Source organism: Enterococcus lactis (assembly GCF_015751045.1).
Lineage (GTDB): Bacteria > Bacillota > Bacilli > Lactobacillales > Enterococcaceae > Enterococcus_B > Enterococcus_B lactis.
On sequence record NZ_BNJW01000001.1, the window covers coordinates 115,344 to 173,014 of the forward strand.

Sequence of the window (57,671 nt, forward strand, 5' to 3'; positions counted from 1 at the left end):
AAAAAAGACAAGAAACAAAAGTAAGATAAGTTCTGCAAAAAAAGACTTACTAGCCAAACTTTTATGGAAGAGTTTGGCTAGTAAGTCTTTTTTGTTCTTTTTATGATTCGATTGCTTGTTCTATTGCTGCCCATGCTTCTTCTTTCCCTTGTTTTGTAACGGAAGAAAAAAGAATAAATGTGTCATTACGATCAAAATCCAATGCTTTTTTGATCTCGCTTTCGTGCTTGTTCCATTTACCGCGAGGAATCTTATCTGCCTTAGTAGCAACAACGATCACAGGGATATCATAATACTTCAAAAATTGATACATCTGGATATCTTCTTGAGAAGGCTTATGGCGCAGATCTACTAAAGAAACGACCGCACGTAGTTGTTCTCTGGTCGTTAAATATGTCTCGATCATCTTTCCCCATTTTGCTCGTTCAGTTTTGGATACTTTTGCATACCCGTATCCTGGAACATCGACAAAATGCAATGCATTCTCGATCAAATAAAAATTCAAGGTCTGGGTCTTTCCAGGCTTACCGGAAGTACGCGCTAAATTCTTTCGATCAATCAATGTGTTGATAAAAGAAGATTTCCCTACATTTGATCGCCCTGCCAGAGCTATTTCCGGCAATTGTGTCTCTGGATATTGTTTTGGTGCCACTGCACTTATGATGATTTCAGCTTGATGGACTTTCATGGTCTCTCTCCTTAAAAAGGTGATGAATAAAGCAAGCGGCTGTCGTAAAAGCCAAAATGACTTTTACGGCAGCCTCTTCTCATCAACCCGCTTTTTTCTCTGAATCTTTATAGATCACTGTTGGCTCACCAGACAATTCAGCTGCTTCTTTGGTAATAATCACTTTTTCGATGTTTTCATTTGAAGGAATATCAAACATCACATCCATCATGATTTCTTCGATGATAGAACGAAGACCTCGAGCACCAGTGTTGCGTTCGATTGCTTTTTTCGCAATAGCTCTCAATGCTTCAGGTTCAAATTCAAGTTCGGTATCATCTAGAGAAAGAAGTTTTTGATATTGTTTGACTAACGCATTTTTTGGCTCAGTCAAGATCCGTACCAGATCATCTGTTGTCAATTTCTCTAAAGCTGCCATAACAGGTAATCGTCCGATAAACTCAGGAATCAATCCGAATTTCAGCAAATCTTCAGGAATGATATGCTGCATGACGCTTTCGTCTTCAGAAAGTTTTTGGTTTTGTGTACCAAATCCAATCGTTTTTTCGCCCATGCGGTTCTTCACGATTGTTTCGATACCATCAAACGCCCCACCTACGATGAACAAGATATTCGTCGTATCGATCTGGATAAATTCTTGATGTGGATGTTTACGTCCTCCCTGAGGCGGAACACTTGCAACAGTTCCTTCTAGAATCTTCAGCAAGGCTTGTTGGACACCTTCGCCGGAAACATCACGAGTGATGGATACATTTTCGCTTTTACGCGCGATTTTATCGATCTCATCAATATAGATGATCCCTTTTTCTGCACGTTCCACATTGTAATCAGCAGACTGGAGCAATTTAAGCAAAATGTTTTCTACATCTTCACCCACATAACCAGCCTCTGTCAAACTTGTCGCATCTGCGATTGCAAAAGGTACATTCAACGTTTTTGCTAATGTTTGTGCCAAAAATGTTTTCCCTGACCCTGTAGGTCCGATCAAGCAGATATTGCTTTTTTGTAGTTCAACATCATCTGTGTTCTCTTGTGCTTGCTGATTGACACGTTTGTAGTGATTGTATACAGCGACAGCTAACGAGCGTTTTGCGCGATCTTGTCCGATCACGTAGTTATTCAATACTTCAAGAATTTCTAGTGGTTTAGGGACTTCAGTGAATTCGCGTACAGCTTCTTCATAAAATTCTTCATCAATGATTTCTTTACATAGGTCGATACATTCATTACAGATGTAGACCCCTGGACCAGCTACGATTTTTTTCACTTCTTCTTGGGTTTTCCCACAAAAAGAACAGCGTACGGTCTCATTGCTACTTGGATTGTCATACATGGTCTTCACCCCTTAACTTGCAAAAAGTATGCAAGAAACTATCAGAGACTTTACAGTCTTTTACTATCATAACATAGTTTAGTAAAAAGAAAAAGTGTTTAACAAAGGATCGATTGACCTATATTTTTGTATATTTTCACGCTTAACAAAAAATAAGGGACTGTGACAACAAACATGTCACAGTCCCTTATTTCATGACCTCTATTACTTAATTTCTATTCTTTTGCTTCTGTCGCTGTACCTGTGATCAATTCGATTGCTTTTTTCATTGTCACATCATGTTCCAGCATATCTTCTGTCAACACGCGTTTGATTTGTTCGATTGGCATGTTGTATGTTTCTGATAATTCTTGGATTTCTGCATTGATTTCTTCTTCTGTTGCTTGAAGATTTTCAGCAGCTGCAATTGCTTCGATCACAAGATTTGTTCTTGTGCGCATTTCTGCTTCACCTTCGAATTGTTTATGCAAGTCTTCTTCTGTAGAACCAGTTAATTGATAGTACATTTCAGGAGAGATACCTTGACGTTGCATGTTGTTCAAGAATTCGTCCATTGAACGATGTACTTCATCATGAACCATCACGTGCGGCAATTCAACGATTTCTGCGTTTTCAACAGCCATACGGATTGCTGCTTCATCTTTTGCATCGTCCGCTGCTTTTTCTTTTGTTTCTACTAATTCTTTGCGATATTTTTCTTTCAATTCGTCTAATGTTGATACTTCGTCATCCACATCTTTTGCGAATTCGTCATCTAATTCAGGCACTTCTTTTGCTTTTACTTCATGGATTGTCACTTTGAAGACTGCTTCTTTTCCAGCAAGATCTTCTGCTTGATAATCTTCTGGGAAAGTTACATTTACATCTAGACTTTCACCTGATTTATGACCAACTAATTGATCTTCAAATCCTGGAATGAATGAACCTGAACCTAATTCAAGTGAGTAATTTTCGCCTTTTCCGCCATCAAACGCTTCGCCATCTACAAAGCCTTCGAAGTCGATTACTACTGTATCGCCATTTTCAGCTGCAGCATCTTCTTTGATAACTAATTCAGCTTGTGCTTCTTGTTCACGTTTGATACGTGCATCCACGTCAGCATCTGTTACTTCACGGTCTTGTTTTTCAACAACTAGATCTTTATATTGTCCTAATTTTACTTCTGGTTTCACTGTTACTTCAGCAGTGATTACCCAATCTTGACCTTTTTCCATGCTTTCTACATCGATTTTTGGTTGAGAAACAGGGTCGATGCCAGCTTCTTTGACAGCAGCTTCATAAGCTTCTGGTAATACAGCATTCAATGCATCTTCATATAAAGCTTCTTCACCGTACATACGGTTGAATACTTGACGAGAAACTTTCCCTTTACGGAATCCAGGTACGTTCAAGCTTTTTTTCACTTTATTAAACGCAGTTGTTAATCCTTTTTGGATTTCGTCTTGCGCAATCGTAAATTTTAAAACACCATCATTCGTGCCTTTTTTTTCAAATGTTGCAGTCATTTAATTCCCTCCGAGTTTAGAAATTCATTTTATACATCAAAAACGTTTCATGCATACCTTTAAATAGTACACTAACCCTTTCAAATTGTAAACATATTGAATGGGTAGAATCCTTGTTTTTCATAACATTTTTATCTTTTTCACTGATAAAATCTAATGGAAGAAGATCATTTGCTGCAAAATTTTCTCTCGTTTTTTAAAAAAATCTTGTTTTTCATCTTCCGTACCATCATACATCGTTTTTCCTGTACATGCCTCTACAGTCAGTTGAAACCAACGCCTCGGGTCTTCAATGTATGTATCATAGACAGGATAAACGATTGCAGATTGCAACGTAAATTCTTCTTTCAGCACCGAACTAAGTAGCGCATCTTCATTCCCGTAATGATCTGAAAACACACACAATTGTCGATAACTTGACTGTTGCTGTGGCTTAGGCAAATCTTTGGGTATGACTTTGACTAGTTTTTCTTCAATCGTCAAATAGAAAACAGGGTTGCATTCATTCAATTGCCTGAGTGTCTCCAGCAATTTTGCCCTCGCTAAAATATGGACCTCTGGTAATACAATCAGTTTACTCGCTGTTTGGATAAACTCATGGTAAGGAAGCTGTTCGATCTCCTCGATAGACGACAGCTGACGTGCTGGTTCCAATGAAGGAAGTTCCTCCGATTTTTTATGGAGTGCCTTGACTTTTTGCCTCTCCATTTGTCCGGACAATTCTTCTGCAAATTGGATTTTTTCAATGATACGCTGCTCAAAAGATTCATAAAAATCTGTACTTGCTATCAATTTTCTAGCATATAAAAAATCTTGTGCGCTGATTAACAAGTCAAAATAAAATTCAGCAAACTCCTCGTTTTGAAGATACTGTTTTTCATGTAAGAGTGCTTGTTTCAACGCTTCTTTTTTCTCGTCTAACTCATAAAGACAAAAAACAAGCAGGCTATTAGCCTCAAAGCTTTCTTTTAACTCGTAAGCACGTTGAAATAGTTCTTTTGCCTGCTGATATTGCTGGTTTGCTAGTGCTTGTTGGGCCACTCGCATTAAATTCTCATATTTTTCTGGAAAATCAATCGGCTTCACGCAGTGTCCTCCTCTTGCTTATGTTCAGCTCATGTTCAATAGTAGCAAAACAAAAAAAGCATGACAATTAAAAATAATCGAAGCATCCTCTAAAAGCTAGATTTTTAATCTGACTTTTAGAAGATGCTTCAAACTACTGTTTTTTATGGATCATCAGCTGTTAACTTCTTGGTTGAATGCTTTGATCAGATTAATCGTAACGACACTTGTATTAGTGAAAAGATCTCCCAGATGCTGCTTTTTCTGATTAAAGATTGCTGGAAGATACCCTAACATCAGCAAAGGAAACTTTAGAATGAACCGACAAGCACCTTCTCTAACTAAAACAGTTGACCAGCTAAGTTCTTCTTCATCAAAACTGATGACTCGAATACCGAAGATCATTTTCCCAATCGTTTGGCCATGATTGAGTTTCGTCAATAAAACAAAATACGCTAAATAAATGAGTAATGCTGTGAATCCATAGAGACTCAAATACGAATCTGAAAAATTCAGCCAACCTAGATTTTTGGCAATACCAAGTGTTAAACGTGTAATAGCTCCGATACACAAAAGATCGATCAAGAAGGCAAACATTCGGATCAAAAAACCTGCATAGAAATAATGAGGAAAATCATTTGCTTTTGGTGGTTCATTTTTTGTGTCAGTATACTTTTTCCATTTCCGTTGTTTCTTTTTGATTTCTTCTGACGTCATCGGTTCTCTTTCAAAAGAGCTCAGCACCTTTTGGGAAAAGCTTGGATCAGGTCCCACAGCAGGCTGCTGCTGCCTCTCTCTTCCTTGTTCCTTATTTTCGTTTGGAAGTTCCGTCATGCTTACTCACCTCCGTAATAATACATTGCTTTTGGTGATTCTGCAGTTCCGAGATTCTCAAGTATTGATAAGATCTGACTAGTTTCAGAAGATTTCAATCCTTGGAACTCTGCCAGTTTGCTCCCTAACCATGTGCTGGCAAATCCAGATGATGCGGAGGAATATTCTACTAATTCAGCATCTTCAAGTTTTTGTTCCTTTCGCATAGCTTGTAAGGCGTCTTCAGGGAATCCCAATTCATCGACTAAACCTACTTCTTTTGCTTGGACACCATCATAAATCCTTCCATCTGCTATTTTTTTGACTGCTTCTTCAGATTTATTTCGTCCCTCGCTAACGATTCTTACAAATCGTTGATACGCACTATCAATATACGCTTGAAGCACTGCTTCCTCTTCTTTTGTCTCTGGGCGTGTTCCTGAACCCATATCTTTCAATGCGCCACTTTTCACTGTTGTGTCTTCCACACCCAGTTTTTCTAAAAGGCCTGAATAATTCAATCCTGACATGATCACACCAATTGAACCGGTCACTGTTTCTTCGGTTGCAAAGATTTTATCTGCTTGAGCAGAAATATAGTAACCACCGCTAGCTGCCATGTTTTTCATACTGACATACATCGGGATATCATGTTCTTTACGGATCGTATCTAATTTCTTAGCGATTTCCGCACTTTCATAGACACCACCACCAGGAGAGTTTACTTCTAAAAAAATTCCTTTGACTGTTGGATCTTCTTCCACAGCTTTCAGTTGTTCCATGAAATTTTCATGGTTATAGCCTTCAGAAGCAAATAAACCAGAAGATCCTCCTGCAGCAATCGTACCATCTACTGTTAGTTTTACGATTTTTTGCGTACTGTCTCCCTCTTCCAACACATTTGGTACTAACTCTTCATCCCCGTATAACCAACTGTTCAACCCTTCGACTTGATTGTTTTTCTGAGGCTTAGTCAAACTCGCCGAAACTAACGAAACCACAAATAATCCCGCAGCAATCAGAACTGCTGCCCAACGTTTTTTATTCATTCTTTCTCCTTTCTAATACAAGTTTTTTATGACGATTACAGTTTCTGACTGCTCGGAAGCGTCGAACCGCTCTGCTTTTTCTTCACGCGCATACCCGGAAAATGATTCTTTTGTCCATTCATCTTCTACCGTAAACTCTCGCGCTTGGACAACTTCCAAGGCATCAGGTGCGATTTCCTGGATGCTATCCCAACCAGTATCTAAAAATATTTTTGTGTCATCTGATACACCAGCTGATGCTTTAAATTCGGACAATTGTTTTTTTAACCTTCCAAGTGTCATGATTTCGATTTTTGAATCCATTTTTCTCCTCCTTCATCCTATTACTTTCTATTGTACCGAACTCCTGAAAAAGATGATAGATAAAAACCGATTATTTTTTGACACAAAACGCACCCCCAAAAGGAAATTCGATATATACCAATTTATTTTTATTCTTTTTTTGTTGACAAAAACATTCGCAAAAGGGTATGATTTTAAATGTTTCCAGATAAAAAATAAAAAAGGAGGATAGTTATACCTTTTAGGATAGCGCCTGGTCTGTGTAAACAGATGACGAGGAGAGGGTTTATCGAAAGATTCGGCGGATGACCCTAGGGACTGCACTCTACAGAAGATCCACAAAAAGTATCTGCAAAGATAAAACAAAAGGATTTTCCTGCAGCTGGAAGCATTCATACGAATTCATTATAGAAAGTAGGATGTTTTTTATGTGCGGAATTGTTGGAATGATTGGATTAAAAAATGTAACACCAGGATTGATTGGCGGGCTAGAAAAATTGGAATACCGCGGTTATGATTCAGCTGGCATCTTTGTCTCAGATGGCACGACAGATCATTTAGTCAAAGCACAAGGCAGAATCCAAAATTTAAAAGATAGAATAACTTCTGATACTACAGGAATTATAGGCATCGGCCATACACGTTGGGCAACCCACGGACAACCATCTGAGGAAAATGCCCATCCACATACTTCACAAAGCGGACGTTTCGTGCTCGTCCATAATGGCGTGATCGAAAACTTCGAAGAACTTAAAAATGCTTATTTAACAGATGATCACTTTATCGGTGAGACAGATACTGAGATTATCGCTCATCTGATTGAAACTTTTGCGAAGGATATGACGGCAAAAGAGGCATTTTTAAAAGCTTTGCGCATCATCAAAGGTTCTTATGCTTTCGCTTTGATTGATCGTACAACACCTGATGTGATTTATGTAGCAAAAAACAAAAGCCCATTGTTAGTCGGACTTGGTGATGGATTCAATGTGATTGCCAGCGATGCAATGGCTATGCTTGCTCATACGAAGAAATTCGTCGAGGTCGAAGATGAAGAGATGGTTACCGTTACATCAGACAAAATTATTATCCAAAATTTTGCGGGCGACATTATGGAACGTTCTTCATTTGAAGCGCAAGTAGATGCTTCAGATATCGAGAAAGGCACCTATCCTTTTTATATGCTGAAAGAAATCGACGAACAGCCTATTATCATGCGCCGTATTGCTCAAAAATACGTAACAGAAGACAATCGGGTCCCTCTTGATCCAAAACTGATCGATACATTATCTGACAGCGATCGAATCTACATCGTTGCTTGCGGAACTAGTTACCATGCGGGATTAGCTGGTAAACAGACTTTGGAAGAATTGACACAGATTCCTGTCGAGGTTCATTTAGCTAGTGAATTCGGCTATAACACACCTCTTCTTTCAAAAAAACCATTCTTTATTTTCTTGAGTCAAAGTGGCGAAACAGCGGACAGTCGGCAAGTGCTGGTAAAAATCAACCGTCTTGGCTATCCTTCACTTACGATTACAAATGTTGCTGGCTCTACTCTTTCGCGAGAAGCGTCCTTCACCCTATTGTTGCATGCCGGACCTGAGATTGCAGTAGCATCAACGAAAGCTTATACTGCACAAATAGCAGTACTGACTTTATTAGCCAAAGCTATCGGTGACAAAAAAGAAGTAGAAACTTCTCTTTCGTTCGATATCACTCATGAATTGAGTTTAGTCGCAAATGCGATGGAATCGGTCATTGCCCGGAAAGATTATTTAGAGGAGCTGGCTGCAGAATACCTCAGTGACACAAGAAATGCTTTTTATATCGGACGCGGGGCAGACTACAACGTTTCTCTTGAAGCCGCTCTGAAATTGAAAGAAATCAGTTACATCCAGGCAGAAGGTTTTGCTGCTGGTGAATTGAAACACGGAACAATTGCTTTGATTGAAGAAGGAACGCCCGTGATCGGAATCATCAGTGAAGAAGTGACTGGCGCGCATACTCGAGGTAATCTGAAAGAAGTCGAAAGCCGTGGCGCTAAAACATTAGTTATCGTCTCAGAAGGATTAGAAAAGGAAAATGACCAACTAGTACTGTCAGCAGTCCACCCTTATCTGTCTACTCTTGCCACAGTCGTACCGACTCAATTACTTGCCTATTACGCCACACTATTACGAGGGTTTGACGTTGACAAGCCACGTAATCTGGCGAAATCAGTGACAGTTGAGTAACGTTTCTGTACGGGAAAACATTTGATTTTTGCAGTCTTTTGTAAAAAATAAAAGCATAGTATGTACCGAACACAAAAAAATTTGATTTTTAGTGTTCGGTATTTTTACTTTATTTCCCGTTTACTTTTTAAAACCTCGTTTCAATAAATCGTTCACTTTCTCTGTCTATAATATTGGAGTTCCTTTAATAATTTGGCTTTTAATTCCGTTTCTTCAACTACTTCAAGTAAATCAAACCCTTTTTGCATTAATTTTGTATCGTTTTGGCAGTACCCTAATCTTACGAAAATCGCGCCTAGAAAATCAGCTCGTTTTGCTCGTTTCGCAATATCTTTTGCTAGATTCAACATATATCGGCCATCTTCTACAAGATTTTTTTGTATATATATTTGAGAGATATTCATCAAAAGTGTCAGCCTTACTGTATCGACAACATCCAATCGATTATATCTATCAAGCGTAGCTAATAGAATCGGATACATTATTTCTAACGTGCTGATTTCTAGATGAAATGAAATGATCGCAAATATTTGAATATCTCTTAATGTCCACACCTCTATTTTTGAAAGCCGCTGCCAAATCGGAGTCACCAACCCTTTGCATTCTGTTTTATCAAAGACCATAGGATCAGCAGATAAATACAAGCGTAAAATCAACAGGATTTCTTCTATTTTTTTATCTGAACAAGTAGATGTAAATTCTAAACATCGTCTATACAACTTTCTTATCTGTGCACTTTCTGTATTTGAAATAATAGAATAAAGATCCTCAATAAGCCTTGTACGGTTATCTCTATTCTCTATATTTGCCAAATATCTAAATTCATCTAAAGATACATCTATCCTCTCTAATAAATAACAAGCATTTTCAAACCTTGGCTCCGTCTCATTTTTTCAATCCGCGAAAGAGTTGTCCTATCTAAAAAATCATTACAAACTTCTTTTTGAGTCATTCCTTTCCCTTTCCTTATATATCGATACATTTCGCCAAACCTCAATTTTTTCTCCCTCCAAAATTTTTGTGAGCTTATGCAACAAATCTACCAAAAACAATTCGATGATTATAAAATATAAGGGTAACAAAGAAACTATTATACTCATATTATAACAAAAACAAAATGGAGGTTGTCCTATGATAAGAAAAATGCTTATTATTTTTGTCACTACAATTGTTGTTTCCTCACTCGTCCTGACTTCTACTGCAATCGTCTCCCTTGCTTCTGAATTAGATACTACCACTATCAAGCCTGATGTTTACAAAAATGATAGTTATATAGATGCTAACGGCAATAGAGGGACTGGTAGAATAACCTTGACTGAAGCACGCTGGAGTTCTACCTATGATTTTCGATGGTAACAAAATTAACGCTCTTACGCTGGTCTATTCTCTTTTTTGATAGTATAGTTGCTTCTCTTGTTTTGTACTTCCTTATTGCGGACGGGCAAAACTATTATTACGTCTATCTATTGGCTCAAATTCCTAGTTATATTATTCTTGATCATATCCACAAAAAAATAGGATTAAAAGCAGATAAAGCATGCAAACGTGCTATTTTACTAGTGATGTTGATTTTTTTCATCTCTTACATTGGTATAATATTTCTTACACAATATGTTTTTAAATAAAAGAAAAAGCAAAGACCAGCGACGAATAACCGTCACTAGTCTTTGCTTTTTCTCTTCTATCTTAGGTTCTTAATCTAGACCGATTTCTTCTTTGACTACTGCTGCGATTTTATCGACATAGTAATTGACTTTCTCATCGGTAGGCGCTTCTGCCATCACACGAAGTAATGGTTCTGTGCCGGAAGGACGAACTAGGATTCTACCTTCTGATCCCATTTCAGCTTCTGCTTCTTCGATCACTTTTTTAATTGCTGGAACATCCATCGCACCATTTTTATCACTTACGCGGATATTCACTAATTTTTGCGGATAAATCGTTACCTCTGCTGCAAGCTCAGATAATTTTTTACCCGTCTGTTTCATAATATTCAACAACTGAATTCCTGAAAGCATCCCATCACCAGTTGTGTTGAAATCTAAGAAAATCATGTGTCCAGACTGCTCGCCACCAAAATTATAATCGTTTTTGCGCATTTCTTCTACAACATAACGATCACCGACTTGTGTAACGACATCTTTCAGACCGATTCCTTCTACCGCTTTGTGGAAGCCTAAGTTGCTCATCACAGTTGTAACGATAGTGTCTTTTTTCAAGCGATTTTTTTCTGCTAAGTATTTAGCACAGATAAACATGATTTTATCACCATCGACGATATTCCCAAGTTCATCTACCGCGATGATGCGATCGCCATCGCCATCGAAAGCTAGACCAGCATCTGCTCCTTTTTCAACGACCATCTCAGCTAAACGTTCTGGATGTGTAGAACCTACCCCATCATTGATGTTTAAACCATCTGGATTTGTGCCCATTGTATAGAAGTCTGTTTCAAGATCAGCGAACAAACGATTGACACTTGTTGAAGTTGCTCCGTTTGCTGCATCGACACAAATCGTCAAACCGGAAAGATCGCCATTGATCGTTTGTACAAGGAATTGAGAATATTTCAATAAACCTTCTGGAAATTCTTCTACAGTTCCCAAACCATCAGCTGATGGACGAGGCAATTCATCTACTTCTGCATCCAATAACGCTTCGATTTCTAGTTCTTGATCATCTACTAATTTAAAACCGTCTGCACCAAAAAATTTGATTCCATTATCCTGCGCTGGATTGTGAGAAGCAGAGATCATGACTCCTGCACTTGCTTTTTGTAATCGTGTCAGATAAGCAACACCTGGCGTAGAAATCACACCTAGTTGGAACACTTCGATACCCACCGATAAAAGTCCTGAAATCAGCGCTTCTTCTAACATTTGACCTGAGATTCTTGTATCCCGCCCCACTAGTACGCGTGGGCGTTTTCCTTCTTCTTCATGCTGGCTTAGGACATAACCTCCGCATCGTCCCAGCTTAAATGCAAGTTCTGGCGTAAGTTCCTTGTTGGCTTCACCGCGGACGCCGTCTGTTCCAAAATATTTACCCATAGTTGTAAAATTACTCCTTTAACTTAATTTTCCGAGGAATTTGTTCTGCTCATTTGTGTTGATTCGCTTGTTTGCGATGTTTCTTCTGTACTCGTGGATGAACTGCTTGTTGCAGATCCCGAACTAGAAGAAATGGACGTTGTTGTTGAAGGTACCGTTACTGAATCAGCAGATGAAGTGCTTGTACTTGTATTTGTATCTTCTTGTGTCCGACTGCTTGTCGAAGCGGAACTGCTGCTTGACGTTTGCATTACGGGTGTAATCTCCACACTGACTGATTTAGGTTTGATACTTAGTCCTTCTTCTACTGGTATTTCGATTTTACGAGTTGTTCGATGACTGATTCCTGAGACATTGATCGGTACAGCGATACTGTCGCCGATTGATGCAAGCAAATCGCTAGATCCGCTTACTTCTGCTTCCAAGTCTGAAAAACTGAAATCATAGCTTTCAACCCCAGCAGCCGGTGTTCCTTGTTGCGTCCCATAAAGTCGTACCGTTTTGCTTGGTTTGATTGCATCAGCTTTCACAGTTACTTGCACTGGATCGGAAATGATACTTAATATTTCTCCTGCTGCATTCAGCGCTTGTATCGGCACTTTACTATTGATGCCATCATCCGTGACCATCGAAGCATCCACATCAGCTACTACTCGTTTGATTTCGGCCAACGTTTTGTCACCTGTAGTGATAGAGACTTTTTTAGGACTAACGGAAGTATCATCTAGTTCATATCCAGATGGTGTGATCGTTGAAGGGATCAATGTTTCCACATCGAAATCTTTTGTCACCTTTTTCTCAACCGTTACTGTAATAGTCGATGGTTCCATCTTTGCTGTGACAGCACTGCTCAAGTTCTGAATTTTCAGCGGAACTTCATGTGTTCCTTCGCCAAGCTTAGTGATATCTGCAGTGATGCGAAACATCCGTGTATCTTCGTTTGCTTCTGCATTCAACTGGACTCGGTTGGCACTGGAAAGTTTGACAGTCACTGTGTTTTCATATCCATGGATATAATAGCGTTGCGAATCATATGAAATTTTGATTGGTACACCAGTGACTGTTTGATTATACGCTTCATTTCCAGAAAGCGTGTTTTGAACGGACTGTCCATTTGCATTGAAGTACAGTGCAATACTGAACAGCAATGCAATAAAACTGTAAAGAATACTTGTCCGTTTCTCTTTTGAGATCATTTGCGATCCCCTCCCTTAGTCATACCGTCTAGGAAAGATTGAATCACGTTTTTCTTATTTTTTGTTTTCTCTTCAGCAATTAGTTCTCTACGCAAGATTGCCAAATATTCTTGCTGGGATAAGCCAGCCATCAGTTCATTGTCTAACGTGATGCTGACGTCCCCGGTTTCTTCAGAGACAACGATGGTGATCGCGTCGCTGACTTCGCTTATACCGACAGCTGCCCGGTGTCGAGTCCCGAATTCTTTAGGGATCAACATACTTTCTGATAGTGGAAGATAGGCGCTTGCTACTGCGATCTTTCCTTCTTTTACAATAACTGCACCATCATGCAGCGGTGTATTAGGAATAAAGATATTGATCAGCAACTCCCCAGTGATATCTGCATCTAAAGCAATCCCTGTCTCAATATACTCATCTAATCCAGTATGACGTTCGATAGTGATCAGTGCACCGATTTTTCGCTTGGACATATATTGGATGGCTTTGTCAAAAGACAAGATCATCTTCTCATCTTCCTGCTGTTCGCTTTTTGATTGTTTGAAAAGCGAACTGCGTCCAAGATGTTCCAGTCCTCTCCGGATTTCCGGCTGAAAAATCACGATAGCAGCTATCACCCCGTACGTGATGACTTGGTTCATCAACCAAGACAAGGTGTGCAGACCAATGATTTCCGCTACGATTCGGATAACAATAAAAATAGCTACACCTTTCAGAAGCTGAATCGCTTTTGTGCCTCGCAGCAGTTGGATCAGTTTGTATACAAGATACCAGACAACCAGAATATCAAGTATGTTCACCAAAAAATTCAGAGAGAACAAGTCACCGGAAAACATTTGCTGCCAATAGTCCAAATTAAAAAGTTCCCCGATTTGAAATGACATAAAAAGCCTCTCTTCTCTTTTGAGATTTCCTCTCTAGTATATCATATGTTTTAATTTTAGAGGCTGATCTGCTCGTTTTTTTCTTGAGAAAAACACATAATTTTCAAGAAAATTACAAGTATGCGTTTTATTTTTCTCTAGAATAAAATTTTTTAAACCTCAGAGAATTATTCATTACATTTTTTCTGTTATTTTTCACTTTTTTCTTCTGTAACGTGTTCCATTTTTTTACGTCGTTCTGCTCTGGCGGCTCTTCGGGCTGCTCTTCTTTCTTCCGCTTCAAGATCCGTCGTTTTTTCTTTTCTCGTCTTAACGACTACATCAATAGACTCTTCTGGTTCAAGTCTTTTCTTGATTTTTTCTAATTCTCCTGACAGTGCAGCATAGTTGTAAAAACGTGTTTTAGCATCTTGGACAGTCTTTTCAAATAAAGCTTTTGCAAGATTTGGATTTGCGTTCTCTAGCGAGGAAAAGCGAACTTGTTTCCTCATGAAATCAGGCATAGTAGAGAAATCAGGTTTTTTGTAGTCCAAAGTCATTGGTTTTTTGTTTTTTTCGACCATTGTAGGGTTATATCGATATAATGACCAATAACCAGAAGAAACAGCTTCTTTTGCTTCTTTAAGCGATTCTTTCATTCCACCAAGCAAACCATGTGTGATACAAGGTGTATAGGCAATAATCAGAGAAGGACCAGGATACTTTTCTGCTTCTTCAAATGCTTTGATTGTCTGCATTTGATTGGCACCTGAAGCGATTTGTGCTACATAGACATTCCCATATGTCATCGCCATCATCCCTAAGTCTTTCTTTGAAGCATATTTTCCACTAGCTGAAAATTTAGCGATTGCCGAAGCTGGTGTTGCTTTTGAGGTTTGACCGCCGGTATTGGAATAGACTTCGTTATCCAAAACAAGGATATTTACGTCTGCTCCGCTGGCAAGTACATGATCGATTCCGCCAAAACCAATGTCATAAGCCCATCCGTCTCCGCCAATCATCCATTGGCTGTTTTTTACGAATAGATCTCTTCTCTTGTATATACCTTCCAATTCAGGGACAATTGATCGTTCGTTTTCGATCGCTGCTTGCAGTTTTGCTGCTCTTTGTTGCGTTCCTTCACTCTCAAAGAGATGTTCCAACCAGTCTTCCATCAATTCTCGCAGTTCTTCTGATACTTTTGGCAATACTTCTTTGATTGAATTTGCCAAAGCCTCACGACGAGTCTGTGCCGCCAGAAGCATACCATAACCAAATTCAGCATTATCTTCCAATAAAGAATTTGACCATGCAGGCCCTTGACCACATCCGTTTGTCGTATAAGGAGAAGCTGGAGAGGCACCGCCCCAAATAGAAGAACAGCCTGTCGCATTCGCGATCATCATTCGATCGCCGAACATTTGTGTCAATAATTTTACATAAGGTGTTTCGCCACAGCCTGAGCAAGCGCCTGAGAATTCAAGAAGCGGTTGGTTGAATTGTGTCGATAAAACCGTATTTTTCCCTTTCAATGGATTTTCTTTTTGTCTTAGCGTCATTGCAAAAGCCCAATTCATAGCTTGTTCTTTCTGTTCTTCATAAGGTTTCATTACTAAAGCTTTACCTTTTGCGGGACAAGCCTCTACACACAGACCACAACCTGTACAGTCTTCCACTGAAACTTGGATACGGTATTTTACGCCGTCTGCGCCTCGCATTTCTCTCACGATAAATCCTTCTGGCGCTTCTTCCATTTCCTCTTCATCTGCTAAAAATGGACGGATGGCAGCATGAGGACAAACAAAGGCACATTCATTACACATCGTACAGCGATCACTAATCCACTCAGGTACTTCTAAAGCGACACCTCGCTTTTCAACAGAAGCCGTTCCTAAAGGCATTTCGCCAGTTGTCATTCCATTTGCTACAAGCGTACCAACAGAGAGATGATTCCCTTCCTGTGCATTCACCGGCTCAAGGATTTCTTGTACATACCCCCTGTTTCTTTTATTGATTTTTTCAGGCATCTCCAATGTTTTCCAATTTTCTGGAATCACAACTTCATGAAGCAGTTTGATTGTCCGATCGATTGCCTGTATGTTTTTTTCTACGATAGCCATTGATTTATGCCCGTAGCTTTTTAGCGCTTCTTCTTTTAGCAACGGGATCACTTCATCAAATGGAATGATGTCAGCTAATTTAAAAAATGCTGTTTCCATTGCCGTATTGATTCGGCGTCCCAAACCAACTTCTTGGGCCAATCTCATGGCATTGATCGTATAGAACCGAATGTTATTTTCAGCCAAGTAACGTTTTAATTTTATCGGCAGATGCGTTTCTAATTGTTCGTCACTCCAAAGAGTATTCAGTAAAAAGATTCCACCTGGCTTCAATCCTTTGACCAAGTCATAGCTATGCAGGTAAGCTGGTGTGTGACAAGCAACAAGGTCCGCATGCTCGACAAGATACGCTGAACGTATCGGCGTATCTCCAAAACGAAGATGAGAGACAGTTAGACCGCCAGATTTTTTCGAGTCATAATAAAAATAGCCTTGAGCATATTTGTCTGTGTGATCCCCGATAATCTTGATGGCTGATTTATTTGCACCAACTGTTCCGTCAGATCCAAATCCCCAAAACTTTGCCTGGAATGTTTGCGGTTCTGTTAAATCTAGACTTTCTTTTGTTTCCAAAGATTGATAAGTCACATCATCCACGATCCCTATGGTGAACCGTTTTTTGCGTATACTTGGATCTTTTTGCAATTCATCAAAAACTGCCGAGATTTGATCGGGCGTCACATCTTTCGAACCTAATCCGTAGCGACCACCAATAATAGCCGGGCGAAATTCAGAATCATATAACGCACTTTGAATGTCTAATAAAAGGGGTTCTCCCCCTGCTCCTGGCTCTTTACTTCGATCAAGAACAGCGATTGCTTTTACTGTATGAGGTAACTTTTGCACGAATGTTTCCACTGGAAAAGGTCGATAAAGATGGATATTCAAAAAACCTGTTTTCCGTCCGTTTGCATTCAAATAATCAACTGTTTGCTCAATCGTCTGTGCAACTGATCCCATCGAAACAATGACCTCTTCTGCATCAGCTGCTCCGTAATAAGTCACCAAATCATAAGAAGTACCTCGTAATCGATTGATCTCTTTCATATATTTTTGTACGATTGCAGGTAACTTATCATAATACGGATTGATTGTTTCCCGTTGTTGAAAATGAATATCTGGATTCTGGTTCGTGCCACTAACTGTCGGATGATTGGGATTCATCCCTCGTTTACGAAAAGAAGCTAATTTCTCCTGATTGACCAAAGGAGCTAATTCTTCATATTCCAAAACTTCGATTTTTTGAATTTCGTGACTCGTACGGAACCCATCAAAGAAATTCAAAAAAGGCAATTCGCCTTCAATGGAAGCAAGATGGGCAACAGGTGCTAAATCCATCACTTCTTGCACACTGCTTTCAGCTAGCATCGCAAACCCTGTTTGTCTTGCAGCCATCACGTCTCCATGATCTCCAAATATATTTAAAGCATTCGTCGTCACTGCCCGACTAGCAACGTGAAAAACACTTGGCAGCAGTTCCCCAGCAATTTTATACATATTCGGTATCATCAAAAGCAACCCTTGTGAGGCGGTATATGTAGTTGTCAGCGCACCAGTTTTCAGTGAACCGTGAACCACGCCAGCTGCTCCTGCTTCGGACTGCATTTCCACTACTTTTACTGGTTGACCAAATACATTTTCTTTTCCTGCTGCTGACCATTGATCGACTAATTCAGCCATGGTCGAACTTGGCGTTATCGGATATATTGCAGCAATCTCGGTAAAAGCATAAGAAATATACGCGGCTGCCGTATTGCCGTCCATTGTTTTCATTTTTCGCATGATTCATCATCCTTGTTCATATTCTCTCTTATTATCTGTTCCATTATAACGTAAAATATTCCATTTTTTCTTTTATTTAGAAAAATATTTCACATACGTCTATTTCAATCATTTTTTTAGAAAAACAATCTAAATCGTTGCCTTTTTTTGTCAGACATGTGTAAACTATAACCGAAAGAGGTGTTTTTACATGGATATATCAGTGATTGATGCAACAAAAACAACTACAGAAAAAGGTATTACTTATGGTTCATCAGATGCTCCTAAAAAAATGATTGAATTCATCAACTTAGCTTGCCCATATTGCCGACAATGGTTTGAAGAATCTCATGAGCTATTGGAAGAAGCCGTCCAAAGTGGTCAATTACAGAGAGTGATCAAATTATTCGATAAAGAAAAAGAAAGCTTGCAGCGAGGAAACGTGATGCACCGGTATATCACGATCAGCGATGGACAACAAGCAATCAAAGAGATCAAACAAATATTCGATACTCAAGACGAGTGGAAACATCTTTCGCTCCAAGGAGTAGCGGATTTTGCAGCAGATAAATTAGGGCTGGCAGAACAAAAAGACGAACAGCTGAGCCAAGCTATCATTAACGAAGCTGAGCAAGCACATATTCGATTTGTTCCAACTGTCATCTTGGGTAAAGAAATCTTTGATGAATCTATTTCAAAAGAAAAACTAAAAGAATTGATCCAAGCAAAATAAAACAACAAGGGGGCTGTGACTAAAGTCTTGTCACAGCCCATTCCTAGTATGTTTTTTCCGAATAAACGGTGTTCCAGAAGTAGCTTCTGTCACAACCTCTCCACTAAACAGTATTCAATCAGATATTGTTTCCAGTGATCGTTTGTGCGTTCTTTAATCCTCCTGGAATCCCTTCATAAAGAATATTTCCACCACCAGATCCACCTTCTGGTCCAAGATCAATGATCCAATCAGCACTTCGGATCACATCTAGATTATGTTCAATAACAATGACCGTGTTCCCTTTATCCACTAAGTTATTGATAATTCGAATCACATTTTCGACATCTGACATATGCAGTCCTGTTGTTGGCTCATCTAGAATGTATATTTGTCCATTTGTTTTCAATTCATTAGCTAATTTCAGCCTTTGTGCTTCTCCGCCAGACAAGGTATCCATCGGCTGTCCAAGAGTCAGATAACCAATACCAACTTCTTTTAGATTCTCAAGCTTTCGCTGGATCTCTTTCTCATCAAAAAATTCAAGTGCTTCTTCTATGGTCATATCCATAACTTCTACGATATTTTTTCCACGATAACGATAATCCAAAACAGCTGGATCATAGCGTTTCCCATGGCAATTTGAACAAACTACCTCTGATTTGTCCATAAAGGATAGATTAAGCTCGATTACACCCGTTCCTTTGCATTCTGGACAAGCCCCTTTAGAATTGTAGCTGAAATATCCAGCATCAACTTGATTTTCTTTACCAAAAGCTTTCCGAATGTTATTCATGATTCCACTGAATGTGGCTGGATTTGACCGTTTGTTCGTATGGATTGGATTTTGATCAATAAGTAGGCTTTCTGGAAAGTCTTTTACAAATACATGATTGACCAATGTACTCTTGCCAGAACCAGCTACCCCTGAAACAACGGTAAATACACCTTTAGGGATTTCTAAACGAATATTTTTTAAATTATGCAAAGAGCTCTGGCGGCTAATGAAGGTTTCTGAAAATGTCCGTACTTCTTTTTTGATTGGTAATTGATGTCGCAAATAGTTTCCCGTTAACGTACCAGAATCCAGTAATCCATCATAATCCCCAGTATACATGATCTCACCGCCGTGACTTCCAGCATAAGGTCCTACATCCACGATATGATCGGCCACCTTGATGACATCAGGATCATGTTCGACTACCAGAACTGTATTCCCCTCATCCCGGATTTTTTTCAATAAATCATTAAGTAGGTGGACATCTCTAGGATGCAATCCTGTACTTGGCTCATCAAAAATATACATCATATTAGTCAAACTGCTAGCTAATTGCTTCACCATTTTTACTCGCTGTGATTCCCCTCCAGATAAACTTGAGGTCTCGCGTGTCAATGTCATATAGCCTAATCCAATATCAATCAAATCTTGGATACGTTTTTTGATACTGGCAATCAACGGATGACGCTCTTTGTTATCTAACGTTTCTAGTATTTGTAATAGTGAAGATAATTCTTTTGCTGTTAAATCGTATATATTATAACCGTTTATTTTAGAGTTTAGGACTTCGGGTGAGAAACGTTTTCCTTGGCATTCTGGACAAGTATCCATCTTGGTATATGTCTCAAGAACCTTTGCTGTTTTTTTCGTTGTTTCTTTTTCAGTATGGACATTGGTTCGCATGAATCGAGTGACAATCCCTTCATAAGTCACATTCATATCTCCCGCACTTGGTATATTGATTCTCTCTGCTTTTCCATACAATAATCGATCGTATTCTTCTGATGTGTATTCGGAGATTGGTTTGTTTGGGTCGAATAAACCAGTCTCTGCATACATTTTCCAATACCAAGTCCCTACCGTGAAATTGGGAAGCAAGATTGCTCCTTCATTTAGTGAGCGTGTCGCATCTACGGCGGCATCGATATTCAATGTTATCGTTTTTCCAATTCCTTGGCAGACAGGGCACATACCTTGAGGATCATTAAATGAATACGCATTGGCATAACCCAATGACGGTTCAGCAAAGCGTGAAAATAAAATTCGAAAAAGTGCCTGGATATCCGTTGCAGTACCTAAAGTGGATCAAGCATTTCCTCCCAGTTTCTTCTGGTTGATCAATACAGCTGTCGATAAATGCTTGATCTCATCAATATCAGGTCTGCTATATTTAGGCAAAAAATTACGTGCAAAACTACTAAAAGTCTCATTCAGCTGTCTGCCTGCCTCCTGTGCAATCGTATCAAAAACGATAGAAGATTTGCCAGATCCTGATACGCCAGTAAAGATAGTAATTTTATTTTTTGGGATACGCAAATCAATGTTTTTCAAGTTGTTTTCTCGTGCATGAATCAATTCAATATACTCTGTCATCCTTGTTTCTCCTTTAAAATCGATTTTTAAACAAATCTATGGCGAACAACGGGCAGTAATAGGGATTTATAGTTTGACAGAAGAAGAAAAGAAAAGCAAGTAATATTTTGTCAAATAAAAAAACTGATACATCCGCATCTCTGCTTCATGTATCAGTTTTTACATTGGATTACACTGCTTCTTCACGTAGTTTTTCCGCAAATTCATTGATTTTGCGTATGCGGTGATTGATTCCCGATTTGGATATCGCACCTGAGGGAATCATTTCCCCTAACTCTTTCAAACTGACTTCTGGATGCTGAAGCCGGAGTTCAGCAATTTCCTGAAGTTTTTCAGGAAGGGCATGCAGACCGACCTTTGCTTCGATCAATTCGATGTTTTCAATTTGTTTAGAAGCCGCATCGATCGTCTTATTCAAATTTGCTGTCTCACAATTAACTAGGCGATTGACCGAATTTCTCATATCCCGTACAATCCGTACGTCTTCAAATCGTAGCATCGAATTGGTTGCACCAATCAGTGTCAAGAAATCAGCAATCTTTTCTGCACCTTTTAAATAGGAAATATAGCCATTGCGTCGTTCAAGCGTTCGAGCATGCAGTCCGTAATAATTCAACATATCGCAAATGTCTTGGTTATGCTGTTCATAAATGGAAAATATCTCTAAATGATAACGGCTTGTTTCTGGATTATTGACTGAACCCGAGGCCATAAAAGCCCCACGTAAATACGAACGCATTTTTTGCGAATTCCCCATGATCTCGTCCGAAACGTGTCCATTGAACATCATACCATCCATAATATCAAGATCCATCAACACATCTTTTGTGCCTTGCTTCAAGCGGACGATATAGACATTGTTCTTTTTTAATTTCATTTTTTTACGAACGAGTAGCTCACTTCGTACCTGATAATGATCTTTCAAAAGAGAATAGATACGTCTGGCAATTGCAGCATTTTCTGTTTGGACGTTCAAAATAAACTGCTGGTTCACAATACCTAAAGAGCCGTTCATTCGCAACAAAGCAGCTAATTCTGCTTTCGCATGTTCTCGATGAACTTCCAAACCAGTTAGTTCTTTCTTCACATCTGCAGCAAATGACATCCTATTCTCCTCCTTTCTCCAACAATAAATTGCTTAATATTTTGAACCGAAAACTAATCGGAACAATTCTTCTACCACTTTGTCTCCATCATGGAAGACACCACCGTCTTTCAATTCTAAGAAATCGGTAGAAATCACTCGACAGCCTTCATTTCTCAATCCATGGAAATCATGTGCAACTTGTACTAAGTACTCATCATAGATTTCCGGGTCCATATAATCTTCTGGTACTTTTTCCGTATTAACTAGTACCGTGTCGATAAAGGGCTGCTTCAAATGCTTGTGTAAGACACGTATATGATCGGCATCGGTGAAGTGTTCAGTTTCCCCTTTTTGGGTCATGATATTACAGATATACACGGTTTCAGCAGTTGTATTAATCATAGCTTCGCCAATTTCTGGTATCACTAAATTGGGAAGGATGCTAGTGAATAAACTGCCGGGACCTAAAACGACCATGTCGGCATCCATAATTGCTGAAACGACTTTTCGTGCCGCTTTAGCTTCACTTTTATCATTCGTGTTGCAAACATAGACATGATCGATCGTTTTGCGATCAATCGCAATTTTAGATTCTCCTACTGCAGTCGTTCCGTCTTTAAAGACCGCATGCAAGGTCAAAGGCGTTTCTGAAGAAGGGTAGACGTGTCCATCTACATGCATCATTTTCGCTAATAATTGAATCGCCTCGTATGTGCTTCCTCGCATTTCGGAAACTGCAGCAATGATCAGGTTACCGATCGTATGATTCGCTAAGAACTGATCTTCTTTTTTAAAACGATATTGGAAAATATCTTCATAGAATTGCGGCATATCCGATAACGCTACTAAGACATTTCTCAAGTCACCAGGAGGAGCCATAGCGATCGATTCTCTGATTGCGCCGCTGCTTCCACCATCATCCGCAACAGTCACTACTGCCGTGATATCTGCTCCCTGATTTCGTAAACTTTTTAGAATAACCGGCAGACCCGTGCCACCGCCAACCACTACAATCTTTGGTTTCCTTATCCGGTAGGTTTTCATTTTCACGACCGGTTCACCGTCTCTTTCCTTTTATCCTTGTCCCGATGTGTCACATTGACTTTATATGTTTTTCCTAAAGCATTTGCCAAACGTTCAGTCAACGCCACAGAACGGTGTTGGCCGCCTGTACAGCCGATTGCAACCGTCAAGCTGCTTTTTCCTTCTTTGATATATCCAGGCAATACAGTTTCCAGAAGATCCAAGAATTTATGGTAGAAAGATTGTGTTTCATCAAAGGACATTACATAATCATAGACTGGCTGGTCTTTACCGGTTAGTGGTCTTAGTTCTGGAATATAATGAGGATTTGGCAAAAAACGTACATCCATCACGATATCAGAGTCAATCGGCAACCCATATTTAAAGCCAAATGATACAAATTCAATTCGAAATCCTTGGTCTCCCTTTGACTTGAAAGACTCGTTGATTTTTTCGCGTAATTGTCGTGGTGTCAATGTCGTGGTGTCAATGATCACGGAAGCTTGTGCTTTCAAGTCGTCTAATATTGCCCGCTCTTTACGGATTCCTTCAGTGATCAAACCGTCCATTGCCATCGGATGCACTCGTCTTGTTTCTTTGTAACGAGCAACTAGTTCTTCGTCCGAAGCATCTAAAAACAAGATAGAAGTGTCGATGAAGTTCGTATTTTCGATTTCAATCAGCATGTTTTGAATTTCTTCAAAGAAGGAACGAGAACGTAAATCTACTCCTAAAGCCATTTTTGTGACTTTACCTGATTCTTTGATCAATTCCCAGAATTTTGGAATCAATCGAGGTGGCATATTATCGATACAAAAATAGCCCATATCCTCAAAACTTTGGATAGCTACTGTTTTTCCTGCACCGCTCATACCTGTTATGATGACTAATTGCAAATTATCTGTCATATTTACGAACCCCTCTCACATTGTACATAATAAAATTATATCATTCCGGGCGTATCATTACCAGCTTTCTTTCTCTTTTACAAAAAGATTTGGACCAAATATCTTTTAGGATATTTGCCCCAAATCCAAGATTTTTCTACTTTTCAGATACTGTATCTAATGCTTCATTTCTTTCAGCTAATGCACGTTCGATCGTCCGATCCGCTAAAATAGATTGAGCATCGATCACTGGGTAATGGTTATCTTCGGCAAATTCATGCATCAAAGATAATTCCGTGCAACCTAGGATAACTTTTTCACAGTTTAATCGCTCTACCGCTTCCTCCAAAATCTCATAGTAGAGTTCTTGATTCAAGTGATCTGACTCTTTGATTTCATGATAGATCAAATAATTGATTTTTTCTTGAAGCGCAGTATCAGGAATCACTGTTTCGAATCCAAGATTTTTGACTTCGCGTTCATAGATTCCAGCTTTCATACTTCCTTCTGTTCCTAGAATCGCTACTCTCCCTGTCGTATGCTGACGGACAAGTTCATTTGCTGCTTCTCTTGGCATATGCAGGATAGGAATATCCGTTGCCGCTTGTAATTCTTCAAAAAAGTAATGTGCTGTGTTACAAGTCAACACAATGAAGTTTGGTCGCAATAAATTTTGTTTCTCAATATCGTCCAGCAGAAACGGCATTGGATTTTCTTCTGATCGATCTAAAATATAAGCTGTACGATCAGGAACTGTTGCATGATTGAATAAGACATAATTCAAATATTCTTGATCTTTTGTAGCTTTCGTTCGGTGGTTGATCAAGCGAACAAAACTTTCTGTCGCCATCGTGCCCATTCCGCCTAAAATACTGAAAAAATTCTCCATGAACTAGCCTTCTTTCACATGAAAATACTTTTTGAATCTTGGAATATAGTTATGGAACATATATTTCATCAACATCCAGCGCTTGATTGACCGATCTTTTTCATAAAATACAGTAGTGCCGTAACGATTTTCTTTGATCATTTGCTCAGCTAGTTTTTTGTCTTCATTTTCCCGAGCATATTCTAAAAAGATTTTTTTGGGCACACCCATCCATAATCTTGCTTTATCTGATTGATTCGTTCCATAGGTCGTTTCAACAAAGGGTTTGTTGAACACTCGATCTTCTGTGACGAAACGAGCCAGATTCAAGCCGTTCAATGTCACAAAGAAACTGCTACGTCCTTGTCTCAAATTGATTTCAAATAATTTATATTCTCCATCTCTAGGATCATACTTCATATCGAAATTGGCAAAGCCGGTATATTCGATTTTTTCCAAAAATGCTTTAATGGTTTGATAGATTTTTTCGTTATAATCTGGCATGATCACAACGTAATTTCCAATCGATGCTGGTGTAGGATCTTCTAACAGTGGATGACCAAGACACATCATCCGAACTTGATGATCTTCATCTACATACGCATTTAGCACACGCATATTACTATCATCACCCGGGATAAAATCTTGTACGATCATTTCACTAGTATAACCGGCTTCATAGATCCGACCTAAGATCAAATCAAACTCTTCTCTCGTTTCTAGAATAAACGCTTTTTTTCTTCCTTCAAATTGAACAGAAAGGTACTCCACACTGTTTGCGGGTTTCAAAGCAACCGGGAATTCAAAAGGCAATTCCTGTTCTAAGCGTCCATTTACTAACATTTCTTCTCTGACAATCAATGTTTTAGGATACGGAAGATCATATTCTTCACAAACTTCATAAAAGCTTACTTTATTGATCAGTCTTTCAAATAAAGAATAATCAATATACGGACAGATAAAATATTCTGACAGCTCTTGCTTATGTTGAGAGATCAATTCTGCATACCCATCACCACAAGCGATCAAAAGATATTTTTTACTCTTATCAGAATATCTTTCTTTTGCCAAACGAAGCATCGTCTCGATAAATACAGGGTCTTTATCAAATCCTGGAATGACTTCTACATTGACGATTTTACTGTAGCGGGTAGGGGCTAATTGATCAGAAGCATATGCTTGGCAGACTTTGCCGTATGCTTCATTAAAAGAACGTGCCATACCATAAACGTTCATGTCGCTTCCTAATAATATAGGGATAAATTCTTCATTTTCAATACTGTTCATCATTATCTCTCACTTACTCATAATCTCTTGTTTTTCTTTTCTAACTACACAAGGAATATCATACCATAAAGAAAAAAGCAATCAAAGGAAACTCCTCCGATTGCTCAATTCTTTTTTGAACGGATTGAACTTATAGGAAGTTTTTATCTATACCAATCAGTGTAGAAAGAACTACCATGTAATGATTCTAGAACACTGGTATTAAGAAAACAAGCAAAAATTCATTTTTTTATGTTTTTTTAACTATCTCAGCAATCTTTCTTCTTTATACCATTATTTTTTTCAAATAGTGACCTGTATAGCTTTCTTTTACATCAATGATTTCTTCTGGAGTTCCAGTCGCAAGGATCGTTCCTCCGCCTTCTCCGCCTTCTGGTCCTAAATCAATGATATGATCGGCTGTTTTGATTACATCTAGATTGTGTTCGATCACTAAAACTGTGTTACCAGCGTCTACTAATCTTTGTAACACTTGCAGCAAACGGGCGATATCGTCGCTATGAAGACCAGTCGTTGGTTCATCTAAAATATAGAAATTCTTTCCATTAGAGATTTTGTGTAATTCACTGGCAAGTTTCATCCGTTGCGCCTCGCCGCCGGACAATGTCGTTGCTGGTTGTCCCATCGTCACATACCCTAAGCCAACATCAACGATCGTTTGCAGTTTGCGATGGATCTTTGGAATATGCTTGAAGAATTCTACAGCATCTTCTACCGTCATTTCCAAAACATCTGCAATGCTTTTTCCTTTGTAATGTACTTCTAATGTTTCAGAGTTATATCGTTTGCCATGACATACTTCACAAGGAACATAGACATCAGGCAAAAAGTGCATTTCGATCTTAATAATCCCATCCCCACGACACGCTTCACAACGACCGCCTTTTACGTTGAAACTAAAACGACCTTTCTTATATCCCCGCATTTTTGCCTCGTTTGTTTGAGCAAATAACCCACGGATATCATCAAAGACACTCGTATAAGTCGCTGGATTACTTCTCGGCGTCCGTCCGATTGGGCTTTGATCGATGTCGATGATCTTTTCGATACTTTCGTAGCCGGAAATTGTCTTGAATTTACCTGGCTTGGCAGAATTCTTATTTAATTTCTGCGCTAATGATTTCTTTAAGATACTATTGACCAATGTACTCTTTCCAGAACCTGACACACCTGTTACTGCTACAAATTCTCCTAAAGGAAATTCGACACTGATATTTTTCAGATTGTTTTCTGAAGCACCAGTAATCTTGATTGCTTTCCCATTACCTTTACGGCGTTCTTTTGGCACCGGGATCGATTTTTTCCCTGAAAGATATTTCCCTGTCAAAGAATTTTCATCATTAGCTACTTCTTCAGGAGTACCTGCAGCAACGATTTGTCCGCCTTGTTCCCCTGCTCCAGGTCCGACGTCAATCAGATAATCTGCTGCCCACATCGTATCTTCATCATGTTCGACCACAACGAGTGTATTGCCAAGATCACGCATTTTCTTCAATGAGCCAATCAGTCGATCATTATCGCGTTGATGCAATCCGATCGATGGTTCATCTAAAATATACAGAACTCCAGAAAGATTCGATCCAATTTGCGTAGCCAATCTGATTCGCTGTGCTTCTCCTCCAGATAACGTTCCAGAAGCACGACTCAAGGTTAGATAGTCTAATCCGACATTTTCTAAGAATGAAAGTCTGTCATTTACTTCTTTTAAAATCGGTTTGGCAATCACTTTTTCTTGTTCAGATAATGTAAGGTTTGAGAAGAAGTCTACTGCTTTTTGGATAGACAATTCATTTGTTTGCCCAATATTCGTTCCATTGATTTGAACAGATAATGCTTGAGGATTCAAACGATAACCTTTACACGTCTGACAAGTCAATTCGGTCATATAAAGACGCATTTGCTCACGCGTGAAATCACTGTTCGTATCATGATAACGACGTTCGATATTTTTCAATACTCCTTCGAAAGTTGTTTCTACATCGCGAACGCCACCAAAATCATTTTCATAATGGAAATGGAAAAGTTCATCTGTCCCATTTAAGATGATCTCCTGATGTTCTTCCGGTAATTCTTCGAATGGTGTATCCAAATCGATACCGAAACTTTCGCAAGCCTGCGCTAACATTTGAGGATAATATTGAGAGCTGATTGGGTTCCATGGAACGATTGCACCTTGACTAAGCGTCTTCGTTCTATCTGGAATGACTAAATCTTGATCGACTTCTAATTTGACGCCTAAACCGTCACAGTCTGGACAAGCTCCAAAAGGCGCATTGAAGGAGAACAGTCTTGGTTCTAGTTCACCAACAGTAAATCCGCAATAAGGACAAGCATAGTGTTCACTAAACAACATTTCTTCTTCGCCAATCACATCAACCAAAGCATAGCCATCTGCCAGTCGCAAGGCTGCCTCTAAAGAATCAAATAGACGAGAACGAATCCCTTCTTTCACAATGATCCGGTCGATGACGATCGCGATATCATGTTTTTTATTTTTCTCCAGCTCAGGCACTTCACTTAAATCATAGATTTCACCATCGACTCGAACGCGGACGTATCCCTCTTTTTGGATTCTTTCGAATATTTTTTTATGTTGTCCTTTTTTCTTTACCACGATCGGTGCCAATACTTGGATCTTTGTGCGCTCAGGCAAATCCATTACTTGATCTGCCATTTGATCTACTGATTGACTGGTAATCTCGATATGATCGTTGGGACAAATCGGATGTCCTACACGAGCAAACAACAAGCGTAAATAGTCATTGATTTCCGTCACAGTACCTACTGTCGAACGAGGGTTTTTACTTGTTGTTTTCTGATCAATAGAAATCGCCGGACTCAATCCGTCGATGCTGTCTACATCTGGTTTATCCATTTGACCTAAAAACTGGCGGGCATACGCAGAAAGACTTTCTACGTATCTCCGCTGTCCTTCGGCATACAGTGTATCAAATGCTAAGGAACTTTTTCCAGAACCGGACAAACCTGTAACGACCACGAATTTGTCTCGTGGAATCGTGACATCTATATTTTTCAAGTTATGGGCACGTGCACCATGAATCGTAATTTTATCGTTAGCCATGTTGTCCTCCTACTTCGAAGCTTTTAATTCTAAAATCATATCTCGTACATTAGCGGCTGTTTCAAAATCCAAAGTTTTTGCCGCATCTTTCATTTCTTTTTCTAATTTCATCAATAATGTGTCTTTTTCTTCCTTCGTCATTTCTTCGTACGAGACTTGTACCGCTTCTTTTGTATCATCTTCCGATTCTTTCGTAATAGAAATCAAATCTCGGATTTCTTTAATGATCGTTTTTGGAACGATCCCATGTTCTTCATTGTACTTCTGCTGAATTGTACGACGTCTTGACGTTTCATCCATCGCTAAACGCATAGAATCCGTCACCTTGTCTGCGTACATGATTACTTTACCTTCTTCATTACGAGCAGCTCGCCCAATCGTTTGGACTAAGGAACGTTCGCTACGTAAAAAGCCTTCTTTATCTGCATCCAAGATAGCAACAAGGGAAACTTCAGGTACATCTAATCCCTCACGAAGCAAATTGATTCCGACTAACACATCAAATTCGCCTAATCGTAGATCTCGAATGATCTCTGTTCGTTCCAACGTTTTGATGTCGCTATGCAGATATTTGACTTTGATTCCTAATTCTTTGAAATAATCTGTGAGGTCTTCTGCCATTTTTTTCGTCAATGTCGTTACAAACACCCGTTGATCTTTTTCGACCCGTTCATTTATTTCGCCTACTAGATCATCGATTTGTCCCATGATTGGGCGGACTTCGATTACTGGATCAAGCAGCCCTGTCGGACGGATGATTTGTTGGATAACGGTATCTGTTTGTTCATATTCATATGGTCCTGGTGTCGCAGAGACATAAATGATCTGATTGACATGTTTTTCAAATTCTTCTAGACGAAGCGGCCGATTATCTAAAGCAGATGGCAAACGGAAACCGTAATCTACTAGCATCTGTTTTCTCGCTCGGTCGCCATTATACATTCCTCTGATTTGAGGCATGGTCACGTGCGATTCGTCAGCCACGATCAAAAAATCTTCAGGAAAGAAATCCAATAGCGTATAAGGCGGTTCGCCTTCTTTACGTCCGTCCATATGCCGGGAATAATTTTCGATTCCTGAAGTGTAGCCCATTTCTAACATCATTTCAATATCGTAATTGGTTCGCTGTTCTAAACGTTGAGCTTCTAGAAGTTTGTTTTCATTTCGTAAAACAGCTAAACGCTGCTCTAATTCTGCTTTGATATTCGCTACGGCATGCTCCATATGTTCGTCATTCGTCACAAAGTGAGTTGCCGGAAAGATTGCTACATGTTCCGTTTCTCCTAAAACTTCACCTGTCAGCGCATTGACTTCTCGGATACGTTCGACTTCATCTCCAAAAAACTCCACTCGTAAGGCACGTTCATCTCTTGAAGCCGGGAAAATCTCCACGACATCACCACGCACTCGAAAACGACCGCGCTGAAAATCTATATCATTTCTTTCGAACTGGATACTGACTAAGTCACGAATCAACTGGTTGCGATCTAATTCTGCTCCTTGTCGAATCGAAACGACTTGTTTTTGATACTCAAAAGGCGAACCTAATCCAAAAATACATGAAACGGATGCAATGACGATCACATCATTTCTTTCTAATAATGAACTAGTAGCCGAATGTCGTAATTTATCGATCTCATCATTTACACTTGAATCTTTTTCGATATACGTATCGCTTGAAGGCACATAAGCTTCAGGCTGATAATAATCATAATAAGAAACAAAATATTCAACAGCATTGTTAGGGAAAAATTCCTTGAATTCCCCGTACAGCTGACCAGCCAATGTTTTGTTATGGGCAATAATCAGTGTTGGTTTATTCACTTTCTCAATAAGATTGGAAATCGTATATGTTTTCCCTGTTCCAGTCGCACCTAATAAAATTTGTGCTTTTTTCCCGCCGACTACGCCATCCACTAATTGGTTAATCGCTTCAGGCTGATCACCAGCCGGTTGGTATTTCGAGACAAGCTCAAAGCGTCGGGAGGTATCTCTTTCAATCATTCTTTGTCCTCCTTTTCATTCATTCCTTTTCATTTTACGACCAATAAAAAGAAAAGGAAAGCAAAGGCATTCCTTACTAAAAAATTATACCACACCGAACATACTTTCGCCACTTTTTTCTCTCATTATCTATGTTACGTTTTATAACATAGAATGTTAGAAACTCGTATTTTTTTCATTTTTTCGAGCCTACAGTCTTGTCTGATTCAGCACTTTTCGCCTATAATAATAAAATATTGGAAATTTAGGAGGTTGATTATGAAAAGAAAGCATTTATTTCACTCATTTGTTTTCTTAATGACAGGACTTGTGACACTTGCGTTTGGTCATGTTGCACAAGCTGACAACACTACAACAGCAGAGTCAAGCACAAGCGAGACAATGCAAAAAATAGAGCCCAAAAAAGACGTATACGTAATTGCCAGCGACTCTGCTTTTGCTCCATTTGAATTTCAAAACGCAAACGGTGAGTACGAGGGTATCGATGTAAAATTGATGGAAAGCATCGCCAAACTGCAAGGATTCAACATCCGAATGGACTATCGTGGATTCTCCGCCGCTTTGCAAGCTTTAGAATCAGGACAAGCAGACGGGATGATTGCCGGAATGACGGTAACGGACGAAAGAAAGAAAAGCTACGATTTTTCTGATTCTTACTTTGACAGCGGAATTCAATTAGCTGTCAAAAAAGGCGATACTTCGATCAAGTCTTATGAAGATTTGAAAGGAAAAACAGTCGGAGCAAAAGTTGGGACCGAAAGTGCAGAATTTTTAAGCGATCATGAATCTGAATACGGCTATTCTATCAAATATTTTGATGCTGCAGATCAATTGTATGACGGGTTGAAAGTTGGCGCAATTGATGCCATGATGGATGATTATCCAGTAATTGGTTATGCGATCAAACAAGGACAAGAATTGGAAACACCGATTGAAAAAGAATCTGGCGGAAAGTATGCATTTGCCGTCAAAAAAGGGCAAAACCCTGAACTTCTTAATATGTTCAATGAAGGATTGAAAGAATTAAAAAGAACAGGCGAGTACGATAAGATCATCAAAGAATATGTAGCAGATGGTTCAGAATCTTCTAGTGATTCTTCCGCAGCTGATGAATCGACATTTCTTGGACTTATCCAAAACAACTATCAAGCATTGTTAAAAGGACTTTGGCGAACGATTCTCTTGACTTTGATCTCCTTTGCTTTAGCTATAGTGATCGGTGTGATTTTTGGATTATTCAGTGTAGCACCAATACGCGCGCTTCGCACGGTTGCTAGCATTTATGTCGATATCATCCGTGGGATTCCGATGATGGTTCTTGCATTCTTTATTTTCTTTGGATTGCCTGGTATCGTTGGATTTACGATCCCCGACTTCATCGCTGGTGTTATCACCTTGACTCTTAACGCAAGTGCTTATATCGCAGAGATTGTTCGAGGCGGAATCAATGCCGTTCCTGTCGGACAAATGGAAGCTTCTAGAAGTCTGGGTCTTTCTTATAATCGGACGATGCAAAAAATCATTTTACCACAAGCGATACGCATCATGATTCCATCATTCGTGAATCAGTTCGTTATCTCATTGAAAGATACAACGATCATTTCCGCAATCGGTGTAGTCGAATTGCTACAAACTGGTAAGATCATCGTTGCACGTACGACACAAAGTACGTATGTTTATTTGATCATCGCGATCATGTACTTGATCTTGATCACAGCATTGACAAAATTAGCGAAAGTTTTAGAAAAGAAGGTGAAGTAAGATGGCAGAAAAAATCTTAGTTGAGCATCTAGTCAAAAAATACGGCGATAACACAGTATTAAACGACATCAACGTATCCATCAACGAAGGAGATGTCGTCTGTATCATCGGCCCTTCAGGTTCAGGAAAAAGTACATTCTTGCGTTGCTTGAATCGTTTAGAAGAACCTTCTGACGGTGAAATCATTATTGACGGCGCCCACTTGATGGATAAAAGCACAGATATCAACTTGGTGAGACAACATATCGGAATGGTATTCCAGCACTTTAACCTATTCCCTCATCTTTCTATTTTGGAAAACATCATTTTAGCACCGATGGATCTGAAGAAAGAATCCAGAGAAGAAGCAGAGAAAAAAGCAATCAAATTGCTACAGACAGTTGGTCTAGAAGATAAAAAAGATATGTATCCTGAAATGCTTTCCGGTGGACAAAAACAACGTGTAGCTATCGCTCGTGCTCTAGCGATGAATCCTGACATCATGCTTTTTGATGAGCCTACTTCTGCACTCGACCCTGAAATGGTCGGTGATGTCTTGAACGTCATGAAAAAATTGGCAGAACAAGGTATGACGATGGTTATCGTTACGCACGAAATGGGGTTCGCTAAAGAAGTAGCCAATCGCGTCATGTTCATTGACGACGGAAACTTTTTAGAAGATGGAACGCCTCAACAGATTTTTGAAAATCCGCAAAATGAACGGACAAAAGATTTCTTGAACAAAGTATTAAATATTTAAATTTACTTCTATAGACTGAGACAAAGTCACTGAAAACAGGTATCTCCAAAAGATTGATGTATGAAGTTACAAAGAAATACACCTATCTCTTGGAGACCTATTTACTTGACTTATGTTTCAGCCTTTTTATTTTTCCGTGATAACACTATATTTTTGTTGCACGAATTCCATCAAGTATACATATAGAACAATCATTCCACACAGAATGCACACATGGAACATACCAAACTCAACCCTCGTCCCCGAATTGATCCTAAAAGTTGAAGCATTTGTATTAAATATTTTAGGATATAGATATAACAAAATATTCTTGAGATCATATTTTCCTAGTGGTGGCAAAAAAAGAAAATAGCTTCCTAAGAGACATAGGCTGAGGAAAGAATTCTTTACGACTGTTGTAAAATAATAACAAACTAAAAAGGAAAGAAATGCGAACCCCAATAGGACACTCAATTGAAGCGGCGCTTTCTCAAGATAAGATATTTGCCTAATTAACGCTTCATCGATTTGTGTCGATTTGTCAGCCTGAACAAAAAATCTTGAAAAAGACTGCAACATCAAAAATAAACTGAGAGAAGCAAGTATAAAAATAGTTAAACTAAGAAACCCTGCTCCTATCTTATGACGATTGATTTGCCATTGAGAATCCAAACAGCGCCTGATTTTCATTGTATGGTATTTGATATCTGCATTTGCTATTACTATCCCGTATACCCCCGAAAAAAAAGGAAAGAGAACAAAAAGCGAAGAAGACAATAATTGATTGATCCCGTTTTGGACATTTAAAGCTGCAAAACTGGAATGATAAGCAACGTAATGATATTTCAACGGATTGTCAACTATTTCAGTATTTTCGTTCATACTGATAGAAAAAGGTTGTTCAAGTATTTCTTGGATCGTTTCACCCCTTGCCAAGGCTTCCTCTACATAATATTGGAAATGACGAAGGTGACTTTGAATGAGCATTATTTGAGAAACGAACATTAAAGTAGAAAGCAACAATATTACTGAAAGAAAAAGGTAAAATATTTTCGAACGTCTTTGATAATAAAATTCAAAAAGCATTTTTACCTCCTTTTTGTTGAAATAAAAAAGCTGCGTAGATCCTCGGACGTGATAGGTTCTATTTTTCCGTTTTTTACATTTAATAACTCATCAGCCATTTCCAAGTAATATTCTTCATGACCACTTAAGATGACTGTAGCTTCTTTTTTCAGCTGAACTAAGCAATAAAGTAGCACTTTTCGATTCTTTTGATCTAATCCATTCAACACTTCATCTAATAAAACAACTCGGGGCGCAAGCAACAATAGCAATAGCAGCGAAAGTATCTTTTTTTCTCCCAGAGAATAGTTCTTAACTTTCACATACGATAAAAATGAAAGGGGTAAAAAATCGATTTTTTGTTTAGAGATTAGTTCTTTTATTTGCCGATTTCTTGTCAGTAAAATCAGATTATCTAATCCAGTTAGATTCAAGTAAAACGGGGTGGAGTCAAAAACACAAAAACAACTACCTGTTTTTTCAATCGTTCCAGAGTAGCTATCAATACCGACAATGCAGCGAAATAAAGTGGTTTTGCCAATGCCATTATCCCCATAAAGATAATAGATTTTATTTTGATCAAATGTGAATGACAGATGATCAAATAAGATTTTTTGCCCAAATCGTTTAGAAAAATCAATAAGTTTCATAGACAAACTCCTGAATAGATTAGTACCATGTAGAACCACCATTACCATGTACTCCATAATAATCAGTATAATCATGGTTATATATAACTATATCCCCCCATGGAGTAACACTTCCTGCTCCAATTGTTTTTGTTCCTCGCCAAAGATGTGTTGTTGCTGCTGTACTCGTACGAACAATACCTCGTGTTCTAACAATGTTAGGAAAAATCCAACCTGCTTCTTGAAATCCAGAACTACTTGTCACCCTTCCTCCACTTATATTAAAATTTATATTATCACGCAACCACATCATAAAAGTCCCACGATAGAATGATGCACGTCTACCTGAGCGAAGTACATCAGTTTGTTCCATTACTTTGTTATTTGTGAAATCATCAATAAGCTGTTCAGGTTTGATTTGGGAGTTAGTAAACACTTCTTGAACAGTTTCGTCTACTTCAATATTATTTAACGTTGTCGTCGCGTGCACCGAGCTAGAAAACAATAACAATGCTTTAGTCGTTAATAGAATTATCAATACTCTTTTTGCAACTTCCATAATGATTCCCTCCATATTTTTTACTTTTTTAAATTAAAATTTCTAATAGATTCTCCTTTCACAATATTTTTCAAACAAATATATTTTTATACATATTTGAAATTCAAACAAATTTATTCAATCAATCGACTTTTTTATTTATTCATATTTTACCAAAGTATAGTAATGGCTCATTAACAACTTTTTATCAATATAGAAAGTAATAGCCATCCCCTTGTTTCATTTCCTATATTCCTTTCCCCCCCCTAATAAACGCTATTGAAAACTAGGATTACTAAGTGTTAATACATAAAAAAATAAAAGACTTACCAATTTTTTCTAGAAATAGAAAATTTTGGTAAGTCTTTTTGACACTTGTGTTTTTTACTAGAAAAGCTACTTCCGCTTTTTCCCGCCAAAAGCATCTTTGAATTTATCGAAGAAACCATCTTCTTGTTGTTCTTCTACTTTGATGCCGCCAGCTTCAGCGAATGCACGTAACGCTTCTCTTTGTTGTTCATTTAGATTTTTCGGCGTGATCAGTTTTACTTTGACATGTTGGTCGCCTGTTGCACCACCACGTAACTTCGGAGCGCCTTTTCCACGTAAACGGAAGTTCGTACCTGTCTGTGTACCAGCAGGAATTTTCAGTTTCACATCTCCATGGACAGTTGGTACTTGGACTTCATCGCCCAAAGCTGCTTGTACAAAACTTAAAGGCAATTCATAGTAAATTTCAGAGCCTTCACGGTCAAAGATATCACTTTCTTCTACACGGAAGACCACATACAAATCACCAAATGGTCCGCCGTTTTCTCCGGCTTCTCCTTGACCAGCTAAACGCATTTGTTGTCCTTCTTCTACCCCAGCTGGTACATTCACTTTGACTGAGTGAGCTTTCTTCTCATGACCTGAGCCATGACAGGTTGGACAAGGTTCTTTGATTTCTTTTCCTGTACCATGACAAACATCACAAGTTTGACGGCTCATCACTCGTCCAAGAGGTGTTTGGCGTTCTACATTGATCGTACCTGCACCATGGCATTTATGACAAGTAGTTGGTTGCGTACCTGGTTTTGCCCCATTTCCGCCACAAGTATGACAGATCTCTTCCCGATTGTACTTGATTTCTTTCTCTACGCCAAAAATTGCTTCTTCAAAAGATAAGTCGATCGTATATTGCAAATCAGCACCTTGACGAGGCGCATTGGGATCGACTGAACGACCTCCCCCTCCAAAGAACGAGTCGAAGATATCTTCAAAACCACCGAAGCCGCCGCCAGAGAAGCCGCCGAATCCACCAAATCCGCCACCAGCTCCACCAGCACCGTAATTTGGATCTGTACCTGCATGCCCGTATTGGTCATATGCAGCGCGTTTTTGCGGATCACTTAAAATTTCATAAGCTTCTGATACTTCTTTGAATTTTTCTTCCGCATCAGGTTCTTTATTGATATCAGGATGGTATTTTTTTGAAAGCTTACGATAAGCTTTCTTTATTTCATCTTCTGATGCTCCTTTTGAGAGCCCTAAGACTTCATAATAATCACGTTTTGTTGCCATAGGCTTTCCTCCTATTGGTTCTCATCATTTTCACGTCGCTTGTTATCATATCATATTTTGTTTGAAACAAAAACCGATACTTCAAACTATTTTTCAAAAGAAAAAGCCAAAGTAGCAACTTTGGCCTTCTCTCGAAATTCAGTGAACTGATTATTTATCGTCGCCATCGACTTCTTCAAAATCAGCATCAACGACATCATCTGCTCCGCCTTGAGCTGCTTCTGGGTTTTCTTGAGCTTGTTGTTGTGCCGCTTGTTCGTATAGTTTAACAGTCAAGTTTTGAACGATTTCGTTCAATGCATCGCGTTTAGTTTTCATTTCTTCGATGTTGTTTGCTTCAACAGCGGCTTTCAATTCATCGCGAGCTGTTTCTGCTTTTTTCACTTCTTCTTCGTCCACTTTGCCTTCTAATTCTTTCAATGTTTTGTCCACAGAGAATAGCAATGCGTCTACATCATTACGTAGGTCAACTTCCTCTTTACGAGCTTTATCTGCTTCAGCGTTTGCTTCTGCATCTTTTACCATACGTTCGATTTCTTCGTCTGTTAGACCTGAAGAAGATTTAATCGTGATTTTTTGTTCTTTTTGTGTACCTAGATCTTTCGCAGATACATTTACAATCCCGTTTTTATCAATATCGAATGTTACTTCGATTTGTGGGATACCACGAGGAGCTGCTGGAATATCTGTCAATTGGAATCTTCCTAGTGTTTTGTTGTCAGCAGCCATTGGGCGTTCACCTTGTAATACATGGATGTCTACTGCTGGTTGATTATCTGCCGCAGTTGAGAACACTTGTGATTTACTTGTTGGGATCGTTGTATTGCGGTCAATCAATTTAGTGAATACACCACCCATTGTTTCGATACCTAATGACAATGGCGTAACATCAAGTAAAACAACATCTTTTACATCACCAGTGATTACGCCACCTTGGATAGCGGCACCCATCGCAACTACTTCATCAGGGTTAACTGATTTGTTTGGTTCTTTTCCTGTTTCTTTACGTACTGCTTCTACAACTGCAGGGATACGAGTAGATCCACCGACCAAAATAACTTCGTCGATTTCTGATTGTGATAGACCTGCATCTTTTAGTGCTTGACGTACTGGTACTTTCGTACGTTCTACTAAGTCAGCTGTTAATTCATCAAATTTTGCACGTGTCAATGTCATTTCCAAGTGCAATGGTCCAGATTCACCAGCTGTGATAAATGGTAAGCTGATTTGTGTGCTTGATACGCCAGATAAATCTTTTTTCGCTTTTTCAGCGGCATCTTTCAAGCGTTGTAACGCCATTTTATCTTGAGACAAGTCAATGCTGTTTTCTTTTTTGAATTCTGCTACCATGTAGTCGATGATTTTGTTATCAAAGTCATCCCCACCTAGATGGTTGTCACCAGCTGTTGACAATACATCAAAGACACCGTCTCCTAATTCAAGGATTGATACGTCAAAAGTACCACCACCAAGGTCGAATACTAAGATTTTTTCGTCACGATCTGTTTTATCCAAACCATAAGCAAGAGCAGCTGCAGTTGGTTCATTGACGATACGTTCTACTTCTAAACCAGCGATTTTACCAGCATCTTTTGTTGCTTGACGTTGTGCATCGTTAAAGTAAGCTGGTACAGTAATAACTGCTTTTTCGACTTTTTCACCTAAGTAATCTTCTGCAAATCCTTTGATATATTGAAGAATCATTGCTGAGATTTCTTGAGGTGTGTATGATTTGCCTTCTACATCTACTTTGTAACCAGCTTCACCGATATGGCGTTTGATTGATGAAATCGTATTTGGGTTTGTCACAGCTTGACGTTTTGCCACTTCCCCTACTTGGATTTCTCCATTTTTGAATGATACAACAGAAGGTGTTGTACGGTTTCCTTCTGGGTTAGCGATGATTTTTGCTTCGTTTCCTTCTAGTACTGCTACTGCAGAGTTAGTCGTACCTAAGTCAATACCGATAATTTTACTCATAATTAACGTCTCCTTCTTTAATTGAAAGTGTAAGTTTTATATCCGCACAATTATTGTGCAACAATGACCATAGTTGGTCTTAACACGCGATCATGTAATTTATAGCCTTCTTGTAGTACTTCTACAATCGTATCGGCTGGTGTATCTTCAGTCGCTGGAACAGTTTGTACTGCTTGATGAAGATTAGGATCAAAGGATTCTCCTTTAGCAGGGATTTTCTCGATTCCTTCTTCTTCCAGTGCGTTACGTAAACTTTCCAAGACCATTTCCACGCCTTTTTTCAAGCTTGCTCCTTGATCATCTGACACTTCTGTGGCTAATGCACGTTCCAGATTGTCAATTGATGGAAGCAATTTTTTGGCTAAATCTTGTGAACGGTATTTTTGTAATTGCTCACGTTCATTTTTTCCTCGATTTGCCATATTTGCGATTTCCGCACGAGCTCGCAAATATTTATCTTCCATTTCTTCTAATTCAGCTTTTAATTTTGCTGATTCGAATTCTTCCGCTTCAACTTCTGAAATGCCTGAATCTTCTGCAGCTTCGACATCGATTTCCGGTTCTGGTTGAGCATCTGTCATTTCTTTATCTAGTTCTTCTTGATTTTCTTTCACGATACAGTCTTCCTTTCATTATTCAGTCAGCTGTTTGATTGCTCTTATTAAGAAAGAGAGAACGATCAGCTGCAAATAGCTTCGTTATTCACATTACGAGTTTGACAAGTCAAGTGATCGATAGTAATCAGCAAGCTTAGCTGCTAGTTCTCTTCGATAAACATCCACTAGACCAAACATCCGAGAATAAGGCATACTAGTCGGCCCCAACAAGGCTATTGTACCTCTTCCATGACCATCTATCTCGTAACTTGCTTGAATCATGCTCATATTCTGCAATAAATCATTACCTAATTCAGCACCGATCTTGATATGAATATTACTATCCATCGGAGTGATCATTTGTGTAAGTCCATCGGAGTCTTTCATAAAAGAAAACATCGATTTAAACTGATCAAGATCTTGACGGGGCTCATAATCCAAGAGATTCATTTGTCCACTGACATAAACTTTTTCTTCAAATACATGACCAAGAACGGTGTCAAACAACTGGGACATCCCTTCTGTCGTCTGGAAATATTTATGAAGAATCATCGGAATCTCTGTACGTAGTTTATGGTACACCGTCATCAGAGGATCCCCGACTAGACGGTCGTTTACAATTTGCACCATTTTTTCTAGTTCCTGACTTCCCATGTATTCGGGAAGAGTGAACACTTGGCTTTCTACATTTCCCATATCTGTCACGACAATCGCAATGATCTGTCGATTATTCAAGGGTACGATACGAAAGCCTGTTAATCGGCGGTCTTTTATTTCAGGTCCCAACGAAAAAGTCGTATAACTTGTCAGCTCAGATAAGATCTCAGCAGATTGCTTAATGATCTCATTGATCTCGTGAAATTCTCTACCTAAAGACTGACGTATCAGCAGCAGATCATCTTCTGCTACGCGAGCAGGTTTTAACAAATGATCCACAAAATAACGATAGCCTAAAGCAGATGGAATCCGCCCAGAAGAAGAGTGAGTCTTCAACAGCAACCCTTCATCTTCTAATGCCTTCATATCATTGCGAATCGTTGCTGAACTGGCCTTGACTCCCTCAGACATCAATGTTTTGGAACCAACGGGCACGCCACTACTCGTATAGTGTTGGATGATCAGACGTAAAATGTCGTTTTGTCGCTTTGTTAACATCTTCCTCACCTCTCATTAGCACTCATAGATTCTAAGTGCTAATCCACTTATAAATATAGCAAGAAGCCCTTCTCCTGTCAAGAGAAAGACTTCATTTTTTAGCACTCTATCGTTCAGAGTGCTAACTCTGAGCAATCGCTATAAATCCAGTTATATCAACGTTTCAATAGTTCTTTATTGTATTTTTGAACTTTTTTATTTAAATTCCGATAAAAAACAAATATTCTTTAAACTATTTTTCAAACAAAAAACGCTCAAACACATTGTTTCCCAAAAAAGTTCCTCTAGGTGTCAAATAAATACGGTCTTCTTCATTAACAAGTAACCCTTCTTCCTCTAACTTCATCAACACATCTCCGTATACCGATTCAATCGTTTGTTGATAGCGATCATAGAAGTGTTTTTTAGCAATCCCAGTTTTTTTTCTTAGACCCAAGAACATTTCTTCTTCTATTTGATTTTTTCGTGTCAATTTTTCTTCTTCCAATACCGGGCGTTCATTGACTCGTAATGGACGTAAATAGTGTTGGATTGGTCCTTTGTTGCGGTAACGAATATTTCCAAGATAACCGCTAGCTCCTGCTCCAAACCCAAAATAATGGTCATTGTTCCAATACATCAAGTTATGCTGCGACTCGTGTCCGAAAAGCCCAAAGTTACTTATTTCATATTGGTGACGTCCATGTTTTTCCATTGCTTCAATGGTCTCTTCAAACATTTTAGTTTCCGTTTCCTGATCAGGCAGTTCGAGTCTTCCTTGTCGTACCCAGTTCATGAACATTGTTTTGTTTTCTAGGATCAATGAGTACAAAGAATAGTGAGGCAGATCCAAAGCCAAAGCTTTTTCCAAAGTATCCCGATACCCTTCTAGTGTTTGTCCCGGTAATGCATAAATTAAATCGATGCTTACATTGGTAAAATTTTCTGCTTCTAAAAATTGCATCGTTTGATACACATTTTCTGCGGTGTGTTTACGTCCAATTTTTTTCAATAAGCGATTGTCAAATGTCTGAACTCCCATGGATAAACGATTGACGCCATAGTTTTTCATCACTTGAAGCTTTTCACGGGTTAAATCGCCAGGATTCGCTTCTACAGTAAACTCTTTACCATCCTGAAAAGGCAAGATCTCTCTAGCTCCTGATAACAATCGATCAAGCTGTTTAGCAGATAAAGAGGTTGGTGTTCCGCCCCCTACATAAAGTGTTTCCAAATTCGCTGTCGGATGACTTTCCAGCATTAATCTCATTTCATTCAGCAGCATTTCCACATACTCATCTACCGGTTGCCCTTCTAAAAAAACTTTATTAAAGTCACAGTAATAGCAGATATGCTCGCAAAATGGGATATGAATGTACGCAGAAACCTTGTTTTCTGCGGGATTTATTGTTTCTATCATTGAACTTCTTTCTCCTTACGTCGAAAAGTCGTACCGATTTTCGACCACTCTTATATACGCATACTAAACGTATTTGGCAAACAAATCCACTAAAAAATCCAAGAATCGACTTCTTGGATGATTTTTTCTTTCATTGAACTGGTTACCTGGTTATATACCTCTAGGGTTGTTTTCATGTCTGAGTGACCAACACGATCCATGATGGCTTTTATAGGTAATCCAGCTTCTGCTAATAAAGAGATATGGGTGTAGCGGAATGTATGTGTGCTGACCTTCTTTTGGAATTCCGGGTATTTTTCTTTCAGGATATCTTGCACACTACGAACGGTTTTTTTATTGTTGCCACGACCATTCAGAAATTCATTTAGCGAATGGTAAACAACTGGCGTACCATTTTGCGTTTGGAAGATCGTTTCAGAAAAAATGAATTTTTTCGAAGTAGCTATCCTTCTATTATAAGATGCTTTTTCTGTTCGTTTGTATGTTTGATAAAAATTGCCTTCTTCTCGTTGTTTCATTTCTACTTGGCGTGCTTGATTGATCCTGATCCTATTTTGAATAATTTCGACAGAGCGTGTATCTAAAGCAATTTCTCTAATGGAAGCAATTGTTTTTGGTGGACTGCGTACATACTCTTTTACGGATCGTCCTGCCGCCACTACTCCTTCGTTAATTAAAAGCTTTTTCGCAGAAAAATCGACTTTCTCAATCGTCAAAGCACTTACTTCTCCAATACGCAGACCATTTCGAATCATAAATTCAACTAAATCAAGATAAAGCTTCCCCATTTTGTTGATTTCTTTATTAGTTTCATATTTTTCATGGATCGCTGCTAATAAAATGCGTACTTCCTTTTTTTCTAGAAATTTCTTTTTCCTACGCTGAATCGCTCGAATTTTTCGATCATTGGGAATTTTTAATACAATCTTATTCAAATCGAATAAGATTAAATCATGACGATAACCATAGGAAAGGATTTGTTTGAGTAAAGAACGGATCTTTTCTAACGTTGCTTTTTCTAAAAGGGTTTTGGTTTGTTTCGAGCGAACCATCAGAATATCCGCACAAGCCCCTTCAACAAATAAAGGAGTCAGCTGTTTCAGTCGCAGATTATCTACGAAATGCGGTTGGAGGTATCGGTGAAGAATTTCTTTCTGATAATGTACAGTTGTTTGACGAACCGTTGGCGACCACGCCTTCAGCCAAAGAGCCGTCAATTCACCAAACGTCTCACATTGATTTACATCAGAAAACATTGTATATTTGTTGAACTCTTTTTCAATCTGTTCTTTCAGATAGCGTAGTGCTTGTTTTTCACTCTTGAAACCTTTTGCTTTCCAATTGACACTTTTCTTTCTCGTCTTTCCTTTGACCGGATCATAATAAGCCTGGAACGTACGCAAATAATTCTTTTTATCGATTGTTGTATACGAACTTCGCAAATACTGTTTCCATTCTGACGACCGCAGCAACTCCTCCTCCTTTCGTAAAAATAAGGAGCACAAAAGTGAAATATTTTCTTCACTATTGTACTCCTTATACGGTTACATTCACTTTTTATAACTGGATATAATTGCGCTCAAATTATTCAACATAGGTTGAAAGTTTTCAAAGTTGATTATTTTATAGTTTTTCATTATATAATTTGAAAAAATTTCTTTTCCGTAATGCTCATCAGATTTAAAACTCTTATTTCTACAAAAAGTTTTATTATTGATTTTATGTTCTAGTGTTTCTGGGAGAAAAAGATCTTCAATCTCGCATTCTTTTTTATTGTCTACGAGTGGATTAACTAACAGATATGCACTTTCATTCAAATTAACATATTCTTCTTTTTCTAACTCTGTACATTTATTCTCAGCTAATGAAATATGATTAACAAATTTTCTAACAGGCTTATTTCCTTCTGCCAACTCATTATCAAATATAAATATAGTTGGATTACTTGGCAATTTTTTACTGAGACCTTTAAAATATTTCATATAATTAGTAATGTTACTATTTTTATAATCATAAAAATAATGATATAAATTTTGCATAGCATCTGCGCCATCTTTATTAAGACCAAAAAAATAATTTAATCTTTTAGTACGCTTCAAAAACATAATTTTATACTCAAACTTATGATCATCATTTCTAACAATAAGTTCAGGGTAATTTAAATAATATTTTTTTAATGCTGCTTGTATATATTTAATATCAGTTTTTCCTTCAGTTATTACGATTGGCTTATCATTTATAAAGAAGTACTTATAAAATAGAAAAGCTTGATATTGTTTTTCTCTTGCACTTAAATTTCTAAAGTCATGTTTATTCGAGTCTCTATGGTTATTATGTCGATCAATTTGGTTGATAAAGGATAGTCTACCTTCAATTTGCTTTATAGTTCCCGTGTTACCTTCGATTTCAAAAGTATCAGTTTTATACAAACTATTTTTGCCAATCATAATCGCTGCCGATCGATTGAGCATACATAAATCCTGAACCCATCATCTGTGGTCCACCTAGTTTTCGAACATAATAAGCCGTGAGCCCATAACATTGACCACCATTGATCGTTTGCCCCATGACAGATTCTAAAATATCGATTTTGCCTCCACCAATATTAGCGGAGCCTCCTCCTAAAGAACCTTCGAATAATCGTTTATACCAATTTACGGCACTTGTCTTTCGCTTATTTTGTTCGACTGGATCATCTTTTGTTCCGGCACGTTCCCAATATTTCAATATATCGACTGCCAACTTTTCAATTTCTGTTCCATTAGACATATTCTTCAATAAGTCACTATCCGATCCGTCATGATACCAGGCAAAATCCATTTGAAAAGCCACAGTCTTCCAATCTTCATTTTGCTCTCTGGCAAGGTTCAACATGTTCACACGGCGACTACTATCCCACTGCGCTAATCCCATCGCATAGCCACCAATTTCAGGATTATATGCCCATACTGGATTAAAGGCCAAATCACTTTGGATGCGGGAAGGGATCAATCCACTCTCATGTTCCATGTTACCGATCCATGCTGCTGCAAATTCCTTTGTTCCTCCTTTTTGTTGCACATATTGAGCCACTTCTAAAGCAACTTGTTCTTGAGGTGTACCTGGTTCAAATTCTGACGTACTTCCATTTTGATTGGCGGAAAATATACCTATAAATAAAAGAAACGGTAACAAAAAGGCAAAACAAGTTCCTAAAATGATATACGCAATTTTTTTCATTTTTCACCTCACTTTATAAAAAACTTTGTTTATCTACAAAAAAGAAGACTGATCAATTACCAGTCTTCCATTGGTTCCTGTTGTTCTTCTTCCCATGCATCAAAAAATGTTTCTTCGGACTCCAAACTTTTGAAATTCTCCTCTATTTGATGAATCGGTTCTACTTCCGACGAATAGTTGGCAATCAACTCTGGATCATATGCATGATCAAAATAGGCTTGTTCCTCTTGTGCTAATTGTAGTTCGTCAAAATTATCGACTGTCACATTCATTTTTTCAGATAAAACCGTTGGATCAATTGGTTTTTCATTCTCACTCATTGCTACCTCATCCTGTTCAAACAACGCTTCTGGGTCATTCGTCAAATCAGAATCAGATAAATCAGACATAAGAACATCATCCGAAACCAACGCATCTGATTCACTTAAGGATTGATCAAAAGTCGGATCTGCTTCATTGATTTCTGCTAATACATCTTCTAATGCTTTGTCATCTACTTCTTCATCAACTAGCACTTCATCTTCTACTTGCTGATCTACTTGATCCATTTCCATTTTATCTTCTTCAGGGATAGACAATTCTGTATCATCATAATCAGACGGACGGAATAGGGATCCCAATCCTTGCTTGACACCAGTAAATTGATTTTCTTCATCCAAAAAGTGTTCTTTCCCAAGAGTCATTGCTTTATCCGGTAGTATTTTTGATAACCCATTTAAGGCTATGTTCGGATTTCCTGTGTACGCACCAGCAGCTAATTGTGCTGCCCCTATGCTCGCACCACTAATTTGTTCTGCTCCTTCCTTAGTCTTTTCGTTTACTTTCTTTTCGAATATCGGCTGTTGTATCTGACCATCAGCAAAGAATCCTAGTATTCGGTAACGATTTTTCCACACTGTACTTATAAAAACAATTTTTACAAGAACCATGATCAATCTAGTTCCTAATAGAAGAATACTGCCTGATAAGACATTCAATAGATTTTCATTGATTCCTTGAGCAGCATGTAAAAATACTTGATCGATTAGTTGATTGACCCAAAAAAGAACTGAAATAAAAACACCATAGATCACTGGCATAAATAAAATGCCAATCAGTGTTTTGAAAAATTTAAACATGAGCATTTGACATCTAGGAAAAAAAGAGGCTAATGCAAGGATTGGAAATGCAAGAATCAATAGGTTCACTAAAATCTGAATGATAGTTAACATCATATTAATGTATAAAACTGGTAAGGCTAGGATAAACAAATTCGCAACGCCTACCCAAATCGCAAAGCTTTTTTCCATTGTCTTTGACCCATCTTGAGCAAAATAAGGATTTTCATTTTCAAGTGAATCGATATATTGTTCTCTATCTTTTTTGAAAGTCTCTTTTTCTTCTTTGGACAAATTCGGTACTTGTAATAGTTTTGCCTCGTCCAATTTCTCTCCATTCTCCATCGTTCCATCCAATGAACCACTATTCACAAAATAAAATGTCTGTTTGACTGTTGCATCAAACATCGGGCTTTGATCTGAATCTGAACCATAATTCGTGCCAGAAATAAACTGATTTTGAACTGTCTTTACTATACTGTTGACAGATTGGATAAAGAAACTAGACATATTGTATGTTCCTTGCCTAGTGGTTATTTGTCCAAACCAACCAAAAAACAACAAAAGGACCACGACATAGTGCAATAAAGATTGAGAAAAATTATGTCGATTGGAAAAGAAATGATACAGCAAGTAGTAAGCACTTAACATAATTGCTAACCCCATCAACGTGCCTCTACCAAATCCTGTGCCACCAAAATTCCTTAAAATTTGTACAGACATATCAAACATCTCTGCTTGTTTAGCGATAAAATAATCTGACTGATTCAATACACTTTCACAGAACAAAAAGAAGGACACACATAGTTTCAGAAAAAAGAAAGGCAAGCCTACAAAGAACCAATTAACAACTTGCCACCCTTTATCTAATAATCCACCACCGACCATATAAGCATCATAGCTATCGATCAAAAACTTCATTGCAGTCCTCCTTTCTAAACAGCAAAGTGATTTTCCATTACTGAGGCATCTGAATCGTCTACAGTCTTGAAGAGCTCCAGCCATTCTTCAAAAAGGACATGGACAACTACACGATTGACCTGGTTAAACATGTCTTTCAATAAGCATTGACCTTGCACCATATTCGAGACCCACTTCATATTTTGTTCGTTTATCGGCAAATTCAAATACTGCAGGATTCCCTCTCGATTCTGCACTTCATCAAAGCAAATAACCGTACCAAATCCTGTGCCATCTTCTTTATCATCCAGATCATTGACCGATTGCGTGATTAACACTAAGAAGTTATTGAAGGAACGACCGATCCGTTTCATAGATTTCAAAATTGCTTTTCCTTCTGGCGATGATTGAAAGATCCAACTTTCATCAAAGAAAGTCACTGTTTCTTGTTTTGGATTGCGTGAACCGAATTTCGAACAAAAGGTGCCCAGTGCAAACATCAAGGTTACAGACAAGCGCTTGTTTTCGTCCATATGTTCATTTTTATCTGTTGGCAGATCCAAATCTTCAATTTCTAAAATCGTCACTTTCTTTTCAAAGGATAGACCTGGAACTTCTCCATGAGAAAATGCCAACTCTAAAATCGATCCTTTAATTGTCGAAATCAAAAATCTGCCCATGTCTTGTACATCTGGAATACTACTAGAAGCTAACCTTTCAACAACCTGCCAAAAGCCTATTTTTTTGCCGGATTTACGTTCTTTTACAACTGTTGCAATGGTTTCATTGATCTCCGTTTTCTGCTTTAAGTTCCAAATTCCTTCGTAGATATTGGTCAGCATGGCTTTGGCTGTCGCAATGGCTTCTGTTTCATCAAATAGAACGATTGGGTCAAGTACGCCTAGGTTCTTTTTATCTCGTATATCTAAAGTCACAAAATTAAAGGAACGGACAAAAGCTGTATCTAAAGGATATTTTTTCTGATACATTGGATCGTTGATCGTTCGCATGAATTGTCGTCGCATTTCTTTTTTCGGATCGATATATAGTACTCGATCTTTCAATGTAGCACATTCCATGAACAATTTTTTAGCAGTCACTGATTTTCCATTTCCAGTATCGCCCGTTAATTCCCAATGCGGATTATTGGTTTTCTTACCAACAATATCTTGTTTATTCGCTAAAAAGAGATTCATATAGATCAGATTCTTAGAATTCAATAAAATACTTTTTCGGTCTTCTTTTTCTTCCAACGTCGTATCGACACGACCAAAATAATAGCCTAAGTTTGTTCCAGCTTTAAGCGAAGTGAAGAAATTCAACTCTGCAAAAGATTCAATGGTACTCGTATGTTGCCATTTTTTGTCTTTCATTCGCAGGAAGTTCCCAAATAAAGTGGATTGGAAAAGATACGGATCATCGAATGTTGCTTTTAATAATGGGATACCTAATCCATCAAATCGATTGATCAAATATTTCTTCCGTGCTTGCAGTTGTTTTTTAGTGTTACCACTAACAACTAAGACAACTTTCCAATCAAGAATATCCACACCATCATCGATTTTCTGATCTAGATCGTCTAAAGAAAGCTGTCCTTCTACGATTTTTCGTTTCTGCTTTGATCCGGCTAAATGCGCTTCTTGCATGATATTTTTCGTTCGAGTACGTGCACGAGCGGAACGACCAGATAATGCTAATTGCCCTTTACTTTCCGCAAAAGAAGCTTGGATTTTCACTTCTACTGGAAAAGGCATTTTTTGCACGATTTCCAGCAAATGATTTCCATCTAAAAACACGCCGATATCTCCGACTGGCAAATAGGAAACATAGCTTTCGCCATAATCGCACTGAAAGTGTAAGCCACCAGAAAAAATAGGTTGGATCTTTGTTTCCATCAAATTTTCAAATGTTTGGCTCGCTAAGACATCTTGACGTTCATGAGGAATATTCTTCAGAAATTGGTAGGCTTGATAATAATACAGTTCGTCTTCTGTCAAACGTTCGATCAATAGTTCGGATAAATTCTGATAGATTTCTTGCTCCTGTTCCTGGTAATCTTTCGCCCACTCTTTTTCCAATGCCACATCAAATCCTAGCCCTTTCACAATTGTTTCTGTTACATGGTTGACTGCTTTGGAAATATTTTCTTTTAGATCGATAGCAATCTCTTTTTTCACCAATGGCACCCCAATGATCCAGGCATATTCATAGACCATGCCCATTTCATTTTCTAAAATCTGTGCTGTTTTCATCAATTTATCAACACCTACTGCGTGATTTTCAGGATCGATCAATGAACGCATGGCACCCATCTTCCTTCGAATATCTGCATTTACAGGTAATAGATTGATTTCAAAGCCGCCGCTGCCTTTTAACCGTTTCAGCGCACGGGCAACTTTTTTCTTCGTTTTTTGTTTCTTTTCAAAATCCGTCAACATCACCGTTTCAGAACGAATCCTGTAATAAGCAATCGCAGTTTTCTCTTGCGTCAGAAGCATATTTTCATGCATATATTCTGACAAAGGGTATTCTAATTGCATCTCATTCTCCTTTTCTTTTTTATCGTTTGAATGAAAATTCTTCTAGTTGATCCACTCGTTCAAAAGCTATGATTGGACGTCGATCTAAAGCAAAGTTCTTTAGATAAATGATAAAATCTTTTAAAAATAAATTGGTCGATTTCCCGTCTAATTCTGCCTCGGAGTACCATCTCGCTACTTTATGGGGAACAGAAAGCATCAGCAATAAATTCAGGTTGATTCCAGCTATATTAGGAATCCTTACTTTATACCAAAAGACCCCTGTGACAAAAAGCAAAAAGAATAACATCAATAGATAAGACATATTCAATGGCTGAGCGAAGACCCACAGCGCCTTCCCTTTTGGTGACGAGATCACCTGGATCGAGTATGGGGCTTTCAGTCCTCTGGAGTAATCGTAATGTTTCATTGTCCCACCTCACATAGTAATTCCAAATAGACCAAGGAACCATTTCACTAAATTGAAAATGTTCCTTCCTTGATTTGTAGCAAAATCATTTAAAATCAATGCAATCAAAATGACCGAACCAATCTTAAGCCATTCTGCTCCTCGCCAATGTTTAAAGATCAGCAAAATGACTGCAAAACTTAAAAGCGTGATAAAACCTGTTCGCATAAAATTGTCTAAATTACTCACATTCATAAATTAATTTCCTTCCTTTTCCGTAAAGTAATGTTTGAGGGTACGCACAAAATAAGAATTTTCTGTTTGAGTAAGCCACAACGAAAAATCTTCTGTGTGGGTCATTCCTGTTTGTTTATCGACAAAAGTGACTGAAACTTGTATCCCATTGACTTCTTTTTGCTTAGTTTCAAAGTATTTGATTTCTTTCTCATTTAACGAAATAAACTCTGTGACGCCAGAAGTTTGAACGGGTTCTTTCATCAATAACATCAACTCTTGCTTCTCACCGTTTGCATATTTCTCAAAAAATAGGGTCAAGAATTTTTCGACAGCCTCTTTTTCTTGCTGAGGTACGTCTAAACTCGCTTCTGCTTGTTTTAGTTCTGTTGTTTTACCTTGTGGCAAGGTGGTAGCTAAGAAATAAGGGCGCCCCACGATAGAGAACAACTGATTTTTTGTTTGGATTGGCAACACCATTTCTTGTGTCAGTGTCTTTTTCTCCTCTTCCTTTTCCGTTTCATAAACGACGTTCAAATAAACCAATAAGCACTCTGCTTCCTCTTTGACTCGAACGAGTGAAGCACTCTTCAATCTTCGAACAAAATCCTCTTGGTTCTTACTCGTCTCATCCACTACGTCGACATCGACTGATAAATACTTCTCTAAGCGATCGAGTCGCTCTTTTTTCTCTTCTTCATTCGCTGAAGCATCGTAATTTAGATATTCTTCTGCAAAACTAGTCGCATAAAAAGAGAGCGCTGAATAATCAAATACTTCTTTTTGTATCGACTTTTCATTTTTAGATTTAGCTAACTGATCTACTTTATCTGTTAGATTATCAAAATTTGTAGCTACGACATTGGCTCGAATGACACCTACTGCAGAAGCGATCATTAGTAGACTCATACCTGTAAACACAATTTTATTTGCTCGTTTTTGTGATAATTTTTTGACTTTTGGTTTCTTTTCTTTTTTCTCTTTCTTTTTGATGGTTTTTAGTTTCATGAGTCCTCCTATTTCTTTTTTTTAGGCAAAAAAATAGACCTAGTTAAACTTGATTTTTCAAGGAAATAACTAGATCTATATGCTATAAATGACAAAAAATAGCCGTTAATTTAGCTAAGACTACTTTTTGGCTCTGCTTAGCCACACGAATATAACTAATGTAACCAGCAAGCCCCCTAGTACTACCCCAAGAATCGTGTGGACACTTCCCGTTTTCGGCAAGGTCGTTTGTTTTTTGGGCGTCTCTGACTTGTTTTCTTTTGGCTGTTCAGGTGTTTTGAAGTTGACAGTTTGTTCTTTGTTGGTGAGATCATCTTCTCGAGCAACTTCATTGAGTTGATCTTCTTCGTAATAGAGAACGTGTGTAGCGGTCAGCTGATCCCCGTCTTTCACTGTGTTGCCTTTGAGATCTAAAAAGACGTCGAACTCATCTTCTTTGCTTTTTGCCGTATACGTCGAGGTAGCTTCACTGACCACTTCTCCTGTTGTAGTGTTCTTATATTGCGTGAAGACAGTGTAGGTATGCCCGATCTCGATGGCTGCTCCTTTGACCCATACCGTGTCCTTCAAACGATGATCAACCGTTGGATCAAGTTCTTTCTTCCCATCCATATCCGTAAATAAAGACATCAATTCCAACTGTTCTCGTTCATTAAACGCTTCTAGTACGATCAATTCCCCATCCTTTTCAACCGTAACTGAAAAATCGATTGATTCTTCTAATGGTAAGTAACCTTCCAGCGGTTCGCCTTCCACAAACTTATATTCTCCATAAGGCAATCCTTCGATATTGATTTCGCCTGCCTCGTCTGTCAAATATTCATCGAGCAACACTTCTGTCGATTCCCCTGCTTCGTCTGTTTCCAGTTTGAACAAGTTGAATGGCACGTTGGCTAATGGTTGTTCATTCAAACGATCTCGTTTGATTAATTGGATATTTTGTCGGGCTAAGCGATTTGGTACTTCCAGACGGATCAATGCGCCGGCATCTTCTTCCGTCACACTGAAAACAAGTGGTTCTTCTAATGGCACATATCCTTCTGGTGCTTTGATCTCATGGAGTTCATATCGATCGATTCCCCAAGCCAGACTTTCAGTGGTGACGATTTCGCCTTTTTCATTAGTTTCAAAAATATCGGTGCTTTCGGTATCATTCGGACGTTGCATGGAGACAAAATCGCCTTCACCCTCATTTGCCCAGGTGTCGAAGATTTTGAATTGAGCGCCGGCGTACGGAATGTTTTCGCCTGTCTCCTCATCCACTTTGACGATATGCAAACGAGATTCAATGATTTTGTCTTCCAACAAGAAGAAATGCGTATACCCTTCTTCGGTAATCGTTACGACAAAAGGTTCAATCAACAAGTAACCATCGACGCCTTTCGTTTCTTCAATCGTATAGGTGTCGTACGGTAAATTTTCAAATTTGAAGTACCCATTTTTGCCAGTCACTTGTACATATTCTTGTCCTGTGGTATGAGAGGTGGCAGTTAACTCAACGCCTTCTAATGGCGGTTTGATATCTTGATTTTTATTGCCAATTTGGTTCAAGATTTCGGTGATCGTTTGTGGTATCAATGGACGAGAGCCAAATTTATAACCTTCAACATGGCCTTTGATGACACGATCAGTCACCGTGCGACTATGAATAGCAACAGTCTCATTCTGTCCAGCATACGTTAACTGAACGGTATATTTGGTTGGATCTAGATTGTATCCTTCAGGTGGTTCGATCTCCTGTAAATAGTAAGTTCCTAATTTTAAGCCTTTCAATTCTGCTTGCGCTACGCCATTTACATCTTCCATCGTCAATTGACCAACAGTGGCCCCATTCCCATCTGTCAGTTCATAAACAGCCCCGATTAGTTGTGCCGCTCCTTGTGGTGTATTGCCTGTTTCTTCATCTTCTTTGATTACCGTTAGATTCGCCAATTGTTCTTTATTATCCATCGTTACGGTCGTAGTCTCATTGGCACGAATCGTGATAGTTTGTGGCGTTGAATTCAAGATATAGCCATTTGGTGCTTTGATTTCTTGAATGGTAACACGTGTATCCACGAGCAAATCATTCCAGGTCGCATAGCCATCTGATCCAGTGGTGATTTCTCTAGATTGACCATCAGACGTAGTAAACCGAAAAACGGCTCCTGCCAACGGTTGTTTGGTCGTTTCGTCAATCTTACGAATACGGGCATTGCCGTTTTTTAAGACGTTGATATTAACAGTTGTTCTCGTAGGGTCACTCGCTCGTCCCAAGACTACATTTTGTGTAAAAGGATTAGTATAAACAACAGGAACTCCTTGATAATTCGCTGGTATAGCATACGCAAAACCAACGCTTCCTTTTTCATTAGAATTTCTATTAGCGGTTATCGTAAGAGAGTTATTCTCTTTTCTCACACTTACTCCCGCTGAATTACCGAATGGCATACTTTCATAATTACTAAATGCACCAGTTGTATCCGTTAAAGTAATACTTTCCCCAACTTTTAAAGTAATTGTTCGTCCATCAAATGAAGGTTTTGTATAAAATTTATTGACATTCGTCATTACATTTGTCTTGAAAACTTGATAGTCTGCCATAGAAAAGATACCAGAAATACTAGTAGGATAGATTCCTTGTTGTTCATAAGCTAGTATCTGAGTCATGATTTCTCTTTGTAGCGTATGCCCCGGTAAGATTATACCGTAATACTTGATCAATGAAATTCTTTTCATCAGTTCTGTATCCTGTAAAACCGCTGTATATCCTCCATTTGAGCCTACATTAAGCGCTACACCTTGTTCGATACAAAGGGCAATTTGACCGTTTACACGTTTTCCATACCACCCATATTCCCGGCTTCCATTCGATAAGTGAATATCAATATTTGCCACATTCGTAGATGGATCTACGTAAACTACTTGATTCGCTGCTTTCGTCAATCGATCTCCCGATAAGATATCATGGATCGATTCATTGACATAGGTTGAAGGAGTCGTGGTATACAGCTTTCCGTTCTCTCCTCGAATCAAATTGTCTTTTTGAAGAAACTGTTCAACTATGTTTGGTACGTTTTCTTGTTCATTTTGGACACTTTCAGTTTTTTCCGATTGTCCTTGATTATTAGTAATGGCTAAAGCTGTCATGGGCTGACTCAAAAATGAGCCAAATAGAATGCCGAGCATCAACCAGATTCTCAGCTTGATTTGATATTTTTTCATATATTCCTCCAGTTTTTAGTTGATTGCACGAGAAAAAGCCCTTCAACAAGAAGGACTTCGACAATAGTTACTCAATTTAATAGTTCACCTCACAAAAAAAGAAGACGAAAACTCATCTTCTCATTAATAAAACTCTAAATAATATTTTTCTGTGCCATCTGACCAATATTGCGTAATGATATTATATCCTCTAATATTTGAATTTATGTCTCGTAATTTCTCTTCTCCTGCATAAGAAGCTGCTGCAAAGGTTGAATATTGTGTACCGTTACCGGTATAAGGTACTAGTGGGTACGGTGCTTCTGGCATAGGTATCGGTGTCGTGCTTCCTCCTATTGAACCACTGGAGTTTCCACCTGCAGATCCACCACTCGTGTTGCCTCCTGGAGTGCTTGTGGCTCCTCCTGTATTTGAACCACTTCCTGGATTCGCTGGCGGTGCCACGGGTGTTGTGGGTTGTACTGTAATATTTTCAGTTACATTTTGAACTGGTGTATTCGGTGTTGTAGGAGAAGCTACAGAATCAATTGCTTCAGATTGGGTTTCAGGTACTTCCGTTTGTTTCATTGCTTGATTCGCAACTGCTTGTTCTTCTTGACGTTTGGCTTCTTCAGCAGCCACTCGCTCAGCCTCGGCTTTTTCGTCTGTTGTTATTTTTTCTTCAATAGCTTTTAACGGTTCATTAAACGACTTTCTCGCTTTTTCATTTTTGATCAGTTCCACTTCTTTTTTCGCAGATTCCAATGTTTCTCTGGTTACTTTATCTGTTGGCTTGCCATCTTTGTAAAGTTCTTCGACTACTTTTCGAGCTCTTTCAATTTGGGACAGTTGATTTCCAGCAGCTTCCATTGCTTGGGTAACAATTGAAGTAAACTCATTTTCTTCTAGATTTTCAAGTACAATTTTTTCTTTCTGTTCTTCAATCATTTCACTGTTTAAGTCATCGATAATGATTGCTTCTTCATTGATCTCAGCATTTTCGATATAAGGTGTTGAAAATAAACTGTTTACTGCTTGTGTTTGATCAAAAATTACTTGAACTTCGTTGATTTTCTCGTCTAGCTTCGTAATATCTGCTAGTTCTTTTTGACAAGTTTCTTGGTCTTGTTTTCTTAACGTCTCTACTTTCTTAGCATGGGATTCAGCTTCTGATTTGTATTTTTCAGTCGTCTTCTTCAATGAATCAATCTTCGCTTGAGTTACATCACTGGATAGAAACTGTTTATGCTCATCGGCATATAGACCAGCCATTTCCGTCTCGATTCTTAGCAATTGTTTTTTGTGTGTACTCAATTCACTAGTCACAGCTTCTACTTGTCTACTATAATTTTGCTCATTGATCGTAAAAACAGCCATTCCTCCAGCCACAATAAGTGTGGCACCAACAACACCCCAATGTAATTTTTTCTTCATCTCTTCTCCTTTTTCAGTATATATTTACCTCATTTTCAGTGAGATTTGGTATCATTCAAATTAACATAGCTCTAAAACTTCAAATTCTTTTTACTCACATGGAACTCCTCTCGTTCTTAAAAACAGCATCAGACAACATTCTTTTAGAAATCGTTTTCTATATAGTAGCATGTTCAAGCTTATTCTTTCTTTACAGTTATTTTAAAATACATTCATTTTTTAAAAAGTTAAAACGTTGGAGCGCTCGTAGGACATGTTTTCTATTGGATTGCTCGCAATACATGTTTATTTTTTGTGCCCGATCCCCATAAAAATAAGTTGCTTTATAAAAGCAATACTCCTGTCGAAGGACAACGCCATGTTTATTTCTTACACAAAGTCCTTCAATAATTAAATACGTATATTTCGATATTCTTCTTTCATAGCAAACGTCTAATACGGGGCGAAAAGGCAGATCAGGTCGCTTCAGACGTTCCCGAACTTCCTCATATACTTCATAATCTTTTTGAATCGGACTGGCCGTCAACATCGTAAATCCATAATCACGTCTTAAAATCACCGACAATGGTTCCGAAAACGACACTGCTTCTCTCACCTCTTTTCTGTTTTTCTTAATGATTGGATCAATGAGTCTTCTAAAAATTCTTTTTTCAACTTTTTGTACGCTAGCTGCTGAATGTGTTTGTTGACTGAAATGCGATCCTGTTCGTAACCAGGAAGATATTCATCTTGCATCTCAAAGTATTTCTCTGCCCGATTACGTTCATATTTTTCGACAAAAAAAAGATCCTGTTCTTCAAAAACAAGACCTGACAGCAGCTTTTCAATTTTCAGTAATTCAATATATTTATGAATGAAATTATCAACGGAAAGAATTTCTTCTGGCTGAAACAATTCTAACCGATGTACTCCAAATTCGGTAATTTTCCTCTGCAAAAAAGCATAATCAGGCTCTCTACGATTTTGGTCATAAAAGATATAAAA

At 38.4% G+C, this 57,671-nt stretch carries 44 protein-coding genes and 2 pseudogenes (2 of these 46 cut by a window edge); 6 read left to right on the forward strand and 40 right to left on the reverse strand.

Features of this window, described 5'->3' with window-relative positions; translation table 11 throughout:
* A protein-coding gene (locus KFO35_RS00605; protein WP_002288488.1) for an SPJ_0845 family protein crosses the window boundary here: on the forward strand, positions 1-24 show its end. It extends 132 nt beyond the left edge of the window; only the last 24 of its 156 coding nucleotides appear in the window; the start codon falls outside the window, past its left edge; the stop codon is at positions 22-24.
* A 76-nt stretch (positions 25-100) separates the two neighbouring features.
* Here KFO35_RS00605 and yihA read toward each other — a convergent pair whose 3' ends face one another.
* From yihA to KFO35_RS00640, 7 genes are all read right to left on the reverse strand, one after another.
* The gene (yihA, locus tag KFO35_RS00610) at positions 101-688 is read right to left on the reverse strand and encodes a ribosome biogenesis GTP-binding protein YihA/YsxC (RefSeq protein ID WP_002297545.1); all 588 of its coding nucleotides are present in this window, start codon (positions 686-688) and stop codon (positions 101-103) included.
* Positions 689-770: 82 nt separating this feature from the next.
* Entirely contained in the window at positions 771-2,021 is a 1,251-nt protein-coding gene (gene clpX / locus KFO35_RS00615; RefSeq protein ID WP_002292068.1) for an ATP-dependent Clp protease ATP-binding subunit ClpX, read from the reverse strand.
* A 215-nt stretch (positions 2,022-2,236) separates the two neighbouring features.
* Positions 2,237-3,526 (reverse strand): trigger factor, encoded by a 1,290-nt coding sequence (tig, locus tag KFO35_RS00620; RefSeq protein WP_002292069.1) that lies wholly within the window; start codon positions 3,524-3,526, stop codon positions 2,237-2,239.
* 153 nt (positions 3,527-3,679) lie between these two features.
* A complete protein-coding gene (locus KFO35_RS00625; RefSeq protein WP_002314849.1) occupies positions 3,680-4,612 on the reverse strand; it encodes a tetratricopeptide repeat protein in 933 nt (310 codons plus the stop codon).
* A 153-nt stretch (positions 4,613-4,765) separates the two neighbouring features.
* On the reverse strand, positions 4,766-5,425 hold the full coding sequence (locus tag KFO35_RS00630; RefSeq protein WP_002314848.1) for an RDD family protein: 660 nt from the start codon (positions 5,423-5,425) through the stop codon (positions 4,766-4,768).
* 2 nt (positions 5,426-5,427) lie between these two features.
* Positions 5,428-6,453 (reverse strand): signal peptide peptidase SppA, encoded by a 1,026-nt coding sequence (gene sppA, locus KFO35_RS00635; RefSeq protein WP_156271804.1) that lies wholly within the window; start codon positions 6,451-6,453, stop codon positions 5,428-5,430.
* 12 nt (positions 6,454-6,465) lie between these two features.
* Positions 6,466-6,756: a hypothetical protein gene (locus tag KFO35_RS00640; RefSeq protein WP_002314846.1), complete on the reverse strand. Its 291-nt coding sequence runs from the start codon at positions 6,754-6,756 to the stop codon at positions 6,466-6,468.
* A gap of 407 nt (positions 6,757-7,163) precedes the next feature.
* On the opposite strand from KFO35_RS00640, the gene glmS reads away from it, so the two are divergent.
* Positions 7,164-8,969, forward strand: coding sequence for a glutamine--fructose-6-phosphate transaminase (isomerizing) (glmS, locus tag KFO35_RS00645; protein WP_156271806.1), 1,806 nt, complete (start codon positions 7,164-7,166; stop codon positions 8,967-8,969).
* Between the two features lie 152 nt (positions 8,970-9,121).
* Here the strand turns inward: glmS and KFO35_RS14510 are convergent, their stop codons facing one another.
* Positions 9,122-9,625, reverse strand: a complete 504-nt coding sequence (locus KFO35_RS14510) for an Rgg family transcriptional regulator (RefSeq protein WP_229507553.1) — start codon at positions 9,623-9,625, stop codon at positions 9,122-9,124.
* 475 nt (positions 9,626-10,100) lie between these two features.
* On the opposite strand from KFO35_RS14510, the gene KFO35_RS00655 reads away from it, so the two are divergent.
* The gene (locus KFO35_RS00655) at positions 10,101-10,325 is read left to right on the forward strand and encodes a hypothetical protein (RefSeq protein WP_002314843.1); all 225 of its coding nucleotides are present in this window, start codon (positions 10,101-10,103) and stop codon (positions 10,323-10,325) included.
* 338 nt (positions 10,326-10,663) lie between these two features.
* Here the strand turns inward: KFO35_RS00655 and glmM are convergent, their stop codons facing one another.
* The 4 genes from glmM to nifJ all read right to left on the reverse strand — a co-directional run bounded on the left by glmM (position 10,664) and on the right by nifJ (position 17,980).
* The gene (glmM, locus tag KFO35_RS00660; protein ID WP_002292085.1) at positions 10,664-12,019 is read right to left on the reverse strand and encodes a phosphoglucosamine mutase; all 1,356 of its coding nucleotides are present in this window, start codon (positions 12,017-12,019) and stop codon (positions 10,664-10,666) included.
* A 23-nt stretch (positions 12,020-12,042) separates the two neighbouring features.
* A complete protein-coding gene (locus tag KFO35_RS00665; protein WP_002314841.1) occupies positions 12,043-13,215 on the reverse strand; it encodes a CdaR family protein in 1,173 nt (390 codons plus the stop codon).
* Entirely contained in the window at positions 13,212-14,099 is an 888-nt protein-coding gene (gene cdaA / locus KFO35_RS00670) for a diadenylate cyclase CdaA (RefSeq protein ID WP_002287821.1), read from the reverse strand. The genes KFO35_RS00665 and cdaA overlap by 4 nt, the downstream gene beginning before the upstream one ends.
* Positions 14,100-14,287: 188 nt before the next feature.
* Positions 14,288-17,980 (reverse strand): pyruvate:ferredoxin (flavodoxin) oxidoreductase, encoded by a 3,693-nt coding sequence (gene nifJ, locus KFO35_RS00675; RefSeq protein WP_156271808.1) that lies wholly within the window; start codon positions 17,978-17,980, stop codon positions 14,288-14,290.
* A 190-nt stretch (positions 17,981-18,170) separates the two neighbouring features.
* Between nifJ and KFO35_RS00680 the strand changes: the two genes are divergently transcribed.
* A complete protein-coding gene (locus KFO35_RS00680) occupies positions 18,171-18,692 on the forward strand; it encodes a DsbA family protein (RefSeq protein WP_002314839.1) in 522 nt (173 codons plus the stop codon).
* 118 nt (positions 18,693-18,810) lie between these two features.
* Here the strand turns inward: KFO35_RS00680 and KFO35_RS00685 are convergent.
* The 8 genes and pseudogenes from KFO35_RS00685 to uvrB form a co-directional block, all read right to left on the reverse strand.
* A pseudogene (locus tag KFO35_RS00685) lies at positions 18,811-21,042 on the reverse strand (ATP-binding cassette domain-containing protein).
* A gap of 169 nt (positions 21,043-21,211) precedes the next feature.
* Positions 21,212-22,147 (reverse strand): DNA-binding protein WhiA, encoded by a 936-nt coding sequence (whiA, locus tag KFO35_RS00695; RefSeq protein WP_002289698.1) that lies wholly within the window; start codon positions 22,145-22,147, stop codon positions 21,212-21,214.
* A 33-nt stretch (positions 22,148-22,180) separates the two neighbouring features.
* Positions 22,181-23,179: a gluconeogenesis factor YvcK family protein gene (locus KFO35_RS00700; protein WP_002316327.1), complete on the reverse strand. Its 999-nt coding sequence runs from the start codon at positions 23,177-23,179 to the stop codon at positions 22,181-22,183.
* A complete protein-coding gene (rapZ, locus tag KFO35_RS00705) occupies positions 23,176-24,060 on the reverse strand; it encodes an RNase adapter RapZ (protein ID WP_156271810.1) in 885 nt (294 codons plus the stop codon). Before rapZ ends, KFO35_RS00700 begins: the two co-directional genes overlap by 4 nt.
* Positions 24,061-24,196: 136 nt before the next feature.
* Positions 24,197-24,928 carry an aspartate racemase gene (locus KFO35_RS00710; RefSeq protein WP_002314836.1) on the reverse strand — a complete coding sequence of 244 codons (732 nt, stop codon included), beginning with the start codon at positions 24,926-24,928 and terminating at the stop codon, positions 24,197-24,199.
* 3 nt (positions 24,929-24,931) lie between these two features.
* Positions 24,932-26,197, reverse strand: coding sequence for a D-aspartate ligase (locus tag KFO35_RS00715; protein ID WP_002320122.1), 1,266 nt, complete (start codon positions 26,195-26,197; stop codon positions 24,932-24,934).
* A gap of 262 nt (positions 26,198-26,459) precedes the next feature.
* Positions 26,460-29,276: an excinuclease ABC subunit UvrA gene (uvrA, locus tag KFO35_RS00720; protein WP_002314835.1), complete on the reverse strand. Its 2,817-nt coding sequence runs from the start codon at positions 29,274-29,276 to the stop codon at positions 26,460-26,462.
* Between the two features lie 9 nt (positions 29,277-29,285).
* Complete coding sequence (gene uvrB, locus KFO35_RS00725; protein ID WP_156271812.1) at positions 29,286-31,280, reverse strand: excinuclease ABC subunit UvrB; 1,995 nt, start codon at positions 31,278-31,280, stop codon at positions 29,286-29,288.
* A 258-nt stretch (positions 31,281-31,538) separates the two neighbouring features.
* On the opposite strand from uvrB, the gene KFO35_RS00730 reads away from it, so the two are divergent.
* Entirely contained in the window at positions 31,539-33,041 is a 1,503-nt protein-coding gene (locus KFO35_RS00730; protein ID WP_002292110.1) for an amino acid ABC transporter substrate-binding protein/permease, read from the forward strand.
* Between the two features lies 1 nt (position 33,042).
* The gene (locus KFO35_RS00735) at positions 33,043-33,780 is read left to right on the forward strand and encodes an amino acid ABC transporter ATP-binding protein (RefSeq protein ID WP_002292113.1); all 738 of its coding nucleotides are present in this window, start codon (positions 33,043-33,045) and stop codon (positions 33,778-33,780) included.
* A gap of 126 nt (positions 33,781-33,906) precedes the next feature.
* On the opposite strand, the gene KFO35_RS00740 is transcribed toward KFO35_RS00735, so the two are convergent.
* The 20 genes and pseudogenes from KFO35_RS00740 to KFO35_RS00835 form a co-directional block, all read right to left on the reverse strand.
* Positions 33,907-34,845: a hypothetical protein gene (locus KFO35_RS00740; RefSeq protein WP_156271814.1), complete on the reverse strand. Its 939-nt coding sequence runs from the start codon at positions 34,843-34,845 to the stop codon at positions 33,907-33,909.
* A gap of 2 nt (positions 34,846-34,847) precedes the next feature.
* Positions 34,848-35,474, reverse strand: a complete 627-nt coding sequence (locus KFO35_RS00745) for an ATP-binding cassette domain-containing protein (RefSeq protein WP_025477231.1) — start codon at positions 35,472-35,474, stop codon at positions 34,848-34,850.
* Positions 35,475-35,493: 19 nt separating this feature from the next.
* Complete coding sequence (locus KFO35_RS00750; protein ID WP_231401903.1) at positions 35,494-36,012, reverse strand: hypothetical protein; 519 nt, start codon at positions 36,010-36,012, stop codon at positions 35,494-35,496.
* Between the two features lie 375 nt (positions 36,013-36,387).
* The gene (dnaJ, locus tag KFO35_RS00755) at positions 36,388-37,554 is read right to left on the reverse strand and encodes a molecular chaperone DnaJ (protein WP_002292130.1); all 1,167 of its coding nucleotides are present in this window, start codon (positions 37,552-37,554) and stop codon (positions 36,388-36,390) included.
* 150 nt (positions 37,555-37,704) lie between these two features.
* Positions 37,705-39,534, reverse strand: a complete 1,830-nt coding sequence (gene dnaK / locus KFO35_RS00760) for a molecular chaperone DnaK (protein WP_002292134.1) — start codon at positions 39,532-39,534, stop codon at positions 37,705-37,707.
* Between the two features lie 50 nt (positions 39,535-39,584).
* A complete protein-coding gene (gene grpE, locus KFO35_RS00765) occupies positions 39,585-40,148 on the reverse strand; it encodes a nucleotide exchange factor GrpE (RefSeq protein WP_002292135.1) in 564 nt (187 codons plus the stop codon).
* 93 nt (positions 40,149-40,241) lie between these two features.
* Entirely contained in the window at positions 40,242-41,285 is a 1,044-nt protein-coding gene (hrcA, locus tag KFO35_RS00770) for a heat-inducible transcriptional repressor HrcA (RefSeq protein ID WP_156271816.1), read from the reverse strand.
* Positions 41,286-41,517: 232 nt separating this feature from the next.
* Positions 41,518-42,684 (reverse strand): radical SAM family heme chaperone HemW, encoded by a 1,167-nt coding sequence (hemW, locus tag KFO35_RS00775; RefSeq protein ID WP_156271818.1) that lies wholly within the window; start codon positions 42,682-42,684, stop codon positions 41,518-41,520.
* An 89-nt stretch (positions 42,685-42,773) separates the two neighbouring features.
* Entirely contained in the window at positions 42,774-44,156 is a 1,383-nt protein-coding gene (locus KFO35_RS00780) for a tyrosine-type recombinase/integrase (RefSeq protein ID WP_002314828.1), read from the reverse strand.
* Between the two features lie 78 nt (positions 44,157-44,234).
* Positions 44,235-45,131, reverse strand: a complete 897-nt coding sequence (locus KFO35_RS00785; RefSeq protein ID WP_025477229.1) for a hypothetical protein — start codon at positions 45,129-45,131, stop codon at positions 44,235-44,237.
* A pseudogene (locus KFO35_RS00790) lies at positions 45,124-45,903 on the reverse strand (phage tail tip lysozyme); the annotation flags it as partial. The gene KFO35_RS00785 and the pseudogene KFO35_RS00790, both read right to left, overlap by 8 nt.
* Before the next feature lie 56 nt (positions 45,904-45,959).
* The gene (locus KFO35_RS00795; protein WP_025477228.1) at positions 45,960-47,921 is read right to left on the reverse strand and encodes an ATP synthase F0 subunit A; all 1,962 of its coding nucleotides are present in this window, start codon (positions 47,919-47,921) and stop codon (positions 45,960-45,962) included.
* Positions 47,922-47,935: 14 nt separating this feature from the next.
* Positions 47,936-50,440 (reverse strand): ATP-binding protein, encoded by a 2,505-nt coding sequence (locus KFO35_RS00800; protein WP_156271820.1) that lies wholly within the window; start codon positions 50,438-50,440, stop codon positions 47,936-47,938.
* A 19-nt stretch (positions 50,441-50,459) separates the two neighbouring features.
* Positions 50,460-50,849 carry a TcpE family conjugal transfer membrane protein gene (locus KFO35_RS00805; protein ID WP_070705008.1) on the reverse strand — a complete coding sequence of 130 codons (390 nt, stop codon included), beginning with the start codon at positions 50,847-50,849 and terminating at the stop codon, positions 50,460-50,462.
* 9 nt (positions 50,850-50,858) lie between these two features.
* Positions 50,859-51,083 (reverse strand): hypothetical protein, encoded by a 225-nt coding sequence (locus KFO35_RS00810; protein WP_002308970.1) that lies wholly within the window; start codon positions 51,081-51,083, stop codon positions 50,859-50,861.
* Between the two features lie 3 nt (positions 51,084-51,086).
* Positions 51,087-52,070 carry a conjugal transfer protein gene (locus KFO35_RS00815; RefSeq protein ID WP_156271822.1) on the reverse strand — a complete coding sequence of 328 codons (984 nt, stop codon included), beginning with the start codon at positions 52,068-52,070 and terminating at the stop codon, positions 51,087-51,089.
* A 120-nt stretch (positions 52,071-52,190) separates the two neighbouring features.
* Positions 52,191-55,274 carry a SpaA isopeptide-forming pilin-related protein gene (locus KFO35_RS00820; RefSeq protein ID WP_130624808.1) on the reverse strand — a complete coding sequence of 1,028 codons (3,084 nt, stop codon included), beginning with the start codon at positions 55,272-55,274 and terminating at the stop codon, positions 52,191-52,193.
* 123 nt (positions 55,275-55,397) lie between these two features.
* On the reverse strand, positions 55,398-56,687 hold the full coding sequence (locus tag KFO35_RS00825) for a hypothetical protein (RefSeq protein WP_156271824.1): 1,290 nt from the start codon (positions 56,685-56,687) through the stop codon (positions 55,398-55,400).
* A 196-nt stretch (positions 56,688-56,883) separates the two neighbouring features.
* On the reverse strand, positions 56,884-57,246 hold the full coding sequence (locus KFO35_RS00830; RefSeq protein ID WP_227326664.1) for a hypothetical protein: 363 nt from the start codon (positions 57,244-57,246) through the stop codon (positions 56,884-56,886).
* Between the two features lie 32 nt (positions 57,247-57,278).
* A protein-coding gene (locus KFO35_RS00835) for a hypothetical protein (protein ID WP_083314233.1) crosses the window boundary here: on the reverse strand, positions 57,279-57,671 show its 3' portion. It continues 165 nt past the right edge of the window; only the last 393 of its 558 coding nucleotides appear in the window; the start codon falls outside the window, past its right edge; the stop codon is at positions 57,279-57,281.

Coding starts and splice junctions, on each gene's coding strand:
- yihA (WP_002297545.1), bottom strand. CDS start 688: ATGAAAGTCCATCAAGCTGAAATCATCATAAGTGCAGTGGCACCAAAA.
- clpX (WP_002292068.1), bottom strand. CDS start 2,021: ATGTATGACAATCCAAGTAGCAATGAGACCGTACGCTGTTCTTTTTGT.
- tig (WP_002292069.1), bottom strand. CDS start 3,526: ATGACTGCAACATTTGAAAAAAAAGGCACGAATGATGGTGTTTTAAAA.
- KFO35_RS00630 (WP_002314848.1), bottom strand. CDS start 5,425: ATGACGGAACTTCCAAACGAAAATAAGGAACAAGGAAGAGAGAGGCAG.
- sppA (WP_156271804.1), bottom strand. CDS start 6,453: ATGAATAAAAAACGTTGGGCAGCAGTTCTGATTGCTGCGGGATTATTT.
- KFO35_RS00640 (WP_002314846.1), bottom strand. CDS start 6,756: ATGGATTCAAAAATCGAAATCATGACACTTGGAAGGTTAAAAAAACAA.
- glmS (WP_156271806.1), top strand. CDS start 7,164: ATGTGCGGAATTGTTGGAATGATTGGATTAAAAAATGTAACACCAGGA.
- KFO35_RS00655 (WP_002314843.1), top strand. CDS start 10,101: ATGATAAGAAAAATGCTTATTATTTTTGTCACTACAATTGTTGTTTCC.
- glmM (WP_002292085.1), bottom strand. CDS start 12,019: ATGGGTAAATATTTTGGAACAGACGGCGTCCGCGGTGAAGCCAACAAG.
- KFO35_RS00665 (WP_002314841.1), bottom strand. CDS start 13,215: ATGATCTCAAAAGAGAAACGGACAAGTATTCTTTACAGTTTTATTGCA.
- cdaA (WP_002287821.1), bottom strand. CDS start 14,099: ATGTCATTTCAAATCGGGGAACTTTTTAATTTGGACTATTGGCAGCAA.
- nifJ (WP_156271808.1), bottom strand. CDS start 17,980: ATGCGAAAAATGAAAACAATGGACGGCAATACGGCAGCCGCGTATATT.
- KFO35_RS00680 (WP_002314839.1), top strand. CDS start 18,171: ATGGATATATCAGTGATTGATGCAACAAAAACAACTACAGAAAAAGGT.
- whiA (WP_002289698.1), bottom strand. CDS start 22,147: ATGTCATTTGCTGCAGATGTGAAGAAAGAACTAACTGGTTTGGAAGTT.
- rapZ (WP_156271810.1), bottom strand. CDS start 24,060: ATGACAGATAATTTGCAATTAGTCATCATAACAGGTATGAGCGGTGCA.
- KFO35_RS00710 (WP_002314836.1), bottom strand. CDS start 24,928: ATGGAGAATTTTTTCAGTATTTTAGGCGGAATGGGCACGATGGCGACA.
- KFO35_RS00715 (WP_002320122.1), bottom strand. CDS start 26,197: ATGATGAACAGTATTGAAAATGAAGAATTTATCCCTATATTATTAGGA.
- uvrA (WP_002314835.1), bottom strand. CDS start 29,276: ATGGCTAACGATAAAATTACGATTCATGGTGCACGTGCCCATAACTTG.
- uvrB (WP_156271812.1), bottom strand. CDS start 31,280: ATGATTGAAAGAGATACCTCCCGACGCTTTGAGCTTGTCTCGAAATAC.
- KFO35_RS00730 (WP_002292110.1), top strand. CDS start 31,539: ATGAAAAGAAAGCATTTATTTCACTCATTTGTTTTCTTAATGACAGGA.
- KFO35_RS00735 (WP_002292113.1), top strand. CDS start 33,043: ATGGCAGAAAAAATCTTAGTTGAGCATCTAGTCAAAAAATACGGCGAT.
- KFO35_RS00740 (WP_156271814.1), bottom strand. CDS start 34,845: ATGCTTTTTGAATTTTATTATCAAAGACGTTCGAAAATATTTTACCTT.
- KFO35_RS00745 (WP_025477231.1), bottom strand. CDS start 35,474: ATGAAACTTATTGATTTTTCTAAACGATTTGGGCAAAAAATCTTATTT.
- KFO35_RS00750 (WP_231401903.1), bottom strand. CDS start 36,012: ATGGAAGTTGCAAAAAGAGTATTGATAATTCTATTAACGACTAAAGCA.
- dnaJ (WP_002292130.1), bottom strand. CDS start 37,554: ATGGCAACAAAACGTGATTATTATGAAGTCTTAGGGCTCTCAAAAGGA.
- dnaK (WP_002292134.1), bottom strand. CDS start 39,534: ATGAGTAAAATTATCGGTATTGACTTAGGTACGACTAACTCTGCAGTA.
- hrcA (WP_156271816.1), bottom strand. CDS start 41,285: ATGTTAACAAAGCGACAAAACGACATTTTACGTCTGATCATCCAACAC.
- hemW (WP_156271818.1), bottom strand. CDS start 42,684: ATGATAGAAACAATAAATCCCGCAGAAAACAAGGTTTCTGCGTACATT.
- KFO35_RS00785 (WP_025477229.1), bottom strand. CDS start 45,131: ATGATTGGCAAAAATAGTTTGTATAAAACTGATACTTTTGAAATCGAA.
- KFO35_RS00795 (WP_025477228.1), bottom strand. CDS start 47,921: ATGAAGTTTTTGATCGATAGCTATGATGCTTATATGGTCGGTGGTGGA.
- KFO35_RS00800 (WP_156271820.1), bottom strand. CDS start 50,440: ATGCAATTAGAATACCCTTTGTCAGAATATATGCATGAAAATATGCTT.
- KFO35_RS00805 (WP_070705008.1), bottom strand. CDS start 50,849: ATGAAACATTACGATTACTCCAGAGGACTGAAAGCCCCATACTCGATC.
- KFO35_RS00810 (WP_002308970.1), bottom strand. CDS start 51,083: ATGAATGTGAGTAATTTAGACAATTTTATGCGAACAGGTTTTATCACG.
- KFO35_RS00815 (WP_156271822.1), bottom strand. CDS start 52,070: ATGAAACTAAAAACCATCAAAAAGAAAGAGAAAAAAGAAAAGAAACCA.
- KFO35_RS00820 (WP_130624808.1), bottom strand. CDS start 55,274: ATGAAAAAATATCAAATCAAGCTGAGAATCTGGTTGATGCTCGGCATT.
- KFO35_RS00825 (WP_156271824.1), bottom strand. CDS start 56,687: ATGAAGAAAAAATTACATTGGGGTGTTGTTGGTGCCACACTTATTGTG.